Source organism: Pseudomonas sp. PvP028, from assembly GCF_017832255.1.
Taxonomy (GTDB): Bacteria; Pseudomonadota; Gammaproteobacteria; order Pseudomonadales; family Pseudomonadaceae; genus Aquipseudomonas; species Aquipseudomonas syringae.
This window is the reverse complement of the sequence record NZ_JAFIBL010000001.1, coordinates 3,696,830-3,754,500: the sequence shown is the minus strand read 5'-3', so window position 1 is coordinate 3,754,500 and position 57,671 is coordinate 3,696,830. Positions and strand designations below refer to the sequence as shown.

At 58.6% G+C, this 57,671-nt stretch carries 34 protein-coding genes, 1 tRNA gene, 1 pseudogene and 1 riboswitch (2 of these 37 running past the window's edge); of the genes and pseudogenes, 12 read left to right on the top strand and 24 right to left on the bottom strand.

All coding sequences use genetic code 11. From position 1 onward, the window contains the following. The 15 genes from JOE34_RS25905 to JOE34_RS16555 all read right to left on the bottom strand — a co-directional run. Nucleotides 1–820, bottom strand: partial view of a hypothetical protein gene (locus tag JOE34_RS25905; RefSeq protein ID WP_245227026.1) — the 5' portion only. It extends 320 nt beyond the left edge of the window; 820 of the gene's 1,140 nt are visible here — the first part of the coding sequence; it begins with the start codon at nucleotides 818–820; its stop codon lies off the left edge, out of view. A 132-nt stretch (nucleotides 821–952) separates the two neighbouring features. Beyond that, the gene (locus JOE34_RS16620) at nucleotides 953–1,453 is read right to left on the bottom strand and encodes a DUF2247 family protein (protein WP_104652459.1); all 501 of its coding nucleotides are present in this window, start codon (nucleotides 1,451–1,453) and stop codon (nucleotides 953–955) included. A gap of 1 nt (nucleotide 1,454) precedes the next feature. Next, complete coding sequence (locus JOE34_RS25900) at nucleotides 1,455–3,116, bottom strand: hypothetical protein (protein WP_348635367.1); 1,662 nt, start codon at nucleotides 3,114–3,116, stop codon at nucleotides 1,455–1,457. A gap of 206 nt (nucleotides 3,117–3,322) precedes the next feature. Further along, a complete protein-coding gene (locus JOE34_RS16610) occupies nucleotides 3,323–3,775 on the bottom strand; it encodes a hypothetical protein (RefSeq protein WP_245227024.1) in 453 nt (150 codons plus the stop codon). A 257-nt stretch (nucleotides 3,776–4,032) separates the two neighbouring features. Continuing rightward, entirely contained in the window at nucleotides 4,033–4,491 is a 459-nt protein-coding gene (locus JOE34_RS16605; protein WP_010414776.1) for a hypothetical protein, read from the bottom strand. After that, on the bottom strand, nucleotides 4,491–4,769 hold the full coding sequence (locus tag JOE34_RS16600; protein ID WP_146226175.1) for a hypothetical protein: 279 nt from the start codon (nucleotides 4,767–4,769) through the stop codon (nucleotides 4,491–4,493). Before JOE34_RS16600 ends, JOE34_RS16605 begins: the two co-directional genes overlap by 1 nt. Before the next feature lie 154 nt (nucleotides 4,770–4,923). Continuing rightward, complete coding sequence (locus tag JOE34_RS16595; protein ID WP_010414779.1) at nucleotides 4,924–5,436, bottom strand: hypothetical protein; 513 nt, start codon at nucleotides 5,434–5,436, stop codon at nucleotides 4,924–4,926. 416 nt (nucleotides 5,437–5,852) lie between these two features. Next, nucleotides 5,853–6,248: a hypothetical protein gene (locus JOE34_RS16590; RefSeq protein ID WP_069665395.1), complete on the bottom strand. Its 396-nt coding sequence runs from the start codon at nucleotides 6,246–6,248 to the stop codon at nucleotides 5,853–5,855. A 2-nt stretch (nucleotides 6,249–6,250) separates the two neighbouring features. Further along, nucleotides 6,251–24,577, bottom strand: a complete 18,327-nt coding sequence (locus JOE34_RS16585; protein ID WP_209996131.1) for a hemagglutinin repeat-containing protein — start codon at nucleotides 24,575–24,577, stop codon at nucleotides 6,251–6,253. A 39-nt stretch (nucleotides 24,578–24,616) separates the two neighbouring features. Continuing rightward, nucleotides 24,617–26,326, bottom strand: a complete 1,710-nt coding sequence (locus tag JOE34_RS16580) for a ShlB/FhaC/HecB family hemolysin secretion/activation protein (protein WP_209996113.1) — start codon at nucleotides 26,324–26,326, stop codon at nucleotides 24,617–24,619. A gap of 602 nt (nucleotides 26,327–26,928) precedes the next feature. After that, entirely contained in the window at nucleotides 26,929–28,170 is a 1,242-nt protein-coding gene (locus tag JOE34_RS16575; protein WP_004417368.1) for a M20/M25/M40 family metallo-hydrolase, read from the bottom strand. Nucleotides 28,171–28,243: 73 nt separating this feature from the next. Further along, nucleotides 28,244–31,297, bottom strand: coding sequence for an efflux RND transporter permease subunit (locus JOE34_RS16570; protein ID WP_096137613.1), 3,054 nt, complete (start codon nucleotides 31,295–31,297; stop codon nucleotides 28,244–28,246). After that, nucleotides 31,294–32,427: an efflux RND transporter periplasmic adaptor subunit gene (locus tag JOE34_RS16565; protein ID WP_209996103.1), complete on the bottom strand. Its 1,134-nt coding sequence runs from the start codon at nucleotides 32,425–32,427 to the stop codon at nucleotides 31,294–31,296. Before JOE34_RS16565 ends, JOE34_RS16570 begins: the two co-directional genes overlap by 4 nt. Before the next feature lie 16 nt (nucleotides 32,428–32,443). Beyond that, entirely contained in the window at nucleotides 32,444–33,292 is an 849-nt protein-coding gene (locus JOE34_RS16560) for a MipA/OmpV family protein (RefSeq protein ID WP_209996101.1), read from the bottom strand. A 19-nt stretch (nucleotides 33,293–33,311) separates the two neighbouring features. Continuing rightward, nucleotides 33,312–34,784, bottom strand: coding sequence for an efflux transporter outer membrane subunit (locus tag JOE34_RS16555; RefSeq protein ID WP_209996098.1), 1,473 nt, complete (start codon nucleotides 34,782–34,784; stop codon nucleotides 33,312–33,314). A gap of 98 nt (nucleotides 34,785–34,882) precedes the next feature. Between JOE34_RS16555 and JOE34_RS16550 the strand changes: the two genes are divergently transcribed. Both JOE34_RS16550 and JOE34_RS16545 read left to right on the top strand, forming a co-directional pair. Continuing rightward, nucleotides 34,883–35,572: a response regulator gene (locus JOE34_RS16550; protein WP_003411441.1), complete on the top strand. Its 690-nt coding sequence runs from the start codon at nucleotides 34,883–34,885 to the stop codon at nucleotides 35,570–35,572. Between the two features lie 5 nt (nucleotides 35,573–35,577). After that, nucleotides 35,578–36,753, top strand: a complete 1,176-nt coding sequence (locus JOE34_RS16545; RefSeq protein WP_096113655.1) for an ATP-binding protein — start codon at nucleotides 35,578–35,580, stop codon at nucleotides 36,751–36,753. A gap of 23 nt (nucleotides 36,754–36,776) precedes the next feature. On the opposite strand, the gene JOE34_RS16540 is transcribed toward JOE34_RS16545, so the two are convergent. Next, nucleotides 36,777–38,264, bottom strand: a complete 1,488-nt coding sequence (locus JOE34_RS16540) for a SulP family inorganic anion transporter (RefSeq protein ID WP_010414730.1) — start codon at nucleotides 38,262–38,264, stop codon at nucleotides 36,777–36,779. 427 nt (nucleotides 38,265–38,691) lie between these two features. On the opposite strand from JOE34_RS16540, the gene mapR reads away from it, so the two are divergent. Continuing rightward, nucleotides 38,692–40,101 carry a GntR family transcriptional regulator MpaR gene (mapR, locus tag JOE34_RS16535; RefSeq protein ID WP_209996095.1) on the top strand — a complete coding sequence of 470 codons (1,410 nt, stop codon included), beginning with the start codon at nucleotides 38,692–38,694 and terminating at the stop codon, nucleotides 40,099–40,101. Between the two features lie 372 nt (nucleotides 40,102–40,473). On the opposite strand, the gene JOE34_RS16530 is transcribed toward mapR, so the two are convergent. Continuing rightward, nucleotides 40,474–40,549: transfer RNA gene (locus tag JOE34_RS16530), tRNA-Asn, on the bottom strand. A gap of 389 nt (nucleotides 40,550–40,938) precedes the next feature. Between JOE34_RS16530 and JOE34_RS16525 the strand changes: the two genes are divergently transcribed. Further along, the gene (locus tag JOE34_RS16525) at nucleotides 40,939–41,853 is read left to right on the top strand and encodes a GGDEF domain-containing protein (protein WP_074997758.1); all 915 of its coding nucleotides are present in this window, start codon (nucleotides 40,939–40,941) and stop codon (nucleotides 41,851–41,853) included. A 52-nt stretch (nucleotides 41,854–41,905) separates the two neighbouring features. Beyond that, nucleotides 41,906–42,136: pseudogene (locus JOE34_RS16520) on the top strand (AraC family transcriptional regulator); the annotation flags it as partial. A 7-nt stretch (nucleotides 42,137–42,143) separates the two neighbouring features. Here the strand turns inward: JOE34_RS16520 and JOE34_RS16515 are convergent. Genes JOE34_RS16515 through JOE34_RS16505 form a run of 3 tightly spaced genes read right to left on the bottom strand, consistent with a single transcriptional unit; the run spans nucleotide 42,144 to nucleotide 44,403 of the window. Then, complete coding sequence (locus JOE34_RS16515; protein ID WP_003315442.1) at nucleotides 42,144–42,818, bottom strand: response regulator transcription factor; 675 nt, start codon at nucleotides 42,816–42,818, stop codon at nucleotides 42,144–42,146. 20 nt (nucleotides 42,819–42,838) lie between these two features. Further along, nucleotides 42,839–43,741 (bottom strand): phosphatase PAP2 family protein, encoded by a 903-nt coding sequence (locus tag JOE34_RS16510; RefSeq protein WP_044313403.1) that lies wholly within the window; start codon nucleotides 43,739–43,741, stop codon nucleotides 42,839–42,841. Continuing rightward, a complete protein-coding gene (locus JOE34_RS16505; RefSeq protein WP_010406901.1) occupies nucleotides 43,708–44,403 on the bottom strand; it encodes a histidine phosphatase family protein in 696 nt (231 codons plus the stop codon). The genes JOE34_RS16510 and JOE34_RS16505 overlap by 34 nt, the downstream gene beginning before the upstream one ends. Nucleotides 44,404–44,717: 314 nt before the next feature. After that, nucleotides 44,718–44,918, top strand: a riboswitch (cobalamin riboswitch). Between the two features lie 129 nt (nucleotides 44,919–45,047). Between JOE34_RS16505 and JOE34_RS16500 the strand changes: the two genes are divergently transcribed. The 4 genes from JOE34_RS16500 (at nucleotide 45,048) to JOE34_RS16485 (ending at nucleotide 49,981) form a co-directional block, all read left to right on the top strand. Beyond that, a complete protein-coding gene (locus tag JOE34_RS16500; protein WP_010406905.1) occupies nucleotides 45,048–46,061 on the top strand; it encodes an ABC transporter substrate-binding protein in 1,014 nt (337 codons plus the stop codon). Continuing rightward, nucleotides 46,058–47,080, top strand: coding sequence for an iron chelate uptake ABC transporter family permease subunit (locus JOE34_RS16495; protein WP_044313401.1), 1,023 nt, complete (start codon nucleotides 46,058–46,060; stop codon nucleotides 47,078–47,080). The genes JOE34_RS16500 and JOE34_RS16495 overlap by 4 nt, the downstream gene beginning before the upstream one ends. Then, complete coding sequence (locus tag JOE34_RS16490; protein WP_010406918.1) at nucleotides 47,077–47,868, top strand: ABC transporter ATP-binding protein; 792 nt, start codon at nucleotides 47,077–47,079, stop codon at nucleotides 47,866–47,868. Before JOE34_RS16495 ends, JOE34_RS16490 begins: the two co-directional genes overlap by 4 nt. Before the next feature lie 106 nt (nucleotides 47,869–47,974). Continuing rightward, on the top strand, nucleotides 47,975–49,981 hold the full coding sequence (locus JOE34_RS16485) for a U32 family peptidase (RefSeq protein WP_010406920.1): 2,007 nt from the start codon (nucleotides 47,975–47,977) through the stop codon (nucleotides 49,979–49,981). A gap of 56 nt (nucleotides 49,982–50,037) precedes the next feature. Here JOE34_RS16485 and JOE34_RS16480 read toward each other — a convergent pair whose 3' ends face one another. After that, nucleotides 50,038–50,532: a GNAT family N-acetyltransferase gene (locus JOE34_RS16480; RefSeq protein ID WP_010406923.1), complete on the bottom strand. Its 495-nt coding sequence runs from the start codon at nucleotides 50,530–50,532 to the stop codon at nucleotides 50,038–50,040. A 642-nt stretch (nucleotides 50,533–51,174) separates the two neighbouring features. On the opposite strand from JOE34_RS16480, the gene nirB reads away from it, so the two are divergent. Together nirB and nirD are read left to right on the top strand one after the other, a co-directional pair. Further along, entirely contained in the window at nucleotides 51,175–53,736 is a 2,562-nt protein-coding gene (gene nirB / locus JOE34_RS16475; RefSeq protein ID WP_024649082.1) for a nitrite reductase large subunit NirB, read from the top strand. Next, nucleotides 53,736–54,122: a nitrite reductase small subunit NirD gene (nirD, locus tag JOE34_RS16470; RefSeq protein WP_010406939.1), complete on the top strand. Its 387-nt coding sequence runs from the start codon at nucleotides 53,736–53,738 to the stop codon at nucleotides 54,120–54,122. The genes nirB and nirD overlap by 1 nt, the downstream gene beginning before the upstream one ends. A 68-nt stretch (nucleotides 54,123–54,190) precedes the next feature. On the opposite strand, the gene JOE34_RS16465 is transcribed toward nirD, so the two are convergent. Further along, nucleotides 54,191–55,189, bottom strand: coding sequence for an alpha/beta hydrolase (locus JOE34_RS16465; RefSeq protein ID WP_010406941.1), 999 nt, complete (start codon nucleotides 55,187–55,189; stop codon nucleotides 54,191–54,193). Nucleotides 55,190–55,428: 239 nt separating this feature from the next. Between JOE34_RS16465 and JOE34_RS16460 the strand changes: the two genes are divergently transcribed. Beyond that, nucleotides 55,429–56,358 (top strand): LysR family transcriptional regulator, encoded by a 930-nt coding sequence (locus tag JOE34_RS16460; protein ID WP_003426270.1) that lies wholly within the window; start codon nucleotides 55,429–55,431, stop codon nucleotides 56,356–56,358. On the opposite strand, the gene pstB is transcribed toward JOE34_RS16460, so the two are convergent. Together pstB and pstA are read right to left on the bottom strand one after the other, a co-directional pair. Next, nucleotides 56,359–57,138 carry a phosphate ABC transporter ATP-binding protein PstB gene (pstB, locus tag JOE34_RS16455; protein WP_002553918.1) on the bottom strand — a complete coding sequence of 260 codons (780 nt, stop codon included), beginning with the start codon at nucleotides 57,136–57,138 and terminating at the stop codon, nucleotides 56,359–56,361. Then, nucleotides 57,138–57,671 carry the 3' portion of a phosphate ABC transporter permease PstA gene (pstA, locus tag JOE34_RS16450; protein ID WP_003396464.1) on the bottom strand. Its footprint extends 351 nt past the window's final position, so 534 of the gene's 885 nt are visible here — the last part of the coding sequence; its start codon lies off the right edge, out of view; it ends in the stop codon at nucleotides 57,138–57,140. Before pstA ends, pstB begins: the two co-directional genes overlap by 1 nt.

Genomic DNA, 57,671 nt, shown 5'->3' with positions numbered 1-57,671 from the left:
GACTGCCACCCGTCGAACCCACACCAGCAGGCGTCGCTCCAGCAGCATACCCGCCACTGGACGGATTCGCACCCTGGGCCTGAACGATAGGATTCACCAGCCTGGTGTTTTCGCCGTCCAGCAGATGTACCGGGAATGTCGTACTGAACAGAAATTTCCATATCTCTATGGAGGTGCTGACCTGCTGTTCGGCTGACTGGCCTGATTGAGCTACAGAGAGTGCGACGGCATTGGCTGCCGCTCTCAATCTATCCTGACCTTCCGGCGTCGCTGCTGTGGTAGACAACGCAGCACTCAGGGCCACAATTGCGCCGGCACCCAGCGCCACTACTGGAACAAAACTCGATGCACCATCATTTGGTTTATTCAGCGTGGTCAACAAAACCATCGCCTGCATCGCTTGATCCGGGTGCTCCTCACCCAGTTCGGCAATACGTGCGACGAGCGCTTCCGCATTGGAGCCCAGATTTTTGTCAGCAACCCGGTTTAGAACTGTCCTGATGCCCGCCGACCTTTTGTCTTCATCCAGGCTGTTGAGTTGTTGCATCAGTTCGGTACGAGCGACTTGGCGTTGTGCTAGTTCTGTCGCGTTACCTGTAACAGCCCCTAACGGCAGTAACGCGGTGACCACAAGCATGTCGACCAGTTTGTCTATTGTGTTTCGACTGTTTTCTCCATAAAGCGCGGCGTTTTTTTGCCATTGATCAAGTGTCTCTTTCGGGCTGGCAACCGCATCCAACGAACTCTTCGTCACATACAAATCAGTCCGGTGCTCGTCATCACGCGTGATCTCGTATGCCTTGTCGACATCACGATTCAAGCCCGCTGCTGAGTCCTTACCCGCCGTATCACTGCGCACCACCACATCGCCTGCGCCCACGGTGCCCCGGACGATCTGTTCACGATCCTTGTTGTAGTTCCAGCCCTCTTTTGCACCTTCATGACTTTAATTTCAAATGCCACCCATACTTTCTAAATAGTGTTGCCAATTGGAAAAAATCCTTTCTAAGTTCTGCTCATCAGTGTGCTCTTCAGGCTTATACCCAACGCGAGAGGGCATATAGCGAACAAACCCCTCTATCTCAAAAGGAAAATCAAATTCTTCGTAAATTAACTCAACCACCCCAAGAGGATCGGCAATACTATCCTTATTTTCGAACAGCCATTTAAGAGCAATGAACAGCCATTTTTTTTGCGAACTCAAACCAAGCAATTCATTTTCCTGCCCGGCGAGAAGGTACATGTTTTTTTCAATTTCTTGAATATCAAATTCACCCAGAAAAACCAGATCCAACTCCAACGGTTTATCCGACCCATTAGACACTTTAAAATTGGCTAGTTCAACAACAAAGCTCCAGCCCACTAGCTTTCGCTCATAACCCCAGAGCGCATCTAGCCAATTTAAACAAATGCAATTACAGATATAAGTGTTCGGAACCGTAGGAAAATACATATTACTTCACCTTAGACGGACGTTGATTTGGGATACCATTTATCAACCCATTTTCAATAAATCTCTGATGAGTCACATTACCTGTAGGATCAAGAATGTATTCATATATACCTGACTTCCCATTAAGACCACCCGAAGCTTGCAACAAGGTCCTCTCGACCCCGTCATTACCTGTTAGCGTGAATACTGTACCTGCAGCAAGCTGCTCCTTTGTAAGGTAGCTAGCTGCAATGTGTGACATATCATCCTTTAAACCGCTGCCTATACGATTGGCGGACAGTATTTTATCGGCGACGCTACTTATATCTTTTTCACCATCCTCTACACCCTGATTCATCACCCCCGGCGCCGGAAGCTCAACCACAGGCCTCGAATAATCAACAGGCGTCTGATCAGCAATCTGACTGCCACCCGTCGAACCCACACCAGCAGGCGTCGCTCCAGCAGCATACCCGCCGCTGGACGGATTCGCACCCTGGGCCTGAACGATAGGATTCACCAGCCTGGTGTTTTCGCCGTCCAGCAGATGTACCGGGAATGTCGTACTGAACAGAAATTTCCATATCTCTATGGAGGTGCTGACCTGCTGTTCGGCTGACTGGCCTGATTGAGCTACAGAGAGTGCGACGGCATTGGCTGCCGCTCTCAGTCTATCCTGACCTTCCGGCGTCGCTGCTGTGGTAGACAACGCAGCACTCAGGGCCACAATTGCGCCAGCACCCAGCGCCACTACTGGAACAAAACTCGATGCACCACCATTTGGTTTATTCAGCGTGGTCAACAAAACCATCGCCTGCATCGCTTGATCCGGGTGCTCCTCACCCAGTTCGGCAATACGTGCGACGAGCGCTTCCGCATTGGAGCCCAGATTTTTGTCAGCAACCCGGTTTAGAACTGTCCTGATGCCCGCCGACCTTTTGTCTTCATCCAGGCTGTTGAGTTGTTGCATCAGTTCGGTACGAGCGACTTGGCGTTGTGCTAGTTCTGTCGCGTTACCTGTAACAGCCCCTAACGGCAGTAACGCGGTGACCACAAGCATGTCGACCAGTTTGTCTATTGTGTTTCGACTGTTTTCTCCATAAAGCGTGGCGTTTTTTTGCCATTGATCAAGTGTCTCTTTCGGGCTGGCAACCGCATCCAACGAACTCTTCGTCACATACACATCAGTCCGGTGCTCGTCATCACGCGTGATCTCGTATGCCTTGTCGACATCACGATTCAACCCAGCGGCAGAGTCCTTGCCCGCCGTGTCACTGCGCACCACCACATCGCCCGCACCGACCGTGCCCCGGACGATCTGCTCACGATCCTTGTTGTAGTTCCAGCCCTCGACGCTCCAGCCGTTTTTCTGGTTGTCGCCCTTGCCTACCTGACTTGAGTCCTGCGTAGTGCTGCTGCCAGTGCCGTACGAACCCCCGACGTTCAGGTAGTAACCGTGCTCCTTGTCCTTGCCCGCGATGTCGCTGTAGCCCAGCGTGTTGGTGTCCAGCTTGAGATTGCCGCTATCGGAAGCGATCAATGCGCCGTCGAGCTGGGTGTGGTTCTCGGTGCGGATGTCGACCTTGTCTTTGGCCGTGATGCGGGTCTGTTCCTCGATCCAGTTCTTGGAGCCGTTGGTCTGACCGTACCCGACCGAGCCGCTGACGCTGCCGCCAAAGCCCACTACAACGGTCGCGCTGAGGTCGAATTCCTTACCTTGTGCCTTGCCGGTATCTGGCAGGGAAGTGACATTGAATTGCCGCGCAGTGTGACACCGGCAATATACTTAAATTAAGCAAGGACGCTTCGATCCCGCGCACAGAACCCAGATACTCATTAGTCAGACGCCCAATCAGATCAAGCTTAATCAGCTCACGCTTCACAGCAAGATTAAGCTTTAGCAATATCGATATACACACACTCGACTCTAGCTTTTTTTTGGAACTCATCAAGATCCGGAACGTAAAACCTTATTGCATTATTTTCAGCATTAAACCCTGTTCCATCGTCATCAAAAATCAACGACTGACCTATGCTAGAAAAAAAAAGCTCTAACTCCTCAACATTGCTGCCGAGCAATTGTTTTCCGAAATAATAAAACTCAGCCTCAGGATGGTAAAGCTGAACACCTTTTACCTCGTCATTAGCGTCATACCACACTTTAACAACTGCCCCACCAAACACATCTGTAGAGTTTTCTGAAAACCGGGCCTTAGGAAAAGCCTTATAATCTCCTCCTAGCTTTTTTCTTATAGCGTTTCTAAAACGAGCATTTTTGAAAACACTTAAGCCATCAGACTCACTATATTTAAACCTCATGCCACTCATATTGATAAAAACCATTTAGAACTCAAACAATACTCTTCCTTTTTACTCAGTAGATAGCGGCACATTGTACTCCGTCCCCTCCAGTAATCTGAATGGCCTTTGCGGTACGGGGACGCCCGCTGGATAGCCTGTCCAATCTGAAATCGAAAAACTTCCGTCCGGGGGATCGATAGAAACTCAAGGCGTAGCACCTTCGGCAGCACTGGTAGCAGTAGCTTTTGCACCATCTAAAAATCACACAAACATCTAATCCATTGCTACGCTTAAAGCGATCAATTTGATATTAGCGTCGCTTTCCACAAGCGTCCATCTTCCGAAAATTCCATGCGTAGAGCGTACGTCTTAAACTCATACTTCAGCCACTGCTGTACATAGCCGATTAACATATCGACTCTACCTGGCGCCTCTTTGCTAGGCGAGCCTAGCTCTGCAATAACATCTTCAACACGCCATGCTTGAGCTATACGACCAAGCACATCTTCCTTATATGCCGAATAACCTTCGTGAGGCTGCACCAAAAAATGAATGTGATTTAATTTTCCCGAACGAAACCCAATCTCTATGCCAGATTTAATAAACTTATAGAATCTTGTCTTACCTTCCGGGTCATTATAGTTATCCGGGGTTTCCGAAACGGCTGGCAACTCTCCGACTCTTCGACATAAGTCGGTGACTATTCCCCCGCTTTCATCTTGACCAAGAGCCCGAACAAAATCCGACCAAGTGTTCATTATTTAATAACCCCCGTATTGCGATTTCTTTCCACTATTTTTTGAACAGTTTCATCTACTAACTTAGAATCATAACCTCTACTGTTCAGATTTGCCCGCAAAGCTTCTGTGTCACGACAAACTGCACCGCACAGATCCGCAGCATCTTGCTGAATCTGAGCAGGAGTATTTTTCCCGCCATACGTCGGACCTGCAATATGTACATCTCGTGGAACCTCTACAGCAGTAGAGTTTTGGTAGAGAGTCTTGGTCTCCAACTCAGTGAGGGGGCGGCCCAACTCTGCTTCCTTTGCTGTGCGCAACGCAGCAAATGAAGGGATATGGTCGTGTTCTAGACCATCTCCAACAACCTCTCTTGCCTTAAGGTTTTTATAGGCGTCGACCTCAAGTTCTTGAACCGCCGTTTTCGAAGGCGCGGATTCTTTTGCACCATTAAATCAGGCCAAGCTCTCGCAACTGCCTCTCACTCGCAAACTCTAATCCACCGTTCTCAACCCTAGATCCATCTGAATAATTGGAGTACCCACAGACATTACACTGATAAGCCAGCAATCCATTGTACTTACCTATAAACGCGCGCATTCCCTCAGACTCACATCTGGGGCATTGCTCATCAACTTCGACAGTTGCCAGCTCCTCAATCGTATCGCGTAAGAATCTCGCAATCGAATCTACATCTCGAGCCTGACGTTTCAAAACAATACTCTTGAAATTAATTAAATCACTTACCTTAAAGGAAGAGTATTCAACTGGAATCTCCCTCTCATCTATTTTTGCAAGGCTATCGAACCCATAGACCGAAAACGGCTCACCGGTAAGATACTTACGGTTACTTCTCATCCAAAATAGTATTACTTCAAGAACTTGCCTCGAAGGTGTTTCGTCACTTAGAGTTTCCACTACCGACTGGAATTCATGCCATATTTTTAAGGGTAGAGTATGCATCAGTTGCCCACCTTAACCGGGAAGGTTGTAATTAAATTCCCTGCTTTATCGGTGAATACCTTTATCACAGACGTGGGAATGCCGCCATCCTTCAATGTAGTAGTACCAATAGCCCGACCCACATCAACTGTTCTTACGAATTGGCCATCTGGCAGCGCTATAACCGGGGACTTTACAACAGAACTGCTCTGTAGGATGCCTTTCAGCTCATCTGGAGCAATGGTAAACACGGAGCGCGAGGTGGAGATTTCTCTATTGAAATGCCCATCTATAACATGATCGAAACCCGCAGATACGGGATTGCCGTTATCACGAAGAGGGGTCGTTTCCGTGCGGCCATTGGCAATGTTTACACGCGACTGTACTCGGCCTGGGATCTGAGTAGCAGCTTCGCCTGTCGCTTTTGCACCAAAGGATTAAGCCATTAGGTTAAAAGAAACCTGACCCCCTTCAAAAAACCGCCTAAAAATATCAACCACAATTTCAAAATCCGTACAAACTCCTGAGGCATCTACAGCATCCCCAAGGATACAAACTGTCTGCCCTGAATTTTCGCCTCCTATGTAAGACCGAACAATGTAATCCTCGCCATTGTCCTCCCCTAAAGTCATCGCATACTTTCCATCATCTGCAATAACTTGCAAACTCAACAGCTCAAACCCATTAAAATTCACAGCCTCTAATGTAACAGAGCCAGACGTCCCGCATACTTCTCTTAGACGAAGTTCAATATCACTCCAAAGAGGTTCTTTAGCTCTACCCCCCTGACATTCAGATCCAAACCCGACAATCCATGATAGAGAAAATTTCATTACTAATTCCTCTCTCTCAGAGCCCGCATTCCAGGCTGCCAATATAGAGTTTTACCAGTTGCAACCTCTTTGACCTCAAGAGAAGTAAGTCCAGATTTCTCCGCCATTGCCGCAATATCTCCTCGACAGTACCCACACACTGCTTTACCAGAGACGGTAAGCTCCATGCTTGCCCCCATAGTTTTACCAGCAGTATATGCCTGCTGAATCACACCTATTTCTGCGTGAGCGTCGGCCATGTTTCCATTTGGCAGGACTTTCCCAGATGCGTCAGCCTTAGCGGTTACCCGATCAGATATCAAGGTTGGTTGACTCGCATTAGCTTCTGAAGCTGGACGTGCAGTCTGATTAAAATCGGTGAATGTTTTTCCGCCAATCTTTCCCTCTGCGGTTACAACTGGAGATACACCTTTTGTACCCCCGACGATTACGTTCCTATCAACTAAAATCCCCGCTTCATTATCAGCTTGTCCCGCTAGTGAAACAGGGTCTTTAGCGACTGTCTCTTTGCTTGTTACAGACGTGCCTCTGGGAAGGTACGCCCCTGCAAGCACCGCTGTCAATGCTTGAGCCGTCATGGCGAAATTGTATCGGTTTTCGACTTCTTGGCGACTTAAACCTGACGCCTGCGTAATCGCCGTGATTGCCGTATCCCTAGTGATACTATCAGAATCAAGTCCCTGCAAAATAGCATCTAAATTCTGCGAGTCTTGCGGATAGAGATCCTTGTAAATCAGCGTATAGCTGACGCTTTTTCCGTATTGCTCAGCCGCGTTTTTTGCAACAGTTACCAACTGACCGCATGCTGATCCGCCCAGATTACCAGCCGTGCAGACTGCTTTAATTTCCGCATTTCGTTCTTTATCGACTTTATTCAGGGAAACTAACTCGCTGACCTCCTGGGCGGTGATGGTGCCGCTCGTGAGCTTACGCTCCAGCACCTTTTTCCGTTCTGCTTCAGGTACGTGTAGATAGTTGTTCTCAACTGCGTTTTTAGCTACGGATGCTCCGGCAATAGCATTAGAGGCATCACCGCCCACCAGTCCGCCTGCCAAACCACCTGCCAGCGCCGACAGCGCCGAGATTGTCTGACGCTGCTCTTCGCTCAACTCCGACGTTTTCTTGCCCGGATATAGCTGATTGGCAATATATTCCCCAACACTCGCACCCGCAGCACCCGCTAACGCGGAGTTACCCTGCGCCTGAGCAACCACCGCGCCCAAGACAGCATGTGCCATCAGGTTGGCGTCCTTGTTGCCTAAGGTCATTTGCTTGATTTGCTCTGCGAGATACGGCGCGGCAGCTCCGGTCAACGCTTGCGCAATATTCCCACCCGCCAGCCCCTGCAACGCCGCAGTTACGGCTTGGGCAGCACGCTGGTAATCGCTACCCGTGCCGTATTTCTGCATCACGGTGACGCTAATTTGCTCCGCGATTTGTTTGGCAGATGGATCCGTGTTCCCTTCAGCGACCAGCTTTTCACGCGCCGCGGCAATCGCTACCGGATCTTTTTGTGCATTTGCTGCATCAATCGCACCTTGCGTTCGGACGATGTCCATCGCTTGGCTGCCAATGTCTCCGATCAACTGAACCTGACGTAGTCGGTTTTGCTCTTTTTCCTTATCGAAAATTGGACTGAGCGCGTTGCTGGCATGATCTACGTCGCGGCTAAGTGTAGAAATGTCTTGCTGCTGTCCTGAGACATTACGAATGGTCAGACGCCCATCAGAGACTGCTGAGTTTGTTGTGCTGCTATCGCTGCCACTGTGGTTGGCGCCGACAAGCGTGAGGCTACCCATATTCCCCATGAACTTGGAGCCGTCTTTACCGCTTGTACTCCCACTTGCGCTTTGATGCTGGGCAGTAAATTCCGCCTGATTTTTCAGGCCTGCCCAACCTAAAGTCCCAGTGCTGAGCATATTTCTGTCAGCGGCTGCGGTGCTGGCAATCACAGCGCCGTTCAGTTGGGTGTGGTCGCCCACTGTTACCTGATAGCCGCCCTTACCAGCAAAGAGACCTGTTTGCTCTTGCACGCTTTCAAAGTTGGATTTGATCTTGTCCTGACTGACACTGAGCGATGCACTACCCGTCATGGTGCCTAAGCTGAAACTCGCACCGCCGCTGACATCGAGCTGATGAGAGTCGTATTTGTCGGTGTCCTGCAGACTGATCAAAGACAAATCCCGACCGACATTGGCTACGACTTGCTGAGCACTGGCTTGGGCCCCAACAAGAGTCGTATCACGACCGCTGACCAATGAGAGCTTATTACCAGCGTCGAGGTTGGTTTCAGTCCAGGTGGTACCGTTTCCTTTTTCGTTGCCTGTCCCGCTATTGGCATTAGCGAAGAAGGTAAGACCACCACCGCCGCTGCCGACGCCAAGGCTAATACCAATCGCGCCGCCTCCGCTCTTGTTGGAGCCGTCGACTTTTTGTGTATTAGCTGCAGCTAGCAGATTGATGTCACGACTGGCCGAAAGCAGCATGTCCTGGCCAGCTTGAAGCTTGCTGCCCGCGACGTTGATATCACCGTCCAAACCAGCACCTGCGCCACTGCCTGTAGCGACAATATTCAGGTTATTTCCGGCAGTGATTGAGCTACCTTGGCTTACATTCTGTTCCTGCACTTGCTTGGAGCTGGCGCTTTGGGTGCCTAACGAAAGCGCAATGCCAAAGAAACTACCACTCGCAGCACCGGAGTCGATCGCTTGGGCAGCCTGGTAGGCCTGATAGCCACTCAGTCCAGCCTTTACACCTTGCAATGCCGCAAGACGGGAATCGTCCTCACCTTTAGCTGCTTGCGCGTTTTGCACCGTAGTATTTACTGCTTCTCCTACAGCACCCGAGAGGGCAAGGGTAAGGCCGCTTTTCTTGCTTTCCTGGTTCTGTGTGCTTGTGCTCCTGTTTTGCGCCTGAACAATGCTGACATTTTGGCCAATCAGATTGACGTCATTCCCAGCGACAACATCAGAAGCCTTGACCATCAGATCTTTACCGGCTGTGATATTCACGTCGCCCAGAACACTGCCTACAGTGCTGCCTTTCTGAGTCTGATTTTCTGAGTCTTGGGTAAACGCGTTTTTCGCTGTTCCTAAAGTGACACCGATGCCACCAGTGCTCATCAGGCCGGATTTTTTAGTCGACTGGCTGTGCTGGGCATTGAAGCTTTCAGTGCCACTGTCGATGACAACATTGTTGCCGGCTTGTAACGTCGTTTGCTCAGTGGAAATGACATTACTGGCCGAAACCACCAGATCATTCCCAGCCCGAACGAGTGTCGTGTTGCCGCTCAGCGTCGATGCAGATAATGAACTCTGGGTCGAAGCGTCACTATTCATCTTGCTAGTGGTGGATAAACCGAACCCGCCAGACTTAGAAGTGGCGGTGGCGCTGTATTGGCTGTTCTGCGCCGCAGTCAGATTAACGTCATGCCCAGCCTGAACTGCGAGCACACCATTGTCACTGTTGGCTTTTGACCCTTCAAAATTGACATCATTGACCGCAACAATCGTGGCTTTTTGACCTGACTGAATGAGAGACCCGATAGCAACATCACTGTCGCTCTCAGTCATATTCGTACTCTTCTTGCCCCAAGACCCTTTCTTGGTTTTCGAGTAATACGAATAATCGGTATCCTGTGCGGCAAGCACGTTGACGTCATTACCCGCGTACAGATACGCCTCGTCTTTGGCATTAATTCTACTAGCGATCATGCTCAAGTCAGCGCCTGCACTCAGCGCGACGCTACCACCCGCCGTCACATTGCTCGACACCTGGCTGACATGATCTTCCTGCTCGGTCACCTTCTTGCTCTTACCGTAGGAATGCTGTTCATCAGCCGCCGAGGACAGGGTCAGGTTTTCCGTCGCGGCCATCGCGATGTCGCGCTTGGCGTCGATGCTGCTGGCGATGACGTTGATGTCGCGTCCGGCCTGGGCCGTCAGGTCGCGTCCGGCGCTGACCGTGGAGCCCAGTTGCGTGATGCTGGAGTTGCTGGAGTTCGCACCGCGTGTCTGGCCGTTCTCGGTCTGGGCCGAGTCGATAGCGACGTCGCGGCCCGCAGAGATGCTCAAATCACGACCAGCCTGCAACACGCTGCCGGTGTTTTTCACGTCACGACCCGCTTGCAGGGACATGTCGTTAGCCGCTTCGATACGTGCCGCGCTGTCAGCGAAGTCCTGACGCCAGGTCGCGTCGCCTGACGCGCTCTGATGGCTGGTCACCGTGCGTTCGTTGATGACATCGCCGCTCAGGGCGGTCAATGTCACATCACGTCCGGCGATAATGCCCCCGGACTTGTTGATCAGGTCGTTACCTGCCAGCAGGTCCAGACGGTTGCCAGCTTCTATCAGGCCGCTGTTGACCAGATCATTTCCAGCAGCAGCCGACAGGTTATTGGCCGCTCGCAAGGTGCCGACGTTGTCGAGGTTTTGCCCCGCGATCAGCGAGACGTCGTTACCGGCGATCAATGCCCCGGTCGGGCCAAGGCGATTGTCGGCCTGAGCCATATACAGCACCGGCACCAGCACTTTTTCGCCATTCACTTCATGCTCTTCGAGCCAGACGATGTCATGGGTCAGCGCTGCGACTTGTTGTGAGTTCAGCGATACGCCGACCGCCAGGTTCAGCTGCTGCTTGCTGGCGATTGCGTTGTTCATCAGGTACTTGAACTGGGCCTCGTTGGAGGTTTGTCCATCGATGAACGCCTGACCGGTGCGGGCCACGACTGCTTGCTGGACGAGGCGTTGCTCATACAAGCCATCGCCCAGGCGCTTGGCACTGACTTCGGGGTCGTAGCCCAGGCCTGCGAGCAGGTAATCCGAACTCATGAACTGCTTGAGGTCAGTAAGGACCGGGTTGGTTTCGATCAGGTATTTTTGCGGTTTGGAAACGAAGTTGCTGCTGGGCAGGCCTTCCACTCGGGTCACCGTTTGCGCTGCCGCCGAAACGAGCGGCGTAATAGCGCTGGCCTGCGCCACTGTGGCGGGCTGAGTGATAGCGGTTGAAGCAGGCGTGGTCGTGACAGGGTTTAGAACAGCAGCAGTGACAGGACTGACCGGAGCAGCCACAGCGCTGCGAACCGGTGCAATGACCGTTCCGCCTTGAGCACTTACAACCACCTGGGTGACTGCAGCAGTCGCGCCTGACTGGGCACCGGTCGTAGCCTGATTGACAACGCTGACCAAGCTACCTTGCGTACCATTTACAATCTGACCGGCCTTGTTGACCTGAGTGCCCTGCACCATTCCAGCGTTTTCCGCGGCCGAGTTACCGGAAGAAATGGCGGTGATAGCCGCAACACCTGCCGTCGATCCTGCATTCTGGACAGGCAACAATACGCCGCTGCCCTGATTGCCCGTCGCAATGCCGGTCACGCTGCCGACGCTGGTGACACCTGCGGAATCAGAGGTATGGCTTGGCAGCACTAGCCCACCAATAGGTGCGGCACCTGGAGCGCTGGTATCAAAAGCAGTTGCATTGGCGCTTACGCCTGCGCTTTGCCGTGTGACGGAAGCAAGCTGGCGGGTGGCGTTGGATATCTGGCCCACCGAGCCAATCTGGATGGTGCTTGCCTGTGCGTCTGAAACGGTGTGCTCTCGTTGCGCGACGGACACCGCTGCGCTGCCCATGGTCCAGCTTTGCGGCAGGCCTACAGGTTGAGCGACAGTGGCTGCGGTGCCGGTCTGGCCACTCAGGCGGAACAGGCCGTTCTGCCCGGTCGGCAGGCTGAAGCCTGGCAGGCTCAAAGGATTGACTTGTTGTTGGGCCAGGTCTGGCGGCAGTTGCTGATTGACAGTAATGCGTGTGGAGAATTGACTGCCCGGCGCATTGGTGTCAGTGCGAGAACCGCCGCTCACGTAGCTGTAACCAGCGCGTACGACGTTGTTGCCGATGTTCTTGCTCGCGTTGACGTTTACCGCGCCGCCGGCCTGGATAATGGCGGCATAGCTCTGGTCGCCGGTTGACAGCTGAGTGACCTTGCGGAACTCAGGCATCTCTGTCTCGGTGATGGCGATGAAGTCCGCCATTGCCGGTTCCAGGCCGCTGAGGTTGTTGGCGTTATAACCGCTGCTGGTAAACCAGTACTTTTCAGTGAAGTCGCTTGCGGCGTTGGTCCAGGCCCCGGCGTTGCTAGTACGGGCGCTGCGGTACACGCGCACTGTTTCGGTGTCGCTGGCCTCTATGCCGGTGTTGTTCAGGTTGTTCAGCGTAGCGTTGAGGTTACCGCTGGTGACGATGGTGCTGCTTTGGTTGAACAGATCACCGCCGTTGATGTTCAGATTACCGCCAGCGGTAATGCCGGACGCAGCACTGGCTGCGGTCACTTCAAGCTTTTCACGCTGGGTTATTTCCCAGGTATGAGTTGCTTTGCCACCGCCGCAGTCGTTGTTATAAAACTCGCGATTGCACGCCCCCTCATCAATCCTGGCGGTATAGATACCGCCATTGCTGGTCTTCAACAGGGCGCGGACGTTTTGTATTGTGCTCGCCGCGAGGCTCATGCTGCCGTCGCTTTGTATCGACGCAGAACTGTTGACGATGCTGTCGGCAAGCGCGCCTTGCCCGTTACGGTCAATCGTGAGATTGCCCAGGCTGTAGATGTTGGCGTAGCTGTTGTTCAGCGAACTGACACGCAGGCTCATGTTGTTGCCACTGAAGATCAGCCCACGGTCATTGACCAGCGAGCCGGTGGTCACAGTCAACGCCTGACCGCTGCCCAGCGTGCCTTGGTTGTTGATGCTCCCCGCGTTGATGGTCAGATTAGTCGCCGAGGTCAGGCGACCGGCATTGTTCAGTTGCCCCCCCATGGTCACCGAGGTTTCACCGCCGCCGGATATGGTCGAAGCGGCGCTCAGGTTCACTTGTGCCGCACTCAGTCCGAGCGTTCCTAGGCTGCTGAGACGGCCATTGCCGCCGTATGTACCGCCGAGGTTGAGGCTTAGCGAGCCGTCACTGGCGATCAATCCATCGTTATTCCAATTGCCACCATTACCCACAAGGCTGGTGGATGCCAGCAACTGGCCGCTGGCGGTCTGGCTGAAGTTATTGACGTTGACGGTGAGGCGCCCGGCCTGGATGACGTTACTGTTGGTCCAGCTATCAGCACTCAGTGTCAAACCACCGCGGGTAACAATGCTGCCGCCAGCACTGGTCAGGTTGGCCGTAGAAATATCAAACGTGCCATTACCCGTATGCAACAACGACCCGCCGCCATTGAGAAAGCTGCCAGCATTGAGGATCAGGTCGCTGTTGGCGCTTTCCAAGGTGCCGTTGCGGTTGTCGAACAGGTTGCCGATCTGGAAGTTTGTGGCGCCGCCACCGCCCAGCGCGCGCAGTTGCCCGGTCTGGTTGTCCAGACTGGCAGCGGTCACGGCCAGGGTGCTGTCGCTTTCGATGATGCCGAAGCGGTTGTTCAGCGCGCCGCTCAGGTTCAGTTCGACCTGGCCGCCAGCGATCTGGCCGTCGTTGTCGCCACTGTTGTCGAAGTTGCCACCGTTGACCCGCACCAGGCCTTTGGCGTACAGCCCGCCGTTGCGGTTGTCGAAGCCGGGGGTAGTGATCAGCGCTTCGCCGCCGCGCGCGGAGACTCGCCCGCCGTAGTTGTCGAAGCCGCCCAACGCGGTCAGGTTGAGGCGCTGCGCCTGGATAACACCGCCCTGGCGGTTGGCGTCATAGCCATTTTTCAGCACACCGGCCAGTTTCGCGGTGAACAGACCTTGCAGGCTGGACAGCACTCCGCCCTGACTGTAGAGGTTGGCACCGGTCAGGTTCAGGTCGCCGTTCTGCGCGATGATCCGACCATTCTGGTTGTCGACGGTACCCGCGACATCGACGCGTAGTGCGCCGACGCTTTGTATCGCGCCGCGCACGTTGGACAGGCTCGCTGAATTCAAATGTGCATCGGCGCTCTGGCTATAGATCAGGCCATCGGCATCGTTGAGGACACTGCCACCCGCGACGACTGTCAGTGTGTTGTTGGCAGCAACAGTGCCGCGGTTACGGTTGTCCAGTTGCCCGGACGTATTGAGCGTCATCAGGCTCTGGCTGATCAGTTGCCCGGCCTGGTTGTTGATCGCGGTGCTGCGCCGCAACAGCAGGTTACCGCCGCTGGCCAGCTTGCCGCTGGTGTTGGTCAGGCTGCCCAGCAGGTCGAGTGTCGTCTCGCCCTTGCTGCTCAGATTACCGGCGCTGTTGTCGAGGCTGCTGCCTTCGAAGCTGAAACTCTGCTGGGCCGTCAGATTACCGACCGCGTTGTTCAGGGCATTGGCTTTGATGGTCAGCCCGGCACCACTGTCGATCAGGCCGTTCTGGCTGTTGTTCAGCAGGCCCGCCACGGTCAGCGTCTGACCGGTTCCGCTGGAGAGGATGCCGCCGCTGTTGTCGAGGCTGTCAGCGGTTACGTTCAGTATGTTCTGGCTGACTAACGCACCGTTGCTGCCATTGAGCAATTCACCGGTCAGGGTTGTAACGAGGTTACCGCTGCGGCTGGACAAGGTACCGTTGTTGCGGTTGTCGAGGCGGTTACCGGAGACGTTCAGACCCTGCCAGCCAGAGATCAGACCGTTCTGGTTGAGCAGGTTGGTCGCGTTGACCGTCAGCACGTTGCTGCTGATCAGCTTGCCGCTGCTGTTGTCGAGGGTGCGGCCGTCGACTCTGAAACTCTGTGCGCTGTAGACCTCCCCAGACTGGTTATTCAGGTCGCGAATGCGGTTAAGGGTCAGCGAACCGTCTGCCGTGATCAAACCGCCGAGGTTGTTGAGGTCGCTGCCTTGCATGTCAATGGACAGCGCGGCATCGCCCATCACGCGTCCGCCGTTGAGCGACAGTGCGTTGAGGACCAGGGTCATGTCACGTGTGGCCGACACTTCGCCGCCGTTGCCGGAATCGAGACTGCCGGCAGTCAGGTTCAGGGTGCCGGTGCTGTTGATCAGGCCCTTCGCGGTGTTGTTGATCGATGTAGCGTTGATGATCAGGCTGGTGCCGCCCAACACCTGACCGCTCTGGTTATCGAGGCTGGCCGCGCCCACCTTGAGCGCCTGAGTAGCATTGATCAGGCCTTTGTCGCGATTGGTCAGCGCACCGGTGACGGTGAGGTCCAGGTTGTTACGACTGGTCAGCGTACCGCCCGTGTTATCGAGGGTATTGGCGGTGGCATCGACACCGGCAGCGGCGATCATGCCTTTGACGTTGGTCAGCGCACGGGCGATGCGCAGGGTCAGCAGTTGATTGCTGAGCAGTTTGCCGCCGCTGTTATCCAGTTGCTGGGCGTTGAGGGTAAATGCCTGGGCGCTGGAGATTTCACCGTTCTGGTTCAGTACCTCGTTGACGTTTTTCAGCAGCAGTGCGCCCGGCGCGTTGATCAAACCGCCCTGGTTGTCCAACTGGCCGTTGTTCAGGTCCAGGCTCAAGGAGGTGTTGCTGAACAGACTGCCGCCCTGCTGACTCAGGCGGCTGACACTGGCGGTCAGTGCCTGGCTGCTGCCGATGCTGCCGCCATCGCTGTTAGTCAGTCGTGCGGTCGTCAGGTCCAGGCGATTGCTACTGCTGACGCGACCGTTATGGCTGTTGTCGAAATCCCCGGTCTTCAGGGTCAGCAGGCCTTTGCCGCTGATGTTGCCTTTCTGGCTGTTATCAAGACTGGCACTTTTCAGGTCCAGTGCGCCGTCGGTCAACAGCTTGCCGCCCTGGTTGCTGATTGCCCCGGTGCTGTCGAGGGTCAGTTTTCCAGCGCTGGAAATGCTGCCTGCGGTATTGGTCAGACTGCTGGTCTTTACCGTCAGGACATCTTCGTTGCTGATCAGGCCTTGAGTGTTATCGAGTGCTGCAGACAGGTCGATACCCAAGGCTTTGAGGGCACTGAGCGCACCACCGGTGTTGTCCAGGGTGCTACCGACCAGCGTCAAGCCGCCTTGGCTTGAGAGCAGACCGTTCGTTCGGTTGGTGATCTGCGCAACGTTCAGATTCAAGGCTTTCTGCGCCAGCACCTGACCGCTGTCGCTGTTGTTCAGTTGCTGGCCGGTCAGGGTCATCTCATCCTGACTGGACAGTTCACCGCCACGGTTATCGATGCTGGTGACATTGATATCGAGGGCTTGGGTTGCGCCGATGAAACCGTTCTGACGGTTGTCCAGCGCGTCGCCACGCAAGGTCAATGTGCCTTGGGCAAGCATCTGGCCGTTCTGCTGTAGAAGGCTGCCGATCCGTGCGTTGAGATTCTGTTTGCTGGCGATCTGGCCGAGGCGGTTGTCCACGGTCGCGGCGTTCAGCGTCATGTCAGCGTCGCCGACCAGAGTGCCCTTGACGTTGGTCAGGGCGGTATTGACCATCAAGTCCATAGCTGCGTGGCTGCTGATCAAGCCTTCGGTGTTGTCCAGGCTGTCGCTGCGAGTGTTCAGCGCGGCAGCGGAAATCGTACCTTTGACGTTGCTCAGCGCCTTGTTGACGATCAGCGTCAGGGCCTGACTGCTAAGCAGTTTGCCGCCACTGTTATCGAGGCTGTCGACGTTCAGGGTGAAGGCCTGTGTACTGGAAATTTCGCCGTTCTGGTTGGCCACGCCGTTGAGATTCTTCAGCAGCAACACGCCCGGGGCGTTGATCAGACCGCCCTGATTGTTCAACTGGCCGTTGTTCAGATCGAGGTTCAGCGAGGTGTTGCTGAACAGCTCACCACCCTGCTGGTCGAGGCTGGTCACGCTGGCCGTCAACGCCAGCGCACTGGCAATACGTCCGGCGCTCTGGTTGATGACCTTGCCTGCCGTCAATCGCAGGGTATCGCTGCTGGTCAGGCGACCGCCCTGGCTGTTGTCGAACGTGCCGGTGGTGACCTGCGTGGCGCCCTTGCCAGCCAGTTTGCCCGCCTGACTGTTGTTCAGGCTGGCGCTGGTCAGTGTCAGCGTGGCGTCGGTAGTAACGGAGCCCGCCTGGTTCTCCAGAGCGCCGGTGGTGGTGACGCTCAAGGCATCGGCACTGGACAGGCTGCCCGAAGCGTTTTGCAGGGAAGCAGCGCTGACCGTCATGGCCGACTCACTGCTGAGCAGGCCGCCAGTGTTGTCCAGCGCGCCAGACAGGCTGATGTTCATGTCCTTCTGGCTCGCCAGCGTACCGCCTGCGTTATCCAGGCGTGTACCGTCGAGACGCAGGGTGTTACCGAACAACAGGCCTTTATTCAGGTTGATCACGCGCGCCACGGTCAGCCCCAGCGCCGTACCGGCCAAGATCTTGCCGCCGTTGCTGTTGTCGAGCGTCTGACCAATGATGTCCACACCGATCTGGCTGGACAGTTCACCGGCCTTGTTGTCGATATCGGCAACATCGATTTTCAGCGCTTTTGTAGAGCCCACCAGGCCGCCCGACCGGTTGTCGAGGGTTTTGCCGATCAGGGTCAGATTGCCCTGCGCAACAAGCTCGCCGCCCTGCTGGGTCAGACTGCCGATATTGGCGACCATGTCTGCCTGGCTGGCGATACGACCGCTGCCGTTGGCAACGCTGTCGACCTGCAACTGCATCAGGCCAGCGGCGTTGAGCAGACCGTTCTGGTTGTCCAGACGCGTGCCGACCAGTTCAAGACCGGCATTGCTGTTGATCAGGCCTTTTTGCGTGGCGCTCAGGCCGGTCTGGCTATTGTCGAGGGCATCGACGAACAACTGCAGGCCTTTTTCGGCACGAATCGAACCGCCACGGTTATCGACGCTGTCGCTATGCACGATCAACAGGTTCTGCGCGGCAATACGGCCGCCACGGTTATCCAGCGTCTTGCTCGAAAGGTCTATCAAGCCTTTGGCTTGCAGGCTGCCACCCGCGCGGTTGTCCAGCGCTCCGGTCAGCTTCAGAGTCAGTTGGCCATCTGTGACCAGTGCACCGGACTGGCGGTTGTCCAGACTCGCGGCACCTATGTTGATAGCCTGCCCTGCGCCCAGCGTTCCGGCCTGATTGTCGATGGTTTCAGTGATCACCAGTTTCAAGAACCGGTCAGCCATGACCTGGCCAGCGGCGTTATCGAGACTCAGCGCATTCAGGGTCGTGTTACCAGCACTGGTCAGCTCGCCGCTGCGGCTCGACAGCTGGCCAGCAACGTTTACCAGCAGATCGGCATCGCTGCTCAGGCTGCCGCTGTTGTTATTCAGCTCATTGGCCGTCAGATCGATACCGTTGCCAGACACCATACCGCGCAGGTTGGTCAGTAACTGGTCGACACGCACAATGAGCGCTTTGTCGCTGAGCACCGAGCCAGCGGTGTTGTCCAGCGACGTCGCAGCCAGGGTGAAGCCGTTGGCGCTGGAAATTTCACCGCTGCGGTTGCTGACTGCATTGAGATTTTTCAGCAGCAACTGGCCCGGAGCGGTAATCAGACCGCCGTCGTTGTTCAGCACGCCTTTGCTTAAATCGAGGCTGACATCGCTGTTGCTGTACAGACGGCCATCGTTGGTCTGATTCAGGCCGGTGACGACGGCAGTCAGCGCCATGGCGCTGGCGATACGACCGGCGTCACTATTGTTCACCAGTGCTGCATCGAGCTTAAGGGTTCCGGTACTGGTCAGGCGACCGCCTTGCTGGTTGTCAAAGGCGCCTGTGACGAGTTTTACGCCTTTGCCGGCAATACGACCGTTCTGGCTGTTGTCGAGACTGCCACTGGTGAGCACCAGTGTTGAATCGCCGAGAATCTGCCCGCCATGGTTCACGACCGGGCCATCGACCGTCAGGGACGAGGCGCCGGCGCTGGTGATGCTGCCGGCAGTATTGCCCAGAGAAGCGGCGCTCAACGCCAGCGTGCCATCGCTGCGCAATGCCCCCTGATCGTTGTTGAGGACGCCCGTGACTTTCAGGCCCAGACTGTTTTTGGCGTAGACGCTGCCACTGCCAGTGTTGGTCAACTGGCCGACGTTCAACTGCACACTCTGCTGTCCGGAGACGGCACCTGCGCCCTGGTTGTTCAGGCTGTCGGCGTTGAGCAGCAACGTACCATTGGCCAGTAAACGGCCCTTGCCACTGTTATCGAACTGGCCGACGGTTGCGGTCAGCTCTCCAAGGCTGGAGAGTTCCGCGTTGCGGTTGTCCAGCGTCGCAGCACTCAGTTGAACACCGGTCGCGGAGATCAGACCGCGAAGGTTGGTCAGCAGTTGGTCGATGCGCACGATCAAGGCTTTGTCGCTGATGACCGAACCATCGGTGTTATCCAGCGAAGTGGCCACTAGCGAGAAACCGTTGGCACTGGAAATTTCGCCGTTCTGGTTGTTGACCGCCGTGAGGTTTTTCAGCAGCAACTGCCCCGGCGCATTGATCAAACCGCCTTGGTTGGTCAGCACGCCGTTGCTCAGGTCCAGGCTGACATCGCTGTTGCTGTACAGACGGCCATCGTTGGTCTGGTTCAGGCCAGTGACCACTGCAGTCAGGGCCATGGCGCTGGCGATACGACCCGCGTCACTGTTGTTGACAAGCCCGGCGTTGAGCTCAAGCGTCCCGGCACTGGTCAGGCGGCCGTCCTGATGGTTGTCGAAAGCGCCAGTGGTGAGCACCACACCATTGCCGGCAATGCGACCGCTCTGGCTATTGTCCAGGCTCGCGCTGGAAAGCGTCAGCCCCGCATCGCTGATGATCTGCCCGCCCTGGTTGACGACGGCAGCATCGACTTGCAACGTTGCAACACCGGCACTGGTGACCCGACCGCCAGTGTTGGCCAGAGAAGCTGCTTCCAGGTCCAGCGTGCCGTTACTGCGCAGTACGCCCTGATTGTTATTCACTGCACCGGTCAGCGTCAGACCCAGCGTGTTTTTTGCATAAACGCTGCCGCCGGAGTTGGTCAGTTGTCCCAGAGTCAACTGGACGCCCTGCTGTCCGGAGACCACGCCGTTCTGGTTATTCAGGTTATCGGCGGTCAGCAGCATTGTGCCGTTGGCCAGAAGACGCCCTTTCGCACTGTTATCGAACTGGCCGATGGTGGCAGTCAGGGTGCTCAGGCTAGAAATTTCCGCGCTGCGGTTGTCCAGCGTTGCAGCACTCAGATTGACGCCATTGGCGGAAATCTTGCCGCGTAGGTTGGTCAGCAACTGATTGATGCGCACAACAAGCGCTTTATCGCTGAGCAGCGAGCCGTCCGTGTTATCCAGCGAATTGGCAGCCAGTGTAAAACCGTTGGCACTGGAGATTTCACCGCTCTGGTTGTTGACGACATTCAGGTTTTTCAGCAGCAACTGGCCAGGCGCATTGATCAGGCCGCTCTGGTTGCTCAACAGACCATTGCTCAGGTCCAGGCTGACGTCGCTGTTGCCGTACAGCCGGCCGTCGTTGGTCTGATTCAGGCCGGTGACCACGGCAGTCAGGGCCATGGCGCTGGCGATGCGCCCGGCGTCGCTGTTGTTGACCAGCCCGGCATTCAGCTGAAGTGCACCGGTACTGGTCAGGCGACCGTCCTGATGGTTGTCGAAGGCTCCGGTGCTGAGCACCAGACCTTTACTGGCAATACGCCCGCTCTGGCTGTTATCGAGGCTGGCGCTGGTGAGTGTCAGTTGCGCGTCGCTGAGTATCTGCCCGCCCCGGTTGACTACGCCGTCATTGATAATGATCGACGCGACACCGGCGCTGCTGATACTGCCCGCGCTGTTGGCCAGCGAGGCTGCACTCCCGGTCAATGAACCGTCGCTGCGCAGCACACCCTGATCATTGTTCAGTGTCCCGCTGACGGTCAGACCAAGACTGCTTTTGGCAAAAACGCTGCCCCCACCGGTATTGTTCAGTTGGCCCAGGTTCAGTTGCACGCCCTGCTGCCCGGAAACGATCCCGTTCAGGTTATTCAAGCCGCCCGCGGTCAACAGCAGCGCGCCATTGGCCAGCAGGCGACCTTTTTCGCGATTATCGAACTGGCCTATGGTGGCCGTCAGGCTGCCCAGGCTGGACAGTTCGGCGTTGCGGTTATCCAACGCTGCGGCGCTCAGGGTGACGCCGTTGGCGGAGATCTGCCCGCGCAGGTTGGTCAGCAGCTGAGCGATACGCACGATCAGCGCTTTGTCGCTGACCAGCGAGCCGTCAGTGTTGTCCAACGAAGTCGCTGCCAGCGTGAAATCGTTGGCGCTGGAGATCTTGCCGCTCTGGTTATTGACGACGTTCAGATTTCTCAGCAGCAGCTGACCGGGAGCGGTTATTTGCCCACTCTGGTTGTTCAGCAGGCCATTGCTCATATCCAGGCTGACGTCGCTGTTGCTGTACAAGCGCCCGTCATTGGTCTGATTGAGGCCCGTAACCACGGCGGTCAGAGCCATGGCGCTGGCAATACGACCGGCGCCACTGTTGTCGACCAGCCCGGCATTCAGTTGGAGTGCGCCGGTACTGGTCAGGCGGCCGTCCTGATGGTTGTCGAAGACTCCAGTACCGAGCACCAGACCTTTACCGGAAATACGACCGCTCCGGCTGTTATCGAGGCTGCCACTGGTGAGTGTCAGTTGTGCATCGCTGACTATCTGTCCACCCTGATTGACCACCGCACCGTTGAAATTGAGCGCACCTGTGCCGGCACTGCTCACACTGCCGTTGGTGTTGGCCAGACCGGCTGCTTTGAGGTCCATTGCGGCATCACTGCGCAATACGCCCTGATCGTTTTGCAACACACCGCCCAGCGTCAGGTTCAGCGCATCCTTAGCGTAAACGCTGCCCCCAGCGGTATTGTTCAATTGCCCCAGGTTCAGTTGCACGCCCTGCTGACCGGAAAGGATCCCGTTCAGGTTGTTCAAGCCGTCCGCAGTCAACAGCAGCGCGCCACTGGCCAGCAGGCGGCCTTTTTCACGGTTATCGAACTGACCAACGTTGGCCGTCAGACTGCCAAGGCTGGATATTTCGCCATTGCGGTTGTTCAGTGAGCCCGCTGTCAGATCAAGACCGGTCGCAGAAACCAGACCGCGAAGGTTGGTCAGCAACTGATTGATGCGCACAACGAGCGCTTTATCGCTGAGTATCGAACCGTCGGTGTTGTCCAGCGAAGTGGCTGCCAGCGTGAAGCTGTTGGCGCTGGAAATCTTGCCGCTCTGATTATTGACCACCGTGAGGTTTTTCAGCAGCAACTGCCCCGGCGCAGTGATCTGGCCACCCTGGTTGGTCAACAGGCCATTGCTCAGGTCCAGGCTGACGTCGCTGTTGCTGTACAGCCGGCCGTCGTTGGTCTGATTAAGGCCGGTAACCACGGCAGTCAGCGCCATGGCGCTGGCGATGCGACCGGCGTCGCTGTTGTTGACCAGCCCGGCGTTCAGTTGAAGCGCGCCGGTACTGGTGAGGCGGCCGTCCTGATAGTTGTCGAAAGCGCCAGTGGTGAGCACCACGCCATTGCCGGCAATACGTCCGCTCTGGCTGTTGTCCAGGCTGCCGCTGGAAAGCGTCAGACCCGCATCGCTCAGAATCTGCCCACCCCGGTTGACGACTGCGCCCGTTGTGCTGAGCGTTGCCGTGCCGGCACTGGTCACGCTGCCACTGTTATTGCTCAGAGACGCTGCACGCACAGCCAGAGTGCCATCACTGCGCAGAGTGCCTTGGTCATTGTTCAACGCGCCGCTTACGGTCAGGTTCAGACTGTTTTTGCCATAAACACTGCCGTTGCCGGTGTTGGTCAGTTGCCCCAGATTCAGCTGTACGCCTTGCTGTCCTGCGACCGAGCCGTTCTGGTTATTCAGATGGTCAGAGGTCAGCTGCAGCGCGCCGCTGGCCAGCAGACGGCCTTTTTCGCGGTTGTCGAACTGGCTGACGGTCGAGGTCAGGCTGCCGAGACTGGAAATTTCCGCGCTGCGGTTGTCCACGCTTGCCGCGTTGAGCAGCAGATCGCCGTTAGCGCTGATAAGCCCCAACTGGTTGAGCAACGGCCCGGAAATACGGGCGGACAAAGCGCTGCCGCTGAACAGCTTGCCTTGCTGGCTGTTGTCCAGCGAACCCGCAGTGATCGTCATAGTGCCATTGCTGCTGATCAGCCCGCTCTGGCTGTTGAGCACCTGAGACGCATTGATATCGACAGTGCCGCCCTGGCTCAGAATTCGGCCTGACTGACGATTGTCGATTGCAGTGGCCACGATGCGTGTGCTCGACTGACCGTTCAGTGTGGCCCCCTGATTGTTCAGGGTCTGGCTGATGCTGGCTTGCAGGGCGCGGCTGGCGGTGATGCTGCCGCTGTTGTTCAGCCCGTTGGCAGACAGCGTCACATCGCCCGATGTATTGCGGCTGTTGTCGGCATTGACGCCCGCCTCGATCACCGCGGTGTTATTGATCTGACCGCCTGCGGAAAGTGTCAGTGCATCGCGTGCGGCGACGTTCTGCCGGGTGATGAGATCACCTGCCGTGGTCATGCCCAGTGACGACCCTGCATAGACCGGCCCGTTGACCTCGGCACTGCTGGCCTTGACCGCCACAGCACCGCTGGCAGCAGTCTGCATCATGCTCAAGTGGCCGTTGGCATCAAGCTGGATATCACCGCCACTGGCCGCCAGATCGCCGGCCAGCCTGACGCCGACACCCGCCTCGGTGCCCACCAGACGGATCGCGCCGGCATACATGCCGCCCAGCGCCGAGCTGTCGACGGCCAGTTCCGGTTTGGCGCTGCCGTCGTCAGGCAAGGCTGTAGGATTAAGAGTCTGTGCGTCGACATCATTACGACCGGCAATGATGTTGAGGCGCTTGGCGTGTAGCTCGGCATTGATCTTCGCGCTACGGGTGATGATGTCGAACTGGTCGACGTTGTCCGCGTTCAGCCCCACGCCGTCGATTGAAATGCTGCCGCCCTGCACATTGAAACGCTGCAATTGCCCGTTGGCATCCAGCACGGGTTTGCCGGTGGTCAGCGTGACCTGCGGGGTATTGATGAAACCGCAGCCGTTGCAACTGATGCCATAGGGGTTGGCGACGATGACACGCGCCGCCTGCCCGGCCACTTCCGTATAGCCCCTGAGCTGACTGGCGTTGGCCCCGACCACTTCGTTGAGGATGGTGCTGGCCGCCGTGCCGCGCAGGTTGGAGTTGCCGACGATGATGCCGCCCAGTTGGGTGCTCTGGGTCTGGTTGGTGGAGTTGTTGAGGATGACGCCCTGGCTGTCGACGTTGAACTGCTGATACTGGTTGTGTGACAGGCCGCTGGCATTAGGCGCGGCGATGTTGACGATAGGCACGCCATTGCCGGCCTGGTTCAGACTGGTATTCGTGCCGCTGACCACGATGCCTTCGGCTTGAACCAGCATCGGCTGCCAGAACATCGCATTGGCGAGAATCAGCGCGAGGCCGCGCTTGGGCATTCCCCAGAAAGACCGGCGCTCGACCAGCACAGCAGAAGGCTGACGAGCAAGCAGAGCCAGTTGGTGGACGTCCATGTAAATGACCTCGAAACAGGTAGGTTGAAAACGGCGCTATTAAAGAAAGAAGTCCATACGGAAATAGATCGGCGCTTCGCGCTCGATCACATCGGGACGTTCCAGGGAATGAGCGAACGTCACTGAGGCAGCAACGTGCTGGCCACGCGTAAACAGCTCGAACGAGTTACTGGACAAGCGCCCATGCTGATTGCCGTTGTAACGATCGTTGCGGATAACACCCTGGTCGTAACCGGCGGCCGCGCCATACTCGGCGAACACCGGGCGCAGCCAGTCCAGGGTGACCGGCCGAGTCAGGCGTAACTCGTTACGCCAGTAACCACCGCTGTCGCCAGACAGAAACTCATCCTTGTAACCACGCACCGATGCCGATCCGCCCAGGCTGGTGCGTTGCGAACTGAACAGCACATCCTCACTGCGCTGCCCGGTGGCCAGGCTGGTGAAGCTGAGGCTTTCGCCCCACAGTTGAAAGGGGTGCAGATAGCTGAGGGTGCCGGTGTATTTGCGATACCGCGCATCGGCCTCACCCAGGCGAGGATCGTGGTTGCCCTGCGCGTCCAGTGCACCGATGCCTTGCTGCATGCCCAGATCGATGTTGACGAACGCCGAGCCGACCCGCCGACCGTGGTTGATGCCGAACTGCGCCTCGGTGATGCGATTGCTGCTGACTGCCAGCTTGCTGCCTTCGACATAATTGTTGGTGCGCAGGTAGGACAGACCGGCATTGAGCGAGGTCTTGCTCAGCGCGTCGCGATACACGACCCGCTCGGCCTTGAACTGGTGGTTCTGGCTATCGCCGTCCTGCTTGAAGTTGACGCTCGAGGCCTGCGCCACCGAACGATATTCACTGGTGTTGTACAGGTAGCTGAACGTCCACCAGCCCCACGGCAGGCTGTAGGCAAGCGAGGCGTTGCGGGAGGCTTTCTGCCGATCGCTGATCGCATCGTGGCCGCCGCGCAGGCTGAACTGGTCGGCCAGCCCCGACGGATTATCCCACTCAAGGCCGGCGTTCCATTGCTGCTCGCCGGTGCTGCGCTGACCTTCGTTGGTACGCGACAGGTTGGCCCGCCATGGTTTTTGCGGAGTGTTCTTGACCACTACGTCACTGCCACCGACGGCCTTACCGGGGGTCAGCTCCATCTGCGCCTGATTGGACGGCAAACGATTGAGCTGATCGACCATCTGCTCGATTTCGCGCAGGTTGACCATCTGGCCTTCACTGCCGGGAAACGTCATGGCCAGCTCACGCTCCGACAGGCCGCTGGCGGCATCGCCACGCAGATGCTCCAGCTTGCCTTCGATGACCAGCACTTGCAGGTCGCCTGTCGACAGGTCCTGTTGCGGCAGGTAGGCGCGGGTCGTCACCAGGCCTTTTTCGAGGTAGTGATCAGTGATGACTTTAAGCAGCTCATTGAGCTGCGCAACACCAAGGCACTTGCCAATATAGGGCTTGGTCAACGCATCGCGCTCGGCGGCCGACAGCGAGTCGGCGCCCTTAAGCTCAATACGATCGATGGTGAAACAACGTGTATCGGCCGGGGAAGTCGGGGCAGCGGGCGTGGCTTGTTTGCCCGGCAGGTCCTTGAGCTCTTCAAGACGGCGGCGCTGCTCTTCGAGCAGGCGATCCTGACGGTCACGAATAAGATCCTGGTCACCTGGCAAACTGGCGGGAGCAGTGGCTGCAAGCGAGGTAGCTGGCGCGATGGCGAGCAGTAGCAGCAAAGCCAGTTTGAGGGCATGAGGATACACGGCTCTTCCTTGCGGTAGCATATTGATATCAAAAGGCGGGCAATATTAGAACGCCATCATAGTGGCGTCAAATGTTTGTATCGACCTTGTATCCGATTTGTTGAACTTTTTTTGAAGTTGATTTTTACAACACTGACCTTTAGCCAGCGCTCAAGGGTCATGTGCTTAATATTGATAGGGGACAGCGTATCTTTTCGACATAGCATTAAGGTCATAATTAAATATATGCAGAAATGCTGATCGGCTAGCACGCGAAAACCGGCTCGGCTCAAGGCCGCAGACACACTAATAAAATGACTATGGTCTAAGGAAGCAGGCGCAAGCATGCTGACCTTCCAGGGCTCTGGAGCCGAGACGACGGTCTTTTTTGCATGGCCAGGGTCTAAGACAGAGGCAGCAGGTTTCGATCAAACCCTGTGGTGTGGCGCATGAGCAAAACGGGATGAGTAATAACAGCTAGTTGTCGGACACCACTCGACAATTAGCCGCTATGCCAGAATCAGCGCCGCCTGCCGTTGAATGCAGTATCGGGTCTCTACAGCCTTTAAAAGCGAGTCATCGACTCTACAGCCTCCCGCGCCACGCACGGGAAGCCGGTCGAATCACTGTTGCCCGGACAACTTCATGATCATTCGCGACAGCAAGTAGATCCGCGGCGCCACGCTGCCCACTTCGGCATACTCTTCGGGTGTATGAATATTGCCGCCGACAATCCCGAAACCGTCCAGCGTCGGTGTACCCACGCTGGCAGACAGGCTTGAATCCGCCGCCCCGCCGCTGCCCTCGATGGTCAGGGTGCGACCCAGCTCACCGTAGATACCCTGCGCCATCGCGACCAATGCATCGGACTGCGCGGTCTGCGGCATCGGCGGCAGGCCACGGACCAGGCTGGTCTTGACCTCGGTATCAGGCACCAGCTTGTTGGCCGACACCTTGGCCAGATCCTGCTCGACGCGGTCAAACTCCTCCGGTACGGCAGCACGCACGTCGGCCTTGGCGCTGGCCTGATCGGGAATCACGTTGGTGCGATCCCCCGCCTTGAGCACGGTGAAGTTGATGGTGGTTTTCTTCTCCTCGTCACCCAGCTTGCCGAGTTGCAGGATCTGATGGGCAACTTCGGTCGCGGCGTTACGTCCCAGCTCAGGCGCAACGCCTGCATGCGAGGCCTTGCCTTTGACTTCGACCAGCGCGGTGGCCGAGCCTTTGCGCCACACCACCAGACCGTCGGCCGGACGCCCCGGCTCGAGGTTGAGGGTGACGTCATGCTCCTTCGCGGTTTTCTTGATTAGCTCGGTAGCGACGCCTGAGCCGGTCTCTTCGCTGGCGTCGAGCAACACCGTGATCTGCGCGTAGTCGGTGAACTTCAGATTGTGCAGCACCTTCAGCGCATAGATAGCCGCAACGATGCCGCCCTTGTCATCCATCACCCCTGGGCCGTAGGCACGCCCGTCCTTGATATGAAACGGTCGCTCGGCCGCAGAACCTTCCTTGAACACGGTGTCCATGTGCGCCATCAGCAGAATCTTCGCCTTGCCGGTGCCTTTCAGGGTGGCGATGACGTGGTTACTGGCCTCTGGCGTATTTGGAACGAGCTCGATGGTGGCTCCAAGCTTTTTCAGTTCTTCGATCGCGATGTCGCTGACCTTGGTCAGGCCCGGGACATACCCGGAACCCGAGTCGATGTTCACCAGACGCTCCAGCAGCTTCAAGGCTTCGTCCTTGTATTGCTCGGCATCGGCCTGGATGGCCTTGTGCGGTTCGGCCATGGCCGCCGGTGCCAGGGCTGTCAGCGCAAGCGCCAGGGCGAGATGAGCAGCCAGTGGCGAGCGGGTAAATGAGCGCATGTGTTTCATCCTTGTGTTCGATCATCGAGGTTTTTTCAGGACCATACCCTACACACGTACCGGCCGTCATGGTTCAGCTCGCCTTGCGCCAGCGCTCGAAGCGGTCAAACAGCAGCGCATAGAGGATCGGAATCAGGCCCAGTGTCACCAGCGTACCCAACGCCAGGCCACCCATGATGGTGATCGCCATGCCCTCCCAGAGCGGACCGGCAAACAGCATCAGCGGCACCAGCCCGATGATGCAGGTCAGCTTGGTCATCACGATCGGCCGCAAGCGCTTGATCGCGGCATGGACGACTGCGTCACGCACCGCCAGGCCTTGCTCGCGCTCAACCTCGATACGTTCGAGCAGCAGCACGGCGTTGTTGACGATGATGCCGGCCAGCGACAGCAGCCCGAAGGTGGCCATGAAGCCGAACGGATAGCCGGTGAGCACCAATGCCAGCGCCACACCGATCAGCACGAAGGGTACGCTGGAGATGACGATCAGCAGCTTGCGGAACGAATTGAACTGCCAGACGAACAACAACAGCATCGCGACCAGTGCGTGTGGCATGTACTGCAACAGCGCCTGATTGGCCTCGGCCGAGTCTTCTATTTCGCCACCCGGTTCGATGTGGTAACCCGCCGGCAGGCTGATTGCAGCTATCTGCGGTGCCAACTGCTCGACGATCGAGGTCGCTGTCATTGACGGATTGTGTCCGACCACCGTGATCGCGCGTTGCAGATTACGCCGCTGGATGGTCGATGCCTCCGCCCTGGGCTCGACAGTGGCAATGGCCGACAACATCAACGGCGCACCCCCGGAAGCCGGGTAAATCAATGTGCTGTCCAGATCATTGCCCGGTTTGCTCAGCGTGCTCTGCTCGCGCGCCACAATCGCGACAGCAGTATCGCCATCCTGCAGCGACGACACGGACAGCCCGCTGTTTCTCAGTTGCAGGGCCTGGGCGATGTCCTGAGTGGCGACACCGGCCTGCAGGGCCTTGTACGGATCGACGACAACGTTGTAACGCAGCAATCGGGTCCGCCAGTCATCGTGCACGTCTAGGGTTCCAGGCAACGCCGACAACGCCTGCTCGATCTGTCGGGCAATACCGCGCAACACTTCCTCATCAGGACCGATGACCCGGTAGACCGCAATCCCCGCCTCGGTGGTGCCCATCGAGAATCGTTTGGGCTGCGCTTCGATTTCGGGGTGCTGCGCGAGGATAAACTGCCGTGTGCGCTCGATCACCGCATCAAGGTCGGCACCCTCGCGCACGCTGACAGTGAAATACGCGATATTCGGCGCCGGCAACGGGGGATTGAGGCCAAGCACGATCCGCGGCCCGCCACTGGCGACATAACCAATACTGTGTTCCACATCCTGATCGCTGCTCAGCCACTGGCTGATATCACGCACCGCTCGCGACGTGTCTCGCGAGCTGCTGCCGGGCTCCAGCACCAGCGGAATCTGGAACTGCATGCGGTCTGACTTCGGCAGAAAATCGTACGGCACCCGGGTCAGCACCACGACCGCCAACGCCAGCAACCCCATCATGCAGGCAATGAAGAGCAGCGAGTGATTCAGCAACCCCTCGATGACCTTGCGATAGCCGCGGTAGAACACCGAGGCATACTCATCGGCCTCCTCCGCTGACGCTTTGACGGCCGGCACTCTGGCGAAGTAAAAGCACAACAGGGGCGTCACCGTGACGCTGAGCAACCACGAGCTGATCAGCGTCGTGGCGAGCACAGCCGCCAGCGAACGCAGGTATTCGTTGGTGCTGGTCTGCCCTAGAAAGAAGGGCGAAAACGCCAGCACGATGACCAGTGAAGAGGTCAGCAGAGGGATCATCAAGGTGCGCCCTGCCTCCTCACAGGCACTTCGTCGATCCTCGCCCGCATGCAGGCGTCGCTCGATGTCTTCGGCAATGACAATGCCGTTGTCCACCAGCAAGCCCAGCGCCAGGATGATCGCGGCAATCGACACCGTCTGCAGCTCGATCCCCAGTGCGCGCATGACCAGCAGCGTACTGAGGATGGTCAAGGGCACAATCACCCCAACCACCAGGCCGGTGCGCCAGCCCAGAAACAGCATGACCACGCACATCACGATCACCACCGTCTCGGCCATGACGTGATACATCTTGCTCATCTCGTGCTCGACCACGCTGGACTGGAAGGTCACCACGTGCAAGGTAAAGCCCGTCGGAAGTTGCTGCTCCAGCTCACCGAGTCGCTTGCGCAAGGCATCACCGAAGGTTTGCACATTGAGGCCTGGCTGCATCGAAACGGCCAGTACCACAGCATCCTGTCCCTGGTAGATCGCTTCGGTTTCCGGCGGATCGACAGGGCTCACCGACACCCTGCTCAGGTTCTGCAACGCGACCTTCTGACCATTGGGCAACTGCACCGGGAACTGCCGAAGCTGCTCCAGCGAAAGCACCTCGCCACTGATCGAAAGCGTGGTGCTCTGCTGGCCGATGACCGGGTTGCCTCCTGTCGCGATCAGGTTGCGGGCTTGCAGTTGCTGAAGCAGCTGTTGCGGGGAAAGTCCGGCGGCGGCCAGCGTCTGGTGCTCGACATCGAGGTAGATGCGCTCATCCTGCAGGCCATACAGCTGCACCTGGTCGACGCCCTTGAGCGTATAAAGCTGATTGCGCAAACGTTTGATCGGGCCGCGTATCTCGCTCATGGTGAAACCCGGTGCGGTCAGCGCGACAGAAGCCACGGCGACGCGACCGAAATCATCATCGACAAACGGCCCTTGGGTGCCAGGCGGAAAACCACCGCTCGTTTCGCTCACCTTCGCCCGGAGCCGTTGCCACAGCAGCCCAAGATCCTTGACGTTGTCATACGCTGTGACCTGCACGATCACTCGGCCAGGCTGGACCGTAGTGAGCACGTTCTTGATCTCGGCCAGTTCACGGATACGCTCTTCGAGCGGCCTAGCGAGCAATTCCTCGCTGCGCTCTGCGGACAGCCCGTCCAGAGACACGCTGACCAGTGCGTCGCGAACAGTCACCGACGGCTCTTCCTGAGAAGGAAAGCCCAAAAAAGTCGCGACACCGGCCAGCAAAATCAGCAAGGCAGCAAACAGGGTCAGGCGGCTTGCGCCCATGGCGCGGGAGGTAAGATTCATTGCGCATCACCGGTCAGGCGAGTGTCTGAATGAAACAGCGTGACGGGCTGACCGTCCTGCAGAAAAGCAGCGCCGGCAGTGACCACCTGTTCACCTGCGACCAGCCCGCTGACCACCACTGCCCGGCCCTCTCTGACTGTACCCAGCGTGACGGAGCGGACGGCGACTGTTCCTCCCGGCTGGTGGACGAAGACTTCGGCAACGTGGCTGCTGGTCCCCATCCATAATGCTTGCACCGGAACTGACAGCGACTGTGCGTCGGCAGCGGGATGCATTTGCACAAGCAGCGTGACGCCACTGGGCAGCCTGCCGGCAGGCCGCAGCACTCGGAACACGGCCGTTCTGACCAGCCCGTCATCGGCTCGGGGCGAAATGCCTTCCAGGGCGAGATCAAACCCTACCGTACCGTCTGCGCTGCTGGAGGCGCTGGCGAGGTCGCCCGGCTCAAGCGAATCGGCAAGTGCCAACGGAACAGCCGCCACCACTTGTTGCTCTGCGGCGGACTCGATATCCAGCAGCACCTGCCCGGCGGGCAACAAGCTCTGCGGTTGTGCATGACGGGCCACCACGCGCCCGGCAAAGGGTGCGATCAAGCGGGTGCGATCCAGTTCGCGACGGGCCAGGTCCAGCTCGGCTTGCGTGCGGATCAGCTCGGCGCTGGCTTGTTCACTGGACGACTGGGCCGACTCGACCACGCTCTGGGCGACACTGCCCGCTGCGAGCAGGTTTTGCTGACGCTGGTAGTTACGCTGGCGCTCCAGCGCCTGAGCCCGAGCCAGCCGCAAAGCGGCCTGCGCCTCCTGCAGACGCAATTGCGCAGGCTGCGGATCAAGGCGGGCGAGCACCTGGCCCTGCTTGACGCTATCGCCAATGTCGACCCGCAGCTCTGTCAGGGTGCCTGCCGATTCAAACGCCAGACTGGCGCGCTCCTGCTGTCGAACGGTGCCGATGAAGCGCAGCGCAGCGCCCTCTCCCGCCCGCACCGTCTCAACCTTGACTGCCCGGACAGGCGGAGCACTGGCCGTCTGTTTATCACCGCAGCCACCGATCATCAGGGTGATCAGCACGACGCCGCAAGCGCGTGACACACGCCTCCGTAGAGCCAGAAACGCATCAGGATTCAATCGCATGGCAGGCTTCAACCCTTCAGAAAGCGTAATTCAAGGCAATCAGGCCACTGCCTTCGGCATCGGTCTCGACCAGCGGGCTGCCACGGGTCTGGTCGGTGTAATGCGTCACCCCGAGGCTGGCGACGGTTGACCAGTGGGCGTCGAAGGTATGCTGCCAGGCGAGCGCCGCCGAGTACGCGTAAATGCCGCTGTCTGCGTTGAAACGGGAGAAGCCGGTGCGCTGACTCTGGATCGGGCTCACGCCGAAATAGGTCTGGTTGTAACGGCCGTCCCCGGCGTGCGCATCGATGTCGAGGGTCACCGTATCGGACTGGCTGTGGTAAGCGATGCCCTCGAAACCCAAACGGTAGCGATTGCCACGTTGTTCACCAGCCACCCGCAGTTCGGCCTCGGCACTGACGGACAGCCACGGCATGAGTTGCTGAGAAACCATGAAGTCGCCAACGGTCGCGCCCTTGACGGTGCCCATCCCTCTCAGCTCGTTGGAACCAGGCCGATTCGTGCTGTTTTTCTCGGTCCGACCGAAATCGTAATTGAGTGCAGCGCTGGCGCCGAAGCCGGAATCCGACTGCCATTGCAGCCCCAGACCGCGCGTGGTGTCGGCGAAGAAAATGCCGCGCTGGACCGTCAGCATGGGCACCACCTGACTGCGGTATTCATCGGCCCCCATGTAGCGCGGCAGCACGGCCATGCCGAGCCCGAAATTGACGTTGAACCGGTCACCCAGCATCGACTGGCTTTCAGCGGTGCTGTCCTGGGCACAGGCATGACCGGCCAGGGTCATGGCCGCAGAGGTGATCAATACGGTCAGCACAGGTTTAAGCAGCGCAGACCGCAGGTGAGTACGAGAGATTGCAGGGCTCATGGGGATACTCCGGTTTCATTCAGGATTGGGGTGGGGTTATCGGTTCTGCTCCGCGCAGTACTCGAAACAGATCGATACGGTTTTGCTGCAGCGCGTCGAGAGACTTGCGAGCGGCTGCGTCGGCTTCGGCAATACGGAGAGTGGAAACCAGCAATGCAGTACGCTCGACCGCGCCCGCATTAAGCTCAAAGGACAGGCGCCGCACTTTTTCCTGGACCAGCGCAACCCGCTCGACCTCGTTGCGGACATGGTTCAGGGCCTGCTGACGGCGGGTCAGCACAGCGGACATTTCACGGAAGGCGTTCTGCACGGCCTTTTCATACTCAGCCACCGCGATCTGCTGACGCACCTTGGCAAGATCCAGGTTGGCCTGATTACGCCCGCCGTCGAACAGCGGCAGATTCAATTGCGGGGTGAACAGCCAGGCACCGCTGCCGTTGCTGAACAAGGTGCGCAGGCTGTCGCTCTGCAAGCCCACGCCGGTACTGAGTTTTATCGACGGAAAGAACGCCGCACGGGCAGCACCGATGTTGGCATTGCTGGCCTTGAGGGCTTCTTCGCGCTGACGGATGTCGAAACGCTCAAGCAGACGCTGGGACGGCAAATTCGACAGCCAAGGCGGCGTCTCGACCAGCGCGGCGGTCAGCGCAGGAGTGTCTGGCGTGCTGAGGGGCAACGCTGTCGAATAGCCGGTGAGCAACAACAAGGCCTGCGACGCGTTGGCGTGATCGCTTGCCGCATCCTGTACCTGCTGTTGCGCAGTCAGGGTGTCTAGGCGCTGTGCCATCAGATCGTCCAGCGAAAGCGCGCCTTGACGCTGCTGCTCTTCGGCCGCCTTGACCAGCATCAGCCGGGCCTCGTGAACCGCCTGCGCATCCTGCTGCACGGCAGCCGTCAGACGCTCGGCCAGCCAGGCGCGGGCGACTTCCGCAATCAGCGCACTGCGTGCCGCCTGCTGGCCGTAGGTGCTGGCCAGATAATCGTGCCGCGCCGCCTCCGACAGGCTGCGCACGCGCCCGAAGAAATCCAGTTCGAAGTCAGAGACGCCCACCGACTCTATGGAAATGTCCTGACCATAACGCTCGTCGGCGGCCGCATTATCGAAGTGCTGACGATCGCGCTCGACACCTGCGGCAAGGGTCGGAAAGCGATCGGCACGGGTAATGCCGCGCATTGCCCTGGCCTCCTCCACACGCAGCACCGCCACACGAAAATCGCGATTGAACGCCAGCGCCGATTGCAGCAGACCGCGCAGCTCGCCCTTCGGCGATAACTCGCCAGCCAGCGCTTCTTCGTCGGCGCTGAGCACCAATGCGGTTGAGGTATTCGGAGCCGCGACCACAGCAGACACCTGATCGACAGGGACCGGCAACGCCGGACGCTGATAGGCCGGTATCAACGAGCAGCCCGAAAGAACCAGGCTCGCCAGCATGGCCAGGCAATACCGGCGGCGGTTGCGGATACGCTTGGACAGCGGTGTACTCATCGGCATAGGATCTGTCCGCGACAGTGGGCTCTGGGCAGCATCCTGAACGTCGACTTTCAACAAACCGTTCGTGAATTATCAAGATTTGATCAAGAGGCGCTCTCGTGTCAGGAAAACGCATTCTTATCGTTGAAGACGACGCCGACAGTGCCAGCATTCTCGAGGCTTACCTGCGTCGTGACGGTTTCAACGTCGGGCTGGCCGAAAACGGTCAGCGCGGTATCGATATGCACCGTCAGTGGAAACCCGACCTGATTCTGCTGGACGTCATGCTGCCGCTTGTCAGTGGCACGGACGTGCTGTCGGCCGTCCGGCGCTGCAGCGACACGCCGGTGATCATGGTCACCGCCATGGGCGACGAACCGGAAAAACTCGGTGCCTTGCGCTATGGGGCCGACGATTACGTGGTCAAGCCCTACAACCCGCGGGAAGTGGTGGCCCGCGTGCATGCGGTTCTGCGGCGCTCCCAGCAGAACGGCAACAACGAGCGTCATTTGCGCTACCAGAACCTGCTGGTGGAGCTGGACGCCGTCACCGCGATCATTGAAGGTCAGGATGGCGCAGAGACCGTGCTCGACCTGACACCTACCGAGTTCAAGATCCTCTCAACGCTGCTGAAAACGCCGTCCAAGGCTTTCACTCGCGAAGAGCTGCTGGAAATCTGCCTTCCCGACAGCGAGGCGCTGGCCAGGGTTGTCGATGCGCATGTGCATAACCTGCGGCGCAAACTGGAGATCCATGGCGTGGACAACGTGCTGGTCACCGTCCGTTCGGTTGGCTATCGGTTCAGGTGATCCTCATGCGACATTTTTTCAGGCACAGACAAAAACCGTTGTGGCACTGGGTCGGCATGCGCATGAGCATGCTCGCCGTCGGTGCGGTCATCGTCATCGCGTTTTGCATGTGGCTGCACGTCACGGTCTCTGACTGGCTCACTCTGCAGGCCATGCCGGCCGACGTGCGCATGGAGTTCCTGCGGCTGCAGGCCGAGCCCACCCTGGACATGGTCAAGCTACGCGAACTGTTCTTCGAGTATTACCCGATCGAAAACCTGCTGCCGGGCATTGCCAACAAGGAATGGTGGGTGCTGGCAGCACTGGTATTGGTGGCGATCCCGATCATCCTATTCTTCGGCTTTCTGTTTTCCCGCCCGCTTTCCAGCCAGTTCTCTTCGATTGCCAGAGGCGCACGTCAAGTCGCCCAGGGCGACTTCAAGACACGCCTGCCGATGAGCACCAACGGCCCGGACGAATTGCAGGCGCTGGTCAGCGACTTCAATACCATGACCACCCAGCTCGGCCGTTACGAACTGGAAGTCAGCGAATCCAGCGCCATGATTGCCCATGAGTTGCGCACGCCACTGAATGCCGCCATGGGACGCATACAAGGCATGATCGACGAAGTGTTCCCGCGTGACCTGGCACAACTGGAAATGGTCCATCGCCAGCTCGGCCAGTTGAACAAACTGGTGAGTGATCTGCACCTGCTCTCGCTCGCCAGCGCGGGTCAGCTGACCCTGGACAAGACGGAGTTTTCCCTTGAGAAACTGGTGGTCGAACGTCTGAGCTGGTTTGCCACGCCGCTCGATGAGGCAGGTGTCGTCGTGACGATCGATATCCCGCGGAAATTGACCGTCAACGCCGACCGTGACCGAATCGGCCAGGTGGTGAATATTCTCGTCGATAACGCGCTGCGCTATTCGGCGATGGGCGGCGAGCTGCTGATTGTCGGCAAAGCCAGCGCAGGGCGCATGGAACTGACCGTCTCGGACCGCGGCCCCGGCTTTGACTCGGAGAACCTCGAACAGGTATTCGACCGCTTCTGGCGTGCCGAACGTTCACGGGCGCGTTATTCGGGAGGCAGCGGCCTTGGCCTGTCGATCGCCAGAGCCATTTGCCTCGAGCATGACGGCACTATCGAGGTCCGCAACAGGCCAGGCGGAGGATCCGTCATCCGCCTGGAGATTCCGGGCTGAGCCTGCCTGCCCGGCCCCGCAGATCAGTGCCCCATCAACGAGTCGATGCCGTCCGGCTTGTCATGCACACCAAACCGGTCCACCAGCGTAGCGGTGGCCCGGTTCATGCCGATAACGTCGACGCTGATGCCTGCCTTTCTCAGTTTCAAAACCACCTTGTCCAGTGCGGCCACAGCGGTGATGTCCCAGAAGTGCGCCTCGCGCAGATCGATGACCAGTGTCTCAAGGCTTTCGCGCAGGTCGAATGAGTCCATGAAACGGTCAGCGGAGGCGAAGAATACCTGGCCGGTCACGTAGTAGGTGCGATGGCTGTGGAAGGGATCACGATGCGACGTGACGTCAAGGAAGTGAGCGATCTTGCTGGCAAAGAACATCGAGGCAAGCAGAGAACCGACCAGCACACCGTAGGCAAGGTTGTGGGTCGCCACGACCACCACCACGGTGACCACCATCACGATGTTGGTCGAGAGCGGGTATTCCTTGAGGTTGCGGATCGATCCCCAACTGAAGGTGCTGATCGACACCATGATCATCACCGCCACCAGCGCCGCCATTGGGATACGCGCCAGCCATTCGCCCAGAAACAGCATCATGATCAACAGCAGCACACCTGCGCTGAGGGTTGAAAGACGTGTTCTGCCGCCAGACTTCACGTTGATCATCGACTGGCCGATCATGGCACAGCCGGCCATGCCCCCGATCAGTCCCGTGGCGATATTGGCAATGCCCTGCCCTTTGCACTCACGGTTTTTGTCACTGGAGGTATCGGTCAGGTCATCGACGATGGTCGCGGTCATCATCGACTCCAGCAGGCCCACCACGGCCAGCGCGGCGGAATACGGCAGAATGATCAGCAGGGTGTCGAGATTGAGCGCGACGTCCGGCCACATGAAGGTCGGCAGGCTGTCGGGCATTGCGCCCATGTCACCCACGGTTCGTACGTCAAGCCCCATGTAAATGGACATTGCGGTGAGCACCAGAATGCACACCAGCGGCGAAGGCAGCAGCTTGCCCAGCACCGGCACACGCGGGAACAGGTAGATGATTGCCAGGCCCGCTGCGGTCATCGCGTAAACCGGCCAGGTCACATGGGTCAATTCCGGCAACTGGGCCATGAAGATGAGAATCGCCAGTGCATTCACGAACCCGGTAACCACCGAGCGTGAAACGAAGCGCATCAACTCGCCCAGGCGAAGATAGCCGGCGATGATCTGCAGTACGCCGCAGAGCAAGGTGGCGGCCAGCAAATACTGAAGCCCGTGCTCTTTGACCAGATTCACCATCAGCAAGGCCATCGCACCGGTGGCCGCAGAAATCATCGCCGGGCGCCCGCCCACGAAAGCGATGACCACGCAGATACAGAACGACGCGTAAAGCCCGACTTTCGGGTCTACCCCGGTAATGATGGAGAACGCGATGGCCTCTGGAATCAGGGCCAATGCAACCACCAGCCCGGCCAATACATCGGCACGAACGTTGGAAAACCACGCAGCTTTGATTTTTTCTAACATGGGAATACCTGTGACAGACGCAGCAAGACGCACGGCAGCGATTGCCGGGCGAGCAGGAGCATCGGTTTTCGATTAAGTAATCAGAGTGGGAGTGGCGGCGACCAAAAAACGGGCGCAGCAACGGGCGACTGCAGCAAGAAGGCAGTCAGGTGTTGCGAGGGGGGCGTAGCGCTAAGGCGGCGTAGGCAGCCAGTTGGAACGGTACACGTCTATTTCCTTCGATGGGTCGTAAGGCGCTGGCATCATAGACCTATCCGTTTGAGGGGTTCAAGCGCAAGCCATCTCCCCAAACGACCTGAGTGACGGGTGGCGCAACACTCTGCAACACCTGCAAAAGCCATCTGATACTGTTTTTTACAACCGTTTTGTCTCTGTTCGTCAGGGTCGGTTTCGCTCATGATGCAGCCTTGTCGATTCGATGCCGCTTATGAAACGCTACGAAAAATTCGCCGCCGACATCTCGGAAATGATTCGCAGCGGCGTCCTGCCCGCCGGGGAAAAAGTCCCGTCCGTACGGGTCGCGAGTCGCACCTGGTCCGTCAGCCCGGCAACGGTCTTCAAGGCCTATTACCTGCTGGAAGACAAGGGACTGATTCAGGCCCGCGCACGCTCCGGGTATTACGTGCGCGAGCATGCCGCCAATGCACTGACCGAGCCTGAACTGATCAGACACACCAGCGAAGGCACCGAACTGGGCGTCAGCGACCTGATCTTTTCAGTGCTCGGCTCGCTCAAGGACCCGGACACCGTGCCGTTCGGCTCGGCGTTTCCCAGCCCGCACCTGTATCCGCTGGCGAGCCTGGCAAAGTCGATGGCGTCAGCGGTGCGTGCGCTGACGCCTGCGGGCATCGTCAGCGACATGACCACCGGGAATCCCGAACTGCGCCGACAGATCGCCCTGCGCTACATGATCAGTGGCGTGCGCTTGCCGGCTGACGAACTGGTCATCACCAATGGCGCGATGGAAGCCCTGAACCTGTGCCTGCAGTGCGTCACCGAGCCCGGCGACCTGGTCGCCATCGAAGCCCCGGCGTTCTATGCCTGCCTTCAAGTGCTGGAGCGTCTGAAGCTGAAAGCCGTCGAAATCCCCGTGCATCCGCGTGACGGCGTGGACCTCGACTCGCTGCAGGACAGCCTGACACGCCTGCCGATAAAGGCTTGCTGGTTCATGAGCAGCTTTCAGAACCCATTGGGCGCGAGCATGACTCAGGAAAACAGGATCAGGCTCTACGACCTGCTGGAACAGCATCAAATCCCGTTGATCGAGGACGATGTGTACGCCGAACTGTATTACGGCGCCAAGGCGCCTCACCCGTTGAAAAGCCTGGATCGCAGCGGACTGGTGATGCACTGCAGCTCGTTTTCCAAGACCCTCGCGCCCGGCTATCGGGTCGGCTGGGTGGCAGGCGGACGTTACACCGAGCAGATTGACCGCCTCAAGCTCATGACCACCCTCTCCCCTTCGGTCCCCGCCCAGGCCGCGCTCGCCGACTACCTCAAGCATGGCGGCTATGACCGCCATCTGCGTAAACTGCGTGACACTCTCGAACTGCAACAAGGCGCGATGCTCGCCGCTGCCGCCCGCTATTTCCCGGCGGCGACACGCGTCACCCGCCCCGTCGGCGGCTACTTTCTGTGGTTCGAATTCCCCGAGCAGGTTGATTCGCTGCAGCTCTTTCAACTCGCGCTAGCGCAAGGCATCAGCCTCGCACCCGGCCCGATCTTTTCCGCGTCACGGCGCTTCAAGAATTGCGCGCGCCTCAACTACGGCACGCCCTGGGACGAACGCAGCGAGCAGGCCATGGCGATGCTGGGGCGTATCCTCGCGTCGTTCTGAGCGTTTTCATGCCTTGCATAAAGGCAACTGATCCGTATTTTTAAGCCGTTTCTGAATCTGTACCAGAATCTGTATGAGCACGATAATGGCAGCGCTTTCAAACGCGCAGGCCAACCGCCAGAAGCGATACCTGCGGCTCGTTACAGACAGATCGATCAGCAGGAGACGCTCATGGGCAAGCTCGGACTTTCTTTGATAGGTTTTTTATTGTTGGCAATCGCGGTGGGTTTGTTGGGGACTATTTCGCCGTATTGAGGCGCCGCGAGCCAGGAATGCTGAAGCCGCGTCGCATTAGCGCCAAAACGAAAAAACCCGCCATTAGGCGGGTTTTTTCTTGTTCAAAGGCCTACACATCGCCTTTGAAATATATTCTGGCTCCACGACCTGGACTCGAACCAGGGACCCAGTGATTAACAGTCACTTGCTCTACCAACTGAGCTATCGCGGAATGAGCGCTATGTTACTGATTAGGAAAAGGAAGTCAAGCAGAGCAGAAAAAAATCCTGCTCGATCATCCGGATGCCATTTCCGGCCGCTGGCCAGAATCAAACGCCGACATATATATGACTCTGATGCGACACAACCTCATGCGTTGCCCGCAGCCGCTGCCAGTGCATTTGCTTTTCCACCGCGACGGTACTGACAACACACGGTGCGACGTCAAAGACGGCTGAGTCCTGGCGCTGATCCGGGGTGGTGTACACGTCAGATGCGAAGCAAAAACCTGCAACACACGTGAGCTGATTCGACCTTTCGCGGTCCGCGTTACCCGTCACCGAAGTGTCATGTGCATCTGTTCTGCTGGCCGATAATCAGCACCTCAGGAGCCGTCTGTTCATGTTCAGGATTATCCAACCTCATCGCTGGAAACTCGCCGTGCTGATGGTCGCCTCCAATCTCGGCCTGCTGACGTTTCTGGCATTCGGCACCGTCAAACCTGTCAGCGAATGGCAATGGCTGGACATCGTCGGTGAAGGTGGCTCTGCCCTGCTGTCGCTGGTCTGGCTGTTTCTGGTGTTCAAGAGCAGACCGGCCGGCCGAGTGACCAATTACCTGTCGATCGGCCTGAGCTGCGTGTTCTTCTCGTGGTGGATCGACGCGCTCGACGAATTTATCCGCCTGCCCACCGAAATCGAATGGGACCACTGGCTGGAATCCGGCCCGATGCCGGTCGGCCTGATCCTGCTGACTTTGGGCATCTTCCACTGGCATCGCGAACAACTGGCAATCAGTGCGCAAATGGAAAAGCGCGAGGGCGGCTTCCGGGAGCACCGGCTTTACGACAAGCTCACCCCGCTGGGCAGCGCCGACTATCTGAAGCGCCAACTGGTGATCAGCCTGGAACAGAGTGTCTGCCAACAGCAGCCGCTGTCGCTGCTGGCGCTGGACCTGGATGGTTTCAGCGCGATCAACAATGCCTTCGGGCATGCCGAAGGCGACGAGGTGCTGTCAGCGCTCAACCACTTGCTGGTACTCAATCTGCGCCGCCAGGACCTGCTCTGCCGCCTGGCCGGCGACCGCTTCGTGGTGTTGCTACCCAACACCGGAGAAAGCCAGGCAAAACTGCTGGCGCTGGAGTTGCAGCAGGCGGTCGCCAGCCTGGCGCACAAGACCCGGCAACAGGGCGAGCGCATTCATCTTTCGGCCAGCGTGGCGGTCGTCATGGCACTCAATGAAACGCCGGACAACCTGCTACGCCGCCTCAATCTGTCGATGGCCCGCGCCCGACACCCTCTGACCCGCACTGCCTGAGCGCCTGACATGACGCTTAAAAGTGACTGGTACGAAGTCGACAGCCGCTTCATCCCCAGCCACGCTGAAGCGCAAGCTGCACAAGCACTGCACGCACTTTCAGGCGCAACACGATCTGGCGCGCAAACACGTCGCGTTGTACCTGTATCAGATCAAGGGGATGAGCAATGAAGCCGTGGCGGACTATTTGAACTTCAACGACCCGGCCAATTTCCGCCGTTCATTCAAACTCTGTACAGGCAGCACGCCGACCCTGATCCAGCGCCTGTTCAACTTAGAGTGAGCGCGCCTCAGCGCTGCACGCACAGCTTGTAGCCCAGGCCATGGGCGGTGTGCAGCAACGGCGTGTCGTGGCCACCATCGAGTACCCGCCTGAGCACATGGATGTTGCTGCGCAAGCTGCTGCTGTTCGGGGCATCACGGCCCCAAAGCGCCTCCTCCAGTTCGGATCGCTTGACTATGTGCGGGCTTTTGCGCATCAACAGTTCCAGCAGTTTCATGTTGGTCGGGTTGAGCTTCAAAGGCACGCCTTTGCGGGTGACCTCCAGTGTGTCCAGATCGAACTGCAGGTCGGCAACCACCATCATCCGGTTGTCCTGGCGCTGCCGTCGGCTGACAATCGCTTCGACCCTGGCGAGCACCTCGGACATTGCAAACGGCTTGGTGATGTAGTCGTCGGCGCCCACCTTGAAACCGGTGAGCCGATCATCCAGTTCATCGCGCGCGCTGAGCATCACAATCGCGACTTCCGACTTCGAGTACTGGCGCAGGCTGTGGCAGATCTGATTGCCGTCGATACCGGGCAGCATGATGTCGAGAATGATCGCGTCGAAGCGTTTCGAGGCGGCCAGATGCAGCCCGCTCAGGCCGTCCAGCGCCCCTTCTACCGCATGCCCCCTGAGCTCGAAGAACTCCAGCAGGTTGTCGTGGATATCACGATGGTCTTCAATAACCAGAATGTTCATTGCCGCGCCTTGTTATTTTTCTACCCGGCCGACCGGGCATCTGCTGCCAATGCGTCTGCAGGCCGAGTGCCGAATGCATCAGGTTTGTTGACGGCCACTGCCTGGCTAATCGGCTGTTGCAACCTCGATCGGCCATAGAAGCACAAGGCAACCAGCAGCGTGCTCAGCCACACCACGATACCCGCCCAGAAAGTGTGCGACATGAAGTGCCAGCCTTGCAGTACCCGCGTGGTGCCGTAAATCATCCCGAGCAGGAGAATGCCCGCCAGCAAGACTTTCGAGTGCCGCCAGCAATAGCGACGAGCCACGAAGTACAGGGCCAGCAGACTGAACGCGCTTGACGCATGACCGCCCGGCCAGCATCGCCCGGCGCCAGCCTCGTGGAGCAGGTTGAAGTTCCTGAACCACTCGATGTGCGCCTGGCTGCCGCCGTACAAGGTGGTCTCGACGGGGCAGTAAACGCTGGTATGGCTTTTCAGGTAATGGATCATGCCGGTGCTCAGCGCAAAGGCGACGATGACGAAAAAGAAGTCCAACCGATGCCTGCGCGCAAAGCGCAGAAAGGTGCCCAACCGAGAGCCCGTCAGCCGCCTCGCGAGGCGCGAATCATCATATTTTTCCAGCAACGGCCAAACGAAGGACAGCATCGCACCGATGATCGCCAGTTCCCCGGTCCAGTTCGGAAGGATCCTCGCCCATCTGTGCGTGATGTTCTCGAACAGATGGCTCTGGCCGATGGGGAACACCCCGGCCGTCGAATCAAAAAACAGGTCAGTCAGTTGCCGGTCGATCGTGGTCAGGTCGAAAGTAACGAAGACCAGTAGAGCGAAAAACACCGGTAAACCCAGGTTTATGCCGTAAAACCGCAGCCTGGCGCTGGAAGATGTCGTCAATTGAATTGCTCGCTGTTGAGGTTTGCCCATTGCCCGGCATTCAGGGAGCCGAGAATTTTTGGTGGGTGGCTGCCGTCTACTTGTACGAAAAACGCCTGGGTGTACTCACTGGAGCGCTCGCCGCCACGTACGCCGGCCTTGCGTTCGAACTGGTCGATGCAGCCACTGTGAGTGACCAGTACCATGTTCTCGCCGCTGACCTTGTGGGCCTGCACAGCCTTCATGAAGCCGCTGTCACAGTCGTTGATCCAGTCCTCAGCGACCACCGCGTGTCCTGCGAGCAGTTGCGCAGTCTGTTGCGTGCGGGTCTTGGGGCTGGCGATCATGCGCGCGTGGTCCATGCCCATCTTCTGCAACCCGGCACCCACCGCCAGCGCGGTATCGCGGCCGTTGGAGGTAATGCCGTCGGCGTCGCCCATGCACGGGTTGCTCGAGCGGTCACAGCGTTCGGCATGGCGAATCATCACCACCACATTGCCTTGTCGCCAGTGCTCGCGAAGGCCGGAAACGCTCAGGTTTCTACCGACTCCCAGGTCCACTACATGCACACCGGAGAACGACGAGTAGAACCACGCGCAGATAGCCATCAGCACGACGGCAACGGACATCGATACGATATTCCGATGCAATTTGTAGCGCTCACTGATGCCCGAACGGGGAAGTACATTCTTGTTGATTATCGTGTTGGTCAAGGGACCACTCCTGCCATGAACCTATGTGTGGCATTGACCCAGGGAGTGCCCGAGGTCTTCGCCGCTCCCATGCAGGCAAGATAGGTTCAGCATCGTCCCGATGCAGTGAAGAAGATGTGAAAAACGTGTTGTGGCCCAGCGCCATGTTTTTCACGCGAGCGCTCTGGAATGGGGATTTTCGGTTTTACGGGCGTGAACATGAAGATAATTTAAGCGTTTTTGCCGAAAGTTCCGTGCTCATCAGGACGATTTTGAACTGGCCGACCGTCTGCTGCAGCGGCGCTGCAAAGGATTAGCCACTAAAACGCTTATCGTTTACCATGCCGCGCGTCGGTTTCCGAGAGGAACTAACAGGGAATTCGCCCGCCTTTTTCCACCAGGCGAAAAACGAAACTGCCCCCGCAACTGTAGGCACCGAGCCTGCTCCATGACTGCCACTGGATCGTGATCCGGGAAGGCCGGAGCCTGGCGATGACGTGTCAGTCAGGAGACCTGCCGACCCGATTCAACCAACTAACCGGCGGGGTGTCCGGGAAGGACATCCGCACGCGTCGGCATTTCCTGCCGTGCCCGGTTATCTTCCGGGGATGTGTTTCCTGATGTGCATTGCGCCCTGGCACCTGCTCCAAAGGAGACCGCATTCCATGTCGCTGCCCCGCCTCGCCGCACTCGCTGCCAGCCTGACGCTGTCCACCCTGGCCCTCGCCGCCCCCACTCAGTACCCGCTGACCCTTGAAAACTGTGGCGCGACCCTGACCTTCACGCATGCGCCAACCAAGGCTGTAACCATTGGCCAGGCCGGCACCGAAATGCTTTACGAACTGGGCCTGGGCGACAGACTGGTCGGCACCTCGCTGTGGTTCAACAACGTATTGCCACGCTTCAAGGCGCAGAACGACAAGGTCGAACGCCTGGCCGACAACGAGCCCAGTTTCGAAGCGGTAATCGGCAAGCGACCGGAACTGGTGGCCGTGCAGCTGGAGTGGATGGTTGGCAAACAGGGCGTGGTCGGCACCCGCGAGCAGTTCCATGACCTGAAGATACCTACTTACATCCTGCCGTCCGACTGCGAAGGCAAGGACAATCTGGTCGGTGCCGATGGCACACGACTGGAGCCATTCCGCATCGAGACCATCTACAAGAGCATCGAGCAACTGGCGCAGATTTTCGATGTGCAGGATCGCGGCGACGCGCTGGTCACCGACCTCAAGGGCCGCCTGAGCGCAGCGATTGCCAACGTCAGGCAGAACAAGGCCAACGACGTCTCGGCGCTGTTCTGGTTCTCCAGCTCTGACCTTGCCAGCGACCCTTTCGTGGCAGGCCGCAAAGGCATTCCAGACTTCATGCTCAACAGCCTGGGCATGCGCAATATTGTCCAGTCCGACGAAGAGTGGCCAACCGTGGGCTGGGAAACCATCGCCAAGGCCAACCCGAGCATTCTGGTCATCGCGCGCATGGATCGCCGCCGCTTCCCGGCCGACGATTACCTGAAAAAAATCGAATTCCTCAAGACCGACCCGGTGACCCGCAACATGGACGCAGTCAAGCATGACCGGATCGTGATCATCGACGCCGAGGGCATGCAGGCTGGCCTGCGTCTGTTCACCGGGTTCGAGGAACTGGCTGACGCCGCCAACCGTTTCAACGCTGCCAAATGAGATTACCGATAGCGTTGGTTCATGTGCTCTGGGTTTCGGCGGTGCTGGTGCTGGCGATCCTGATCGGGGCCGCGATCGGCGAAACCTCGATCAGCCTGCAGGTGGTTTTTCAGGTGCTGGCCAACAAACTCTGGGCCGCCGGCTATGTGCTCGACCCTATCGACGAAGGCATCGTCTGGAACTACCGGCTGACCCGCGCTATTGTCGCAGCGGCCTGCGGGGCCGGGCTGGCGATCTGTGGTGTGGTGTTGCAGTCGCTATTGCGCAACCCGCTGGCAGACCCGTATCTGCTGGGGATCTCCGCAGGGGCCTCGACCGGTGCAGTACTGGTCGCCATTCTGGGCTTCGGTGCAGGTGCGATCTCGATGTCGGCGGGTGCCTTTGTCGGGGCCGTGGCGGCATTTTCGCTGGTCGCCCTGCTGGCGCACTCTTCACGCGGCACCACGGCAGCCGGGCAGATCATTCTGGCCGGGATCGCCGGTTCGCAACTGTTCAATGCCCTGACCTCGTTTCTGATCACCAAATCGGCAAGCTCCGAGCAGGCACGCGGCATCATGTTCTGGCTGCTGGGTAACCTCAGCGGCGTGCGCTGGCACTCGGTCTGGCTGGCCGTGCCGACGGTGCTGGTCGGTCTGCTGGTGTGCCTCTGGCACCGGCGAGCGCTGGACGCGTTCACCTTCGGCAGCGACTCGGCGGCATCACTGGGGATCGCGGTACGCCGCGTGCAGATCATATTGATCGCTACCGCCGCGCTGGTCACCGCAGTGATGGTCTCGATTGTCGGCTCCATCGGTTTCGTCGGGCTGGTGATCCCGCACGCGGTGCGCATGCTGGTCGGTGTCCGGCACGCGCGGCTGGTGCCGCTGAGTGCCTTGAGCGGTGCACTGTTTCTGATCGCTGCCGATATCCTTTCGCGCACACTGATCAAGGGGCAGGCGCTGCCGATCGGGGTGATTACCGCACTGATCGGCGCACCGGTCTTCGCTTTGATTCTTATCCGGGGCAACAGCACGCGATGAACGCCTTACCTCATCCGCCCAGTACACCGGTGCTCGGTTGTTCCGGTCTGGGTTATTCGGTTCGTGGCGCGGCGCTGCTGCGCGATGTCGACCTGAGCATTGCCGCGGGTGAAACCCTGGCCGTGGTCGGTCCCAACGGCTCGGGCAAATCCACCCTGCTCAAGCTACTGGCCGGCATTCAGAAGCCGGTCAGCGGCTCGGTCAGCCTGGGCGGGCAAGCACTTGAGGCGTTGAGCCGCAGGGACGTGGCGCGCCTGCTGGCGGTGGTCGAGCAGCAAGCTGAAACCAGCGACGCCGTGACCGTACTGGACGCCGTCGAACTGGGCCGCACGCCATGGCTGTCGGCACTCGAGCCGTGGAGCGCCGAGGACGACGCGATCGTTCGCCAGGCGTTGCAGGATGTGGACATGCTGCACCTGCAAAAACGCGCCTGGCACACCTTGTCCGGTGGCGAGCGGCAGCGCGTTCACATCGCCCGGGCGCTGGCGCAACGGCCGCAGATCCTTCTGCTGGACGAACCGACCAATCATCTGGACATCCAGCACCAACTGACTATCCTCGGTCTGGTCAGAGCCTTGCCGGTAACCACCGTGATTGCCCTGCACGATCTGAATCAGGCACTGGACTGCGACCGTGTGGCGGTCATGGAAAAGGGTCGGCTGGTCGCGCTGGGTGCGCCGCTCGAGGTGCTGACCCCGGAACGCCTGCTGAGCACATTCGGCGTCGTGGCGCACTGGCTGACCGACCCCAGTGACGGGGCGAAGATTCTGCGCCTGCGCTCGCGCTGAAACCGCGCCGATGGTCAGTCCGGCACCTGCTGCAATCTGCAACAGGTGCACCGCGCGGTCTGTGGCACTACAATGCGCGCTTTGCCCGCAGCCGGATCCCGTTGCCATGTCGTTACCCAAGCACCACCTGGAATTGCTCAGCCCTGCACGGGATGTGACCATCGCCCGTGAAGCCATCCTGCATGGTGCCGATGCGGTCTATATCGGCGGGCCGAGCTTTGGTGCGCGGCACAACGCCTGCAACGAGGTCAGTGACATTGCCGAGCTGGTCAAATTCGCGCACCGCTATCACGCGCGAATCTTTACCACCATCAACACCATCCTCCATGACGACGAACTGGAGCCTGCGCGCAAGCTGATTCACCAGCTCTACGACGCCGGCGTGGACGCACTGATCGTGCAGGACCTCGGGGTGATGGAGATGGACATTCCGCCCATCGAGCTGCACGCCAGTACGCAAACCGATATTCGCACCCTGAGCCGGGCGAAGTTTCTCGATCAGGCCGGTTTCTCGCAACTGGTGCTGGCCCGGGAACTGAATCTGCAGGAAATCCGCGCAATCGCTGACGAAACCGACGCGGCCATCGAATTCTTCATCCACGGCGCACTGTGCGTGGCGTTCTCCGGGCAGTGCAATATTTCCCACGCGCAAAACGGCCGCAGCGCCAACCGTGGTGACTGCTCGCAAGCCTGCCGCCTGCCGTACACCCTCAAGGATGATCAGGGTCGCGTTGTGGCCTTCGAAAAGCATCTGTTGTCGATGAAAGACAACAACCAGAGTGCCAACCTGCGTGCACTGGTGGACGCCGGCGTGCGCTCGTTCAAGATCGAAGGACGCTACAAGGATGCGGGCTACGTAAAAAACATCACCGCTTATTATCGCCAGCGTCTGGACGAGATTCTCGAAGACCGCACGGACCTGGCACGTGCTTCCAGCGGCCGTACCGCGCACTTTTTCGTGCCGGACCCGGAAAAGACCTTTCATCGCGGCAGCACCGATTATTTCGTCAGCGACCGCAAGATCGACATCGGCGCGTTCGACACGCCGACCTTCACTGGTCTGGCGGTGGGCACCGTTGAAAAGCTCGGCAAGCGCGATCTGATCGCCGTGACCCATGAGCCGCTGTCCAACGGCGATGGCCTCAATGTGCAGATCAAGCGTGAAGTGGTGGGCTTCCGTGCCAACATCGCCGAGCTCAAGGGCGAGTTCGAAGAAGACGGCCAGAAACGCTGGCGCTATCGCGTGGAGCCCAACGAGATGCCAGCGGCCCTTTCCAGCCTACGCCCCAATCATCCGCTGAACCGCAACCTGGACCACAACTGGCAACAAGCGCTGCTCAAGACCTCGGCCGAGCGTCGTATCGGCGTTCAATGGCAGGTCACGCTGCGCGAAGATCATTTGAGCCTGAAAGCCACCAGCGAAGAAGGCGTGAGCGTCACGGTCGGTCTTGATGGGCCATTCGGAACGGCCAACAAGCCCGAGCAGGCGCTGGATCAGCTGCGTGACCTGCTCACCCAACTGGGCACCACGATCTATCATGCCCAGGATGTCAGGCTTGACGCGCCACAGGCGTTCTTCGTGCCCAACTCGCAGCTCAAGACCCTGCGTCGCGACGCGATCGAGGCGTTGACCGAAGCCCGCATCAAGGCTCATCCGCGCGGCGGACGCAAGGCCGAGACCACCCCGCCACCGGTGTACCCGGAGTCGCACTTGTCTTTTCTGGCCAACGTCTACAACCAGAAGGCTCGCGACTTCTATCATCGCCACGGCGTGCAGTTGATCGACGCGGCCTACGAGGCCCACGAAGAGACCGGCGAAGTGCCGGTGATGATCACCAAGCATTGCCTGCGTTTCTCGTTCAACCTGTGCCCGAAACAGGCCAAAGGTGTGACAGGCGTGCGCACCAAGGTCGCGCCTATGCAACTGGTGCACGGTGATGAAGTGCTGACCCTCAAGTTCGATTGCAAGCCTTGCGAAATGCACGTGATCGGCAAGATGAAAGGTCACATTCTCGACTTGCCGCTCCCCGGCAGCGCGGCGGCCAAATCGGTGGTCGGCCACATCACGCCGGAAGACCTGCTCAAGACTGCGCGCCAGCGTTCTCCGCACTGATCGGTACAAGGGGTTGGCGCCCTGCCAGCCCCTTTCTGTCTTCTGATAAAGGCCTCTTAAAGAACGCGCTCCATATGAGTGGTGTTCCACACCGGATCGCTCTCCACATCGGTTACAGCAAAGCCCTGTTTCTCCCAGAAACGGATCGCGCCTGGCAGAAACGGATGGGTATGCAGGTACAAAACCTCTATGCCGCCTGCCTCGGCATGAGCCCAGAGCGCCTGACACAAGCGGCTGGCCAGCCCGTCGCCGCGAAACTCCGGCGTGACGAACAGACGTACGATCTCGACAGTTCTGCGCCCGCGGTAATCGAACTGCGGGAAACGATGATCGTAAGGCAGGTAGCCCACAGCCGCGATGATCTGCCCTTCACAGCGGGCGATCAGGAACTTGCCGTCCTCACCGTTCAGATACACCTGCTCGAAACCGGCCAGATCGGGCGGAACGGTGACGGTGTCGAGCAAGGGAAAGATCGCGGCACGCGCGCGCATGACGAAATCGACGGTGTGCGGAATCTCGGAGGGGTGCACTTCAGTGATAGTGATGTTCATGAGCACGGACTTATTGGAGGAATTGCAGGGTGATACAAATGTTACGCCAGACGTGGGCTTTTGAACGCAATGCTTAAATTAGAGCAGGCGGTGCGGCGCAGAATTGTGACGCAGAGCGTCACGACAGGCATTCCCACGCGGAACGCTCAGCGTTATACGCAAGTCCGCTTTTGATTCTGGCCGAAGGCCGTGGGAGCGACCGGCGGGCAGAATCAATGACAGACCGCAGGCACGCCGTTATCGTGCCCACGCTCCGCGTAAGGCGCACAGCTTTACAGCGCAGCCCCCTTGAGGCGCACCAATGCAAGGCAGGAAAAATCCTGCGCCAGATGCGGCTGTAAACGCTGCGCGGCCGTGCGGGCATTGCCCATTCGGGCTTGAAGCGCTGCCGGCGCAAGCTGGCACAACCTCTGCATAATCCTCAACAACCCCACCATGAAGGTGGTCGGGCCGCCCCGGTTGATCGACGTGGATCGCCAGTCTCGCAAAGACCAGAGGGCTACTCGGGTGCTTCCGGCAACGTGGCTCGATGGCACCCCCGAAAAACCAATAAGACAACAGGCAAAGGCGCCTGGAACCGAACGGTTCCGGGCGCTTTTTTTTTGCTTTGAAAAACCTGATTGGCCTCGGCCGGGACTCGCTATGAACACCACAGTCTTCCCCCCCAACGATGTAAAAACCCTGATCGTCGTCGGTAATGGCATGGTCGGACATCATTGCGTCGAGCAGTTGATCGCAGGCGGCGCACTCGAGCGTTATCGCATCCACGTCTTTGGCGAAGAAACACAGCGCGCCTACGACCGCGTGCACCTGTCCGAATACTTCACCGGCCGCGACGCCGAATCACTGGCCATGAGCGAGATGTCCGTTTACGAACAACCCGGCCTGACGCTGCACCTCGGCGTACCGGTGCTGGAGATCGATCGTGATCGTCACGAAATCATCACCGCCGAAGGCTGCTTCGGGTACGACAAGCTGATTCTGGCCACCGGCTCCTACCCGTTCGTACCGCCTATCGAAGGCGCCCGAGGCAACTCCCGGCTGGTCTATCGCACACTGGAGGACCTGGACAGCATTCGCTATGCCGCGTCGAAAGCCCGCCGGGGCGTCGTGGTCGGCGGCGGACTGCTGGGGCTGGAAGCAGCCAATGCGCTTAAATCGCTGGGGCTGGAAGCCCATGTCGTCGAGTTCGCGCCGCGTCTCATGCCGGTGCAATTGGACGACCTCGGTGGCGCTGCGTTGAAAGCGCGTATCGAAGCGCTGGGCGTTGGCGTGCATTTGTCCCGCGCCACGCAGTCGATCAGCGACGGCAAGCAGTACCGCTATCGCATGAACTTTGCCAATGACGAGTTTCTCGAAACCGACCTGATCGTGTTCTCCGCAGGTATTCGCCCGCAAGACGCCCTGGCCCGTCAGTGTGAACTGGCGCTCGGCCCACGCGGCGGCATCGCAATCGACGAGCATTGCCGCACCAGCGACGCCGATATCTATGCCATCGGCGAATGCGCAGCCTGGAACGGCAGTGTGTTCGGCCTGGTTGCGCCCGGTTATCAAATGGCCCGTGGCGTGGCAGCGCAGTTGTGCGAACAGGATACTGACGCGTTCTTCGGCGCCGACATGTCCACCAAGCTCAAACTGCTGGGCGTGGACGTCGGCTCCATCGGCGATGCGCACGGTGCGCTGGCCGGGGCCGTCAGTTATCGCTTCATTGACGAAGCCACCGCCAGCTACCGTCGCCTGGTGGTGTCGGCCGATGGCAAGCAGGTACTCGGCGCGGTGCTGGTCGGCGATAACAGCTACTACGACACGCTGCTGCAATATGCGCAGAACGGCATCCCGCTGCCCGCCGATCCATCGAGCCTGATTCTGCCGCGTGGCGAAGGCGCACCGACGCTGGGCGCCGATGCCCTGCCCGCCACAGCGACCATCTGCTCCTGCCATAACGTCAGCAAAGGCGCCGTGTGCTCGGCCATCGACAATGGGTGCACCGATCTGGCCGCAATCAAGTCCTGCACCAAGGCGGCCACCGGTTGCGGCGGTTGCACCGCACTGCTCAAACAGGTTTTCGAGCATGAACTGATGGCCCGCGGTGTGGCGGTCGACAAAAGCCTCTGCGAACACTTCGCTTATACCCGCCAGGAGTTGTACTCGATGGTGCGCGTCGAAGGCATCGAGACCTTTGACGAGCTGCTGACTCGCCATGGCAAAGGCGCGCATGGCTGCGACATCTGCAAGCCCGCAGTCGGCTCGATCCTGGCGTCGTGCTGGAACCGCCCCATCACCGAGCCTTCGCTGGTGCCACTGCAGGACACCAACGACACCTTCATGGCCAACATGCAGAAAAACGGCACCTACTCGGTGGTGCCACGTATTCCGGGTGGTGAAATTACCCCGGACGGCCTGATTGCGATTGGCGCGGTGGCGAAAAAATACGACTTGTACACCAAGATCACCGGCGGCCAGCGCATCGACCTGTTCGGCGCGCAGCTGCACGAGTTGCCGGATATCTGGAGCGAGCTGATCGAGGCAGGCTTCGAGACCGGCCATGCCTACGGCAAGTCGACCCGTACGGTTAAATCCTGTGTTGGCAGCACCTGGTGTCGCTACGGCGTGCAGGACAGCGTCGCCATGGCGCTGCGCATTGAGGACCGTTACAAGGGCCTGCGCTCGCCGCACAAACTCAAGTTCGCCGTGTCCGGCTGCACACGCGAATGCGCCGAAGCGCAGAGCAAGGACGTCGGCGTAATTGCCACCGAGAACGGCTGGAACCTGTACCTGTGCGGTAACGGCGGCATGCGTCCGCGTCACGCCGAGTTGTTCGCCACCGACCTGGATGACGAAACCCTGATTCGTTACATCGACCGCTTTCTGATGCTCTACATCCGCACCGCCGACAAGCTGCAACGTACCTCGGTCTGGCGTGAAACGCTGGAAGGCGGCCTCGAATATCTCAAGGCGGTCATCATCGACGACAGCCTGGGCCTGGCCGCAGAGCTGGAGTCGCAGATGCAACTGGTGGTAGACCGCTACGAATGCGAATGGGCCAACGCCCTCAAGGACCCGGAAAAGCTCAAGCGTTTCCGCACTTTCGTCAACGACGGGCGGGCTGACCCCGACGTGCAGTTCGTCAAGGAACGCGCCCAGCGCCGTCCGGCAAAACCCGAAGAGCTGGCCCTTATTCCGTTGTTCAAGGAGGTGGTGTGATGAACGCGTCTCAGACAATACTTGCCGGCGACAATGCGCCCACGGCAGCGCAGCCGCACTGGCAGACGCTGTGTGGGCGCGCGGATCTGGTCGCCAATTCAGGCGTCGTGGCATGGCTGGACGGCGCGCAGGTCGCGCTGTTCTACCTGCCCGAAACCGCACAGGGCGAGCAGCTCTTTGCTATCGACAACCGCGATCCCAAATCCGGGGCGAACGTGATCGGGCGTGGTCTGATCGGGCAGATCGCGGGCGAGCTGGTCATCGCTTCGCCGCTGTACAAGCAGCACTTTCGTCTGCACGACGGCAGTTGCATCGAATACCCGGAACAGCGTCTCGAAGTCTGGCCGGTAAGGCTCAAGGGTGATCAGGTAGAGATTGCCGTTTAATCGACAATGCCGATCGCAGACAACCTGGTCGCTGTCGAACCAGGTTGCTGCGGGGCATTTCTTGCAGCTTATTGAAGCTCGGAGACCAACGCCTTGTTGAAGCTCTGCGGGTCTTCCATCTGCGGGGCATGGCCCTTGCCCTTGAACTCCACCAGCCTGGCGCCCGGGATCATCTGCGCCACCTGCTTGCCCAATACCTTGTAATTGCCGATCTTCGCCTTGACCTCAGGCGGCGCGATGTCGCTGCCGATGGCAGTGGTATCGGCATCGCCAATCATCAGCACCGTCGGCACCTGCAATTTGGGAAACTCGTAGAACACCGGCTGGGTGAAAATCATGTCGTAGATCAACGCCGAGTTCCAGGCCACGATCTTGTGCCCCGGCCCTTTGTTCAGACCGGCCAGCATGTCGACCCACTTGTCATACTCAGGCTTCCAGCGACCATCGTAGTAGGTCTTCTGCTCGTAGGCGCGAATGCCTTCGGCGGTGGTCTTCAGCTCTCGTTCATACCACTGATCGACGCTGCGGTACGGCACGCCGAGTGCTTTCCAGTCCTCGAGGCCGATAGGGTTGACCATCACCAGCTTCTCGGTCTGTTTCGGGTACATCAACGCGTAACGCGTAGCGAGCATGCCGCCCGTGGAGTGACCGATCACAGAGGCCTTTTCGATACCCAGCTTTTCCAGCAGCGCATGGGTATTCATCGACAACTGCTGGAAGCTGTACTGATAGTACTCCGGCTTGGTCGAGGTGCAGAAACCGATCTGATCCGGTGCGACAACGCGATAGCCCGCTGCACTCAGTCCCTTGATGGTGTCTTCCCAGGTCGCAGCGCAAAAATTCTTGCCATGCAGCAGCACTGCGGTGCGGCCATTCGCATTGCCGCTGGGCGCGACGTCCATGTAACCCATTTCCAGCGTCTGGCCCTGGGACTGGAAACTGAATTTGTGCAGCGCATGGGGGTATGTGAAACCTTCCAGTTGCTGGCCATAACCGGGCGTCTCAGCCAGTGCTACGCCTGACAGCGTCAACGACATCAACATGCCGGCAATCTTTGCAGCCCGCATAAGGGGCACCTCCTGTAGCTAGGGATCGGGAATCTACGGCGGTTTTTACGTTAAACCGCAGGCCCGCCAGTAGACCCTGTTTCCCCCTACAGATTCGCCCTTTTCCTGCCTGAAGAAGCGTAAGCAGACGTTTCATCATGTTGGGGCAAAATGCTGGACGCCTTCTGTGCGGACTGCCTAGACTTAGCCACCCGTTATCGGCCGTTGTGGCCATCCGGGTCTGATGCCAAGGAACAGCAATGAATCGAAATGAACTGCGCAAGGCCGACATCAACCTGATGGTGGTATTCGAAACATTGATGCAGGAGCGTAACGTCACCCGTGCAGCCGAAAAACTGTTTCTCGGCCAGCCCACGATAAGCGCTGCCTTGAATCGCCTGCGCAGTCTGCTCAACGACCCGCTGTTCATCCGCGTCGGCCACCGCATGGAACCCACTGCACGCGCCCACGAGATTCTCAAGCACCTGACGCCCGCGCTGGACGCCATGTCCACGGCGCTCAGCCTGACCACCGACTTCGATCCATCAGTCAGCAAAATGACCTTTCGCATCGGCCTGACCGATGACGTCGAATTCGGCCTGCTGCCGGCGATGCTCAAGGCCATCCGCCTGGAAGCGCCCGGCGTGGTGATCGTGGTCAAGCATGTCGACTACCTGAATATCTCCGAAGTGCTGATGTCCGGCGATATCACCGTTGGCGTCTGCCTGACCCGTGAACTACCGGCCAACGCCAAGCGCAAGACCCTGCGTAACGTGCAGCCGAGGCTGGTGCGCGCCGACAAGCCTGCCAGCCCCATGAGCCTGGACGAATACTGCTCGCGCCCGCACGTGGTGGTGTCGCACGTTGCGAGCGTCAATAGTTTCTCCGATGAGTGGCTGACCGCGCTGGGGCGCAAGCGGCAGGTGGTGTTGTCGGTGCCGCAGTTCGCCACCCTGCCCGCCTTGATGGCCGGCACCGACATGATTTCGGGGCTATCCGACTACGCGGCAAAGGCCATGAGCGCCTTGGGTTTGCTGTATGACGAGCCACTGCCCTTCCCCACGCCGGGGCTGGACCTGTCAATGACGTGGCTGAGTGTGATGGACAGCGACCCTGCCGAGCGTTGGCTGCGCAGCAGGATCGAGGAGTTCATGGGCGAGCGCCAGGAAGCGCCCGCCCTGGCCGGATGATCAGCCGAAACGACCGGTGATGTAATCTTCGGTCTGGGTCTTGGAGGGCTTGGTGAAGATGGTATCGGTGTCGCCGTGCTCGATTAGTTCCCCCATGAACATGAAGGCCGTGTAGTCGGAGCAACGCGCCGCTTGCTGCATGTTGTGGGTCACTATGATCACGGTGAACTGCTCTTTAAGCTCGGTGATCAGCTGTTCGATACGTCCTGTGGAAATCGGGTCAAGTGCCGAGGTCGGCTCGTCGAGCAGCAATACCTGAGGACGCAACGCGATGGTGCGGGCGATGCACAGACGCTGCTGCTGACCACCGGACAGGCCGGTCGCGCTCTGCTTGAGCTTGTCCTTGACCTCGTCCCACAAGGCCGCACCACGCAGGGCCTGCTCGACGCGATCTTCCATTTCCCGACGCGACAGTTTTTCGTGGTGCTTGATGGCATAGGAAATGTTGTCGTAGATCGACATCGGGAACGGCACAGGCTTCTGAAACACCATGCCCACATGACTGCGCAGGCGGTTCATCGAATAGCCTGGCGCCAGGATGTTCTCGCCATTGAGCAGCACTTCACCGCGTGCTTCCTGCTTCGGGTACATCGCGTAGATGCGGTTGAAGACGCGCAGCAGGGTCGACTTACCGCAACCCGACGGGCCGATGATCGCAGTGATGCGCTTCTCGGGGATGGTCATGTCGATGGACTTCAACGACTTCTGGTTGTTGTAGAAAAACTCCAGACCGCGTACTTGGATCTTGGTTTTTTCGTTGGCCAGGGAAAGGTTGTTCATCAGGACGCCCTATTGCGCAGAAGAATTAAGCGAGACAGCAGACTCAGTATCAGTACGAACAACGTCATGACCAGCGCACCGGCCCATGCCAGGGAGTGCCAGTCATCGAACGGGCTCATGGCGTACTGGAAAACCACCACCGGAACGCTGGCGATGGGTTTGAGCAGATCGCTGCTCCAGAACTGGTTGCCGAAAGCGGTGAACAGCAGCGGCGCGGTTTCGCCGGTGATGCGTGCCAATGCGAGCAATACGCCGGTTACCACACCAGCCTTGGCCGCGCGAAGGACGATTTGCAGGGTCAGCTTCCATTGCGGTACACCCAGCGCCAGCGCAGCTTCACGCATGGTCGAGGGTTGCAGTTGCATCATTTCGTCAGTGGTACGCACCACCACCGGTATCACCAGCAATGCCAGCGCGAGCGCACCGGCAATCGCCGAAAAGCCCACCTGATGGCCTGTCACCGCGTTGAGTGGCAGTACCACGACGGTGTAGACGAACAGACCGAGCACAATGGAAGGTGCCGACAGCAGGAT

Bases quoted from the DNA above. Each gene is read 5' to 3' on its own strand.
- nirB (WP_024649082.1), top strand. From the start codon at position 51,175: ATGAACACCACAGTCTTCCCCCCCAACGATGTAAAAACCCTGATCGTC.
- JOE34_RS16595 (WP_010414779.1), bottom strand. From the start codon at position 5,436: ATGCATACTCTACCCTTAAAAATATGGCATGAATTCCAGTCGGTAGTG.
- JOE34_RS16465 (WP_010406941.1), bottom strand. From the start codon at position 55,189: ATGCGGGCTGCAAAGATTGCCGGCATGTTGATGTCGTTGACGCTGTCA.
- JOE34_RS16545 (WP_096113655.1), top strand. From the start codon at position 35,578: ATGCGACATTTTTTCAGGCACAGACAAAAACCGTTGTGGCACTGGGTC.
- JOE34_RS16555 (WP_209996098.1), bottom strand. From the start codon at position 34,784: ATGCCGATGAGTACACCGCTGTCCAAGCGTATCCGCAACCGCCGCCGG.
- pstB (WP_002553918.1), bottom strand. From the start codon at position 57,138: ATGAACAACCTTTCCCTGGCCAACGAAAAAACCAAGATCCAAGTACGC.
- JOE34_RS16575 (WP_004417368.1), bottom strand. From the start codon at position 28,170: ATGCGCTCATTTACCCGCTCGCCACTGGCTGCTCATCTCGCCCTGGCG.
- JOE34_RS16605 (WP_010414776.1), bottom strand. From the start codon at position 4,491: ATGAACACTTGGTCGGATTTTGTTCGGGCTCTTGGTCAAGATGAAAGC.
- JOE34_RS16585 (WP_209996131.1), bottom strand. From the start codon at position 24,577: ATGGACGTCCACCAACTGGCTCTGCTTGCTCGTCAGCCTTCTGCTGTG.
- JOE34_RS16500 (WP_010406905.1), top strand. From the start codon at position 45,048: ATGTCGCTGCCCCGCCTCGCCGCACTCGCTGCCAGCCTGACGCTGTCC.
- JOE34_RS16485 (WP_010406920.1), top strand. From the start codon at position 47,975: ATGTCGTTACCCAAGCACCACCTGGAATTGCTCAGCCCTGCACGGGAT.
- JOE34_RS16620 (WP_104652459.1), bottom strand. From the start codon at position 1,453: ATGTATTTTCCTACGGTTCCGAACACTTATATCTGTAATTGCATTTGT.
- mapR (WP_209996095.1), top strand. From the start codon at position 38,692: ATGAAACGCTACGAAAAATTCGCCGCCGACATCTCGGAAATGATTCGC.
- JOE34_RS16590 (WP_069665395.1), bottom strand. From the start codon at position 6,248: ATGAAATTTTCTCTATCATGGATTGTCGGGTTTGGATCTGAATGTCAG.
- nirD (WP_010406939.1), top strand. From the start codon at position 53,736: ATGAACGCGTCTCAGACAATACTTGCCGGCGACAATGCGCCCACGGCA.
- JOE34_RS16610 (WP_245227024.1), bottom strand. From the start codon at position 3,775: ATGGTTTTTATCAATATGAGTGGCATGAGGTTTAAATATAGTGAGTCT.
- JOE34_RS16495 (WP_044313401.1), top strand. From the start codon at position 46,058: ATGAGATTACCGATAGCGTTGGTTCATGTGCTCTGGGTTTCGGCGGTG.
- JOE34_RS16480 (WP_010406923.1), bottom strand. From the start codon at position 50,532: ATGAACATCACTATCACTGAAGTGCACCCCTCCGAGATTCCGCACACC.
- JOE34_RS16510 (WP_044313403.1), bottom strand. From the start codon at position 43,741: ATGGGCAAACCTCAACAGCGAGCAATTCAATTGACGACATCTTCCAGC.
- JOE34_RS16560 (WP_209996101.1), bottom strand. From the start codon at position 33,292: ATGAGCCCTGCAATCTCTCGTACTCACCTGCGGTCTGCGCTGCTTAAA.
- JOE34_RS16490 (WP_010406918.1), top strand. From the start codon at position 47,077: ATGAACGCCTTACCTCATCCGCCCAGTACACCGGTGCTCGGTTGTTCC.
- JOE34_RS16525 (WP_074997758.1), top strand. From the start codon at position 40,939: ATGTTCAGGATTATCCAACCTCATCGCTGGAAACTCGCCGTGCTGATG.
- JOE34_RS16460 (WP_003426270.1), top strand. From the start codon at position 55,429: ATGAATCGAAATGAACTGCGCAAGGCCGACATCAACCTGATGGTGGTA.
- JOE34_RS16515 (WP_003315442.1), bottom strand. From the start codon at position 42,818: ATGAACATTCTGGTTATTGAAGACCATCGTGATATCCACGACAACCTG.
- JOE34_RS16570 (WP_096137613.1), bottom strand. From the start codon at position 31,297: ATGAATCTTACCTCCCGCGCCATGGGCGCAAGCCGCCTGACCCTGTTT.
- JOE34_RS16540 (WP_010414730.1), bottom strand. From the start codon at position 38,264: ATGTTAGAAAAAATCAAAGCTGCGTGGTTTTCCAACGTTCGTGCCGAT.
- JOE34_RS16565 (WP_209996103.1), bottom strand. From the start codon at position 32,427: ATGCGATTGAATCCTGATGCGTTTCTGGCTCTACGGAGGCGTGTGTCA.